47 protein-coding genes and 1 tRNA gene are annotated in these 57,544 nt (G+C 70.7%); 21 read left to right on the forward strand and 27 right to left on the reverse strand.

The window, feature by feature from the left end; genetic code table 11:
- From ACWD2L_RS26655 to ACWD2L_RS26675, 5 genes are all read right to left on the reverse strand, one after another.
- On the reverse strand, window positions 1-610 hold a 610-nt coding region (locus tag ACWD2L_RS26655), incomplete at its 3' end, for a helix-turn-helix domain-containing protein (protein ID WP_351341543.1).
- Window positions 607-1,371 carry an N-acetyltransferase gene (locus ACWD2L_RS26660; RefSeq protein ID WP_351341546.1) on the reverse strand — a complete coding sequence of 255 codons (765 nt, stop codon included), beginning with the start codon at window positions 1,369-1,371 and terminating at the stop codon, window positions 607-609. The genes ACWD2L_RS26655 and ACWD2L_RS26660, both read right to left, overlap by 4 nt.
- 70 nt (window positions 1,372-1,441) lie before the next feature.
- The gene (gene mfd, locus ACWD2L_RS26665; protein WP_351341549.1) at window positions 1,442-4,978 is read right to left on the reverse strand and encodes a transcription-repair coupling factor; all 3,537 of its coding nucleotides are present in this window, start codon (window positions 4,976-4,978) and stop codon (window positions 1,442-1,444) included.
- 272 nt (window positions 4,979-5,250) lie between these two features.
- Window positions 5,251-7,854, reverse strand: coding sequence for an ABC transporter permease (locus ACWD2L_RS26670; RefSeq protein ID WP_351341550.1), 2,604 nt, complete (start codon window positions 7,852-7,854; stop codon window positions 5,251-5,253).
- Window positions 7,855-8,005: 151 nt separating this feature from the next.
- Complete coding sequence (locus ACWD2L_RS26675) at window positions 8,006-8,794, reverse strand: ABC transporter ATP-binding protein (RefSeq protein ID WP_351341553.1); 789 nt, start codon at window positions 8,792-8,794, stop codon at window positions 8,006-8,008.
- 504 nt (window positions 8,795-9,298) lie between these two features.
- Between ACWD2L_RS26675 and ACWD2L_RS26680 the strand changes: the two genes are divergently transcribed.
- Entirely contained in the window at window positions 9,299-9,706 is a 408-nt protein-coding gene (locus ACWD2L_RS26680; RefSeq protein ID WP_351341555.1) for a DUF485 domain-containing protein, read from the forward strand.
- Complete coding sequence (locus ACWD2L_RS26685) at window positions 9,703-11,340, forward strand: sodium/solute symporter (protein WP_351341557.1); 1,638 nt, start codon at window positions 9,703-9,705, stop codon at window positions 11,338-11,340. The genes ACWD2L_RS26680 and ACWD2L_RS26685 overlap by 4 nt, the downstream gene beginning before the upstream one ends.
- A 15-nt stretch (window positions 11,341-11,355) precedes the next feature.
- Here the strand turns inward: ACWD2L_RS26685 and def are convergent, their stop codons facing one another.
- From def to ACWD2L_RS26710, 5 genes are all read right to left on the reverse strand, one after another.
- Window positions 11,356-11,958 carry a peptide deformylase gene (gene def / locus ACWD2L_RS26690; RefSeq protein WP_351341559.1) on the reverse strand — a complete coding sequence of 201 codons (603 nt, stop codon included), beginning with the start codon at window positions 11,956-11,958 and terminating at the stop codon, window positions 11,356-11,358.
- A 271-nt stretch (window positions 11,959-12,229) separates the two neighbouring features.
- The gene (locus tag ACWD2L_RS26695; RefSeq protein ID WP_351341561.1) at window positions 12,230-13,132 is read right to left on the reverse strand and encodes a cellulose-binding protein; all 903 of its coding nucleotides are present in this window, start codon (window positions 13,130-13,132) and stop codon (window positions 12,230-12,232) included.
- 152 nt (window positions 13,133-13,284) lie between these two features.
- Complete coding sequence (locus ACWD2L_RS26700; RefSeq protein ID WP_351341563.1) at window positions 13,285-14,283, reverse strand: LCP family protein; 999 nt, start codon at window positions 14,281-14,283, stop codon at window positions 13,285-13,287.
- Window positions 14,284-14,352: 69 nt separating this feature from the next.
- On the reverse strand, window positions 14,353-17,016 hold the full coding sequence (locus ACWD2L_RS26705; RefSeq protein WP_351341565.1) for an SUKH-4 family immunity protein: 2,664 nt from the start codon (window positions 17,014-17,016) through the stop codon (window positions 14,353-14,355).
- A 7-nt stretch (window positions 17,017-17,023) separates the two neighbouring features.
- Window positions 17,024-18,016, reverse strand: a complete 993-nt coding sequence (locus tag ACWD2L_RS26710; protein ID WP_351341568.1) for an SMI1/KNR4 family protein — start codon at window positions 18,014-18,016, stop codon at window positions 17,024-17,026.
- 322 nt (window positions 18,017-18,338) lie between these two features.
- On the opposite strand from ACWD2L_RS26710, the gene ACWD2L_RS26715 reads away from it, so the two are divergent.
- Window positions 18,339-18,899: a YwqJ-related putative deaminase gene (locus tag ACWD2L_RS26715; protein WP_351341571.1), complete on the forward strand. Its 561-nt coding sequence runs from the start codon at window positions 18,339-18,341 to the stop codon at window positions 18,897-18,899.
- Window positions 18,899-19,396 (forward strand): SUKH-3 domain-containing protein, encoded by a 498-nt coding sequence (locus ACWD2L_RS26720; protein ID WP_351341574.1) that lies wholly within the window; start codon window positions 18,899-18,901, stop codon window positions 19,394-19,396. The genes ACWD2L_RS26715 and ACWD2L_RS26720 overlap by 1 nt, the downstream gene beginning before the upstream one ends.
- A gap of 376 nt (window positions 19,397-19,772) precedes the next feature.
- Here the strand turns inward: ACWD2L_RS26720 and ACWD2L_RS26725 are convergent, their stop codons facing one another.
- Entirely contained in the window at window positions 19,773-21,089 is a 1,317-nt protein-coding gene (locus tag ACWD2L_RS26725; protein ID WP_451191964.1) for a sensor histidine kinase, read from the reverse strand.
- 173 nt (window positions 21,090-21,262) lie between these two features.
- On the opposite strand from ACWD2L_RS26725, the gene ACWD2L_RS26730 reads away from it, so the two are divergent.
- The 6 genes from ACWD2L_RS26730 (at window position 21,263) to ACWD2L_RS26755 (ending at window position 26,051) form a co-directional block, all read left to right on the forward strand.
- A tRNA-Gln gene (locus tag ACWD2L_RS26730) sits at window positions 21,263-21,334 on the forward strand.
- 120 nt (window positions 21,335-21,454) lie between these two features.
- On the forward strand, window positions 21,455-22,906 hold the full coding sequence (gene glmU, locus ACWD2L_RS26735) for a bifunctional UDP-N-acetylglucosamine diphosphorylase/glucosamine-1-phosphate N-acetyltransferase GlmU (protein WP_351341578.1): 1,452 nt from the start codon (window positions 21,455-21,457) through the stop codon (window positions 22,904-22,906).
- A 122-nt stretch (window positions 22,907-23,028) separates the two neighbouring features.
- Window positions 23,029-24,006 (forward strand): ribose-phosphate diphosphokinase, encoded by a 978-nt coding sequence (locus tag ACWD2L_RS26740; protein ID WP_351341580.1) that lies wholly within the window; start codon window positions 23,029-23,031, stop codon window positions 24,004-24,006.
- 197 nt (window positions 24,007-24,203) lie between these two features.
- The gene (locus tag ACWD2L_RS26745) at window positions 24,204-24,794 is read left to right on the forward strand and encodes a 50S ribosomal protein L25/general stress protein Ctc (RefSeq protein ID WP_351341582.1); all 591 of its coding nucleotides are present in this window, start codon (window positions 24,204-24,206) and stop codon (window positions 24,792-24,794) included.
- A gap of 99 nt (window positions 24,795-24,893) precedes the next feature.
- Window positions 24,894-25,493, forward strand: coding sequence for an aminoacyl-tRNA hydrolase (gene pth / locus ACWD2L_RS26750; RefSeq protein WP_351341584.1), 600 nt, complete (start codon window positions 24,894-24,896; stop codon window positions 25,491-25,493).
- Window positions 25,494-25,595: 102 nt separating this feature from the next.
- Window positions 25,596-26,051 carry a hypothetical protein gene (locus ACWD2L_RS26755; RefSeq protein ID WP_351341587.1) on the forward strand — a complete coding sequence of 152 codons (456 nt, stop codon included), beginning with the start codon at window positions 25,596-25,598 and terminating at the stop codon, window positions 26,049-26,051.
- Between the two features lie 13 nt (window positions 26,052-26,064).
- On the opposite strand, the gene ppc is transcribed toward ACWD2L_RS26755, so the two are convergent.
- The gene (gene ppc / locus ACWD2L_RS26760) at window positions 26,065-28,815 is read right to left on the reverse strand and encodes a phosphoenolpyruvate carboxylase (protein ID WP_351341589.1); all 2,751 of its coding nucleotides are present in this window, start codon (window positions 28,813-28,815) and stop codon (window positions 26,065-26,067) included.
- A gap of 302 nt (window positions 28,816-29,117) precedes the next feature.
- Between ppc and ACWD2L_RS26765 the strand changes: the two genes are divergently transcribed.
- Window positions 29,118-30,107 (forward strand): acyl-CoA desaturase, encoded by a 990-nt coding sequence (locus ACWD2L_RS26765; RefSeq protein ID WP_351341592.1) that lies wholly within the window; start codon window positions 29,118-29,120, stop codon window positions 30,105-30,107.
- Window positions 30,108-30,119: 12 nt separating this feature from the next.
- On the forward strand, window positions 30,120-30,806 hold the full coding sequence (locus ACWD2L_RS26770; protein WP_351341594.1) for a TetR/AcrR family transcriptional regulator: 687 nt from the start codon (window positions 30,120-30,122) through the stop codon (window positions 30,804-30,806).
- Window positions 30,807-30,946: 140 nt separating this feature from the next.
- On the opposite strand, the gene ACWD2L_RS26775 is transcribed toward ACWD2L_RS26770, so the two are convergent.
- Window positions 30,947-31,321: a VOC family protein gene (locus ACWD2L_RS26775; RefSeq protein ID WP_351345170.1), complete on the reverse strand. Its 375-nt coding sequence runs from the start codon at window positions 31,319-31,321 to the stop codon at window positions 30,947-30,949.
- Entirely contained in the window at window positions 31,318-32,112 is a 795-nt protein-coding gene (locus ACWD2L_RS26780; protein WP_351345167.1) for a trans-aconitate 2-methyltransferase, read from the reverse strand. Before ACWD2L_RS26780 ends, ACWD2L_RS26775 begins: the two co-directional genes overlap by 4 nt.
- An 88-nt stretch (window positions 32,113-32,200) precedes the next feature.
- Here ACWD2L_RS26780 and tamR point away from each other — a divergent pair, with 88 nt between their 5' ends.
- Window positions 32,201-32,698, forward strand: a complete 498-nt coding sequence (gene tamR, locus ACWD2L_RS26785; protein WP_351345164.1) for a MarR family transcriptional regulator TamR — start codon at window positions 32,201-32,203, stop codon at window positions 32,696-32,698.
- Between the two features lie 274 nt (window positions 32,699-32,972).
- Here tamR and ACWD2L_RS26790 read toward each other — a convergent pair whose 3' ends face one another.
- Window positions 32,973-33,722, reverse strand: a complete 750-nt coding sequence (locus tag ACWD2L_RS26790) for a response regulator transcription factor (protein ID WP_351342604.1) — start codon at window positions 33,720-33,722, stop codon at window positions 32,973-32,975.
- Window positions 33,723-34,010: 288 nt separating this feature from the next.
- On the opposite strand from ACWD2L_RS26790, the gene ACWD2L_RS26795 reads away from it, so the two are divergent.
- A complete protein-coding gene (locus tag ACWD2L_RS26795; RefSeq protein WP_351342606.1) occupies window positions 34,011-34,466 on the forward strand; it encodes a GNAT family N-acetyltransferase in 456 nt (151 codons plus the stop codon).
- A gap of 176 nt (window positions 34,467-34,642) precedes the next feature.
- Here ACWD2L_RS26795 and galK read toward each other — a convergent pair whose 3' ends face one another.
- Genes galK through galT form a run of 3 tightly spaced genes read right to left on the reverse strand, consistent with a single transcriptional unit; the run spans window position 34,643 to window position 37,886 of the window.
- Complete coding sequence (gene galK, locus ACWD2L_RS26800; RefSeq protein ID WP_351342608.1) at window positions 34,643-35,806, reverse strand: galactokinase; 1,164 nt, start codon at window positions 35,804-35,806, stop codon at window positions 34,643-34,645.
- A 41-nt stretch (window positions 35,807-35,847) separates the two neighbouring features.
- Window positions 35,848-36,822, reverse strand: coding sequence for a UDP-glucose 4-epimerase GalE (galE, locus tag ACWD2L_RS26805; RefSeq protein ID WP_351342610.1), 975 nt, complete (start codon window positions 36,820-36,822; stop codon window positions 35,848-35,850).
- A complete protein-coding gene (gene galT / locus ACWD2L_RS26810) occupies window positions 36,822-37,886 on the reverse strand; it encodes a galactose-1-phosphate uridylyltransferase (protein ID WP_351342612.1) in 1,065 nt (354 codons plus the stop codon). Before galT ends, galE begins: the two co-directional genes overlap by 1 nt.
- A gap of 192 nt (window positions 37,887-38,078) precedes the next feature.
- On the opposite strand from galT, the gene ACWD2L_RS26815 reads away from it, so the two are divergent.
- Together ACWD2L_RS26815 and ACWD2L_RS26820 are read left to right on the forward strand one after the other, a co-directional pair.
- Window positions 38,079-39,761, forward strand: a complete 1,683-nt coding sequence (locus ACWD2L_RS26815; protein WP_351342614.1) for a sodium:solute symporter family protein — start codon at window positions 38,079-38,081, stop codon at window positions 39,759-39,761.
- A gap of 18 nt (window positions 39,762-39,779) precedes the next feature.
- Complete coding sequence (locus ACWD2L_RS26820) at window positions 39,780-40,088, forward strand: hypothetical protein (protein ID WP_451191975.1); 309 nt, start codon at window positions 39,780-39,782, stop codon at window positions 40,086-40,088.
- Window positions 40,089-40,253: 165 nt separating this feature from the next.
- On the opposite strand, the gene ACWD2L_RS26825 is transcribed toward ACWD2L_RS26820, so the two are convergent.
- From ACWD2L_RS26825 to rsmI, 9 genes are all read right to left on the reverse strand, one after another.
- Window positions 40,254-40,943, reverse strand: coding sequence for a helix-turn-helix transcriptional regulator (locus ACWD2L_RS26825; protein ID WP_351342616.1), 690 nt, complete (start codon window positions 40,941-40,943; stop codon window positions 40,254-40,256).
- Between the two features lie 215 nt (window positions 40,944-41,158).
- Window positions 41,159-42,838, reverse strand: coding sequence for an outer membrane protein assembly factor BamB family protein (locus tag ACWD2L_RS26830; protein WP_351342618.1), 1,680 nt, complete (start codon window positions 42,836-42,838; stop codon window positions 41,159-41,161).
- A gap of 115 nt (window positions 42,839-42,953) precedes the next feature.
- A complete protein-coding gene (locus ACWD2L_RS26835) occupies window positions 42,954-44,762 on the reverse strand; it encodes an ABC-F family ATP-binding cassette domain-containing protein (RefSeq protein WP_351342619.1) in 1,809 nt (602 codons plus the stop codon).
- 174 nt (window positions 44,763-44,936) lie between these two features.
- Window positions 44,937-45,824 (reverse strand): 4-(cytidine 5'-diphospho)-2-C-methyl-D-erythritol kinase, encoded by an 888-nt coding sequence (locus ACWD2L_RS26840; RefSeq protein WP_351342620.1) that lies wholly within the window; start codon window positions 45,822-45,824, stop codon window positions 44,937-44,939.
- Window positions 45,825-45,829: 5 nt separating this feature from the next.
- Window positions 45,830-46,696: a 16S rRNA (adenine(1518)-N(6)/adenine(1519)-N(6))-dimethyltransferase RsmA gene (gene rsmA / locus ACWD2L_RS26845; protein ID WP_351342621.1), complete on the reverse strand. Its 867-nt coding sequence runs from the start codon at window positions 46,694-46,696 to the stop codon at window positions 45,830-45,832.
- 169 nt (window positions 46,697-46,865) lie between these two features.
- Window positions 46,866-48,098: a ubiquitin-like domain-containing protein gene (locus ACWD2L_RS26850; RefSeq protein ID WP_351342623.1), complete on the reverse strand. Its 1,233-nt coding sequence runs from the start codon at window positions 48,096-48,098 to the stop codon at window positions 46,866-46,868.
- A 161-nt stretch (window positions 48,099-48,259) separates the two neighbouring features.
- Entirely contained in the window at window positions 48,260-49,138 is an 879-nt protein-coding gene (locus tag ACWD2L_RS26855) for a TatD family hydrolase (RefSeq protein WP_351342624.1), read from the reverse strand.
- A gap of 24 nt (window positions 49,139-49,162) precedes the next feature.
- Window positions 49,163-49,600: a hypothetical protein gene (locus ACWD2L_RS26860; RefSeq protein WP_351342625.1), complete on the reverse strand. Its 438-nt coding sequence runs from the start codon at window positions 49,598-49,600 to the stop codon at window positions 49,163-49,165.
- A gap of 197 nt (window positions 49,601-49,797) precedes the next feature.
- The gene (gene rsmI, locus ACWD2L_RS26865; RefSeq protein WP_351342626.1) at window positions 49,798-50,682 is read right to left on the reverse strand and encodes a 16S rRNA (cytidine(1402)-2'-O)-methyltransferase; all 885 of its coding nucleotides are present in this window, start codon (window positions 50,680-50,682) and stop codon (window positions 49,798-49,800) included.
- 64 nt (window positions 50,683-50,746) lie between these two features.
- On the opposite strand from rsmI, the gene ACWD2L_RS26870 reads away from it, so the two are divergent.
- The 5 genes from ACWD2L_RS26870 to ACWD2L_RS26890 all read left to right on the forward strand — a co-directional run bounded on the left by ACWD2L_RS26870 (window position 50,747) and on the right by ACWD2L_RS26890 (window position 57,465).
- Complete coding sequence (locus tag ACWD2L_RS26870; protein WP_351342628.1) at window positions 50,747-52,510, forward strand: dolichyl-phosphate-mannose--protein mannosyltransferase; 1,764 nt, start codon at window positions 50,747-50,749, stop codon at window positions 52,508-52,510.
- Window positions 52,511-52,636: 126 nt separating this feature from the next.
- Window positions 52,637-54,268 carry a penicillin-binding transpeptidase domain-containing protein gene (locus ACWD2L_RS26875; RefSeq protein ID WP_351342630.1) on the forward strand — a complete coding sequence of 544 codons (1,632 nt, stop codon included), beginning with the start codon at window positions 52,637-52,639 and terminating at the stop codon, window positions 54,266-54,268.
- A gap of 133 nt (window positions 54,269-54,401) precedes the next feature.
- Window positions 54,402-56,090, forward strand: a complete 1,689-nt coding sequence (locus ACWD2L_RS26880) for a penicillin-binding transpeptidase domain-containing protein (RefSeq protein ID WP_351342632.1) — start codon at window positions 54,402-54,404, stop codon at window positions 56,088-56,090.
- A 44-nt stretch (window positions 56,091-56,134) separates the two neighbouring features.
- The gene (locus ACWD2L_RS26885) at window positions 56,135-56,617 is read left to right on the forward strand and encodes a YbaK/EbsC family protein (protein ID WP_351342634.1); all 483 of its coding nucleotides are present in this window, start codon (window positions 56,135-56,137) and stop codon (window positions 56,615-56,617) included.
- Window positions 56,614-57,465, forward strand: a complete 852-nt coding sequence (locus ACWD2L_RS26890) for a DMT family transporter (protein WP_351342636.1) — start codon at window positions 56,614-56,616, stop codon at window positions 57,463-57,465. The genes ACWD2L_RS26885 and ACWD2L_RS26890 overlap by 4 nt, the downstream gene beginning before the upstream one ends.
- Window positions 57,466-57,544: the final 79 nt, after the last annotated feature.

Below are 57,544 nucleotides of genomic sequence, written 5' to 3' on the forward strand. Positions count from 1 at the left end.
AGGAGACCTCGCCCAGCCAGGACCGCTCGGCGGTCTGCTTGGCCTGGGTGATCAGTTTCTGCGACAGCTCGGCGGCCTTCGGGAACGGCGCCCCAGCCCTCCGGGCATCCTCGCGGGCGCGCACGGCGTCGTTGAACACGACGCTGGCGCACCCGAACGCCCTCGCCAATGCCATGCGTTGGGCGGTGTCCGGGTACAGCCTGAAGGCGTACCGGAGCTGCATGACGATCACACTATGCGCGTCGCACGCACACCACGAGAGAACGTGCGTACGAACCCTCACCGTTCCCACAGCCCAGTCCGGCTCCGCCGGAGCGACAAGGCGGGTGGCGGTGGAGGCGTAGCTGGACGCCCGGCGGTTGTTGGCGGTGGAGCGCAGGAAGCCGGCGAGGAACCACGGGTCGAGCGCGGTCGGTTCGGGCCGCAGCAGGGCCAGGCCCCTGCCGAGCGCGGCGCCCGCGTCCGCCTCGTCGACGACGCGGACGGCGGCGGCGCCGCCGAGTACCGGCACGACGACGTCCCCGACTTCGAGGATCACAGGCTCGCCGTCCGCGGCGTGCGCCCCGGAGGGCGCGGTACTCGTCAGCGCGTGCCGCGTCCGCGTGTTCACAAGCCGTGCCGCACCCACACATTCGGCTCGACGTACACGGCGTAGTCGTGCTCGGGCTCGCAGCGCACCGGCACCAGCGCGGCGGGCACCTCGACCGGGCCCTCCTTCTCGAAGGGCAACCCGGTCCACTCCCGCCACTGCTCCAGCGACCCGGCCACGACCATGGAGGCGGGGGCGACCTTCTCGATGACGCCGCCGGCCCGCACGTGCACCCGCAGCCACGGATCGTGCGGCAGACCGTCCGACTCCCGTACCCGGAACGCGTACTCGCCAATGGGCGCCTCGGGTTCGAGGTGCTTGGCGCTCGGCCGCACGGGCGCGACGACCTCGCCGAACCCGCGGGCGCGCGCGTTCTCCCGCATCGCCGCGAGCATCCGCCCCGACAGGCCGCGCCCCTGGAGCCCCGGCGTGATGGCGATCTCGATGGCGCTCACGGTGTCGGGGGCGACCCCGGCGGCCCGGTCGGCGAACGCCCACTGCAACACCTGGTCCCAGCCGCCGTCCGGCAGCGCTCCGCGCCCCTCGGCGCGCAGCGCGAACGGCACGCTGTACGCCTTGGCGACCACACCCCCGCCGGCGTCCGTCGCCACGAACGCGTACTCGGGCAGCTCCTGCCAGATGCGCCGCAGGAAGGTCCCGGCGCACAGGTCGTGTCCGATGAACGCGGGCCAGGTGTCCGCCATCGTCCACATGGGGAGCGCGAGTTCGGGACGCTCCGCGAGGGTGGTGATCGTCAGATCGGTACCCGGTTCGGGATGCATGCGCACATCGTGCAGCGGACGGGACGGCACCGCAGCCGGTTTTCCGCGCCACCCGCCGGACGGTCGTGGCCTACGCCCCCAGGATCGACGTCAGGAACTCCCCGACCCATGCCAGCAGTTCCCGGCCGACGACCGGCTTGCCGCCCATCTTCTTCGGCTTCGGGCGCGGGACGAGGAGCTGTCCGGTGGCCGACTTGATGATCGTGCCGGGGTAGAGGCGCTTGAGGCGGAGCTCCTGGGACTCCCGCAACTCCACCGACGCGAAGCGGACGTTGTTGCCCTGGAGGACGATCTCGCCGACCCCGCAGGCCCGCGCCAGCATCCGCAGACCGGCCACGAGCAGCAGGTTCTCCACTGGCTCCGGCAGCTTGCCGTAGCGGTCGACGAGTTCCTCGCGGACGTGCTTGACGTCCTCCTCGGTGTTCGCGGAGGCGATGGCGCGGTAGGCCTGCAGGCGCAGCCGCTCCCCCGGCGCGTAGTCGTGCGGGACGTGCGCGTCGACCGGGAGCTCGATCTTGACCTCCAGCGGCGGCTCCTCCTCCACGCCGCCCTCCATCTGCGCCCGGTAGTCCGCGACCGCCTCGCCCACCATGCGTACGTACAGGTCGAAGCCGACGCCCGCGATGTGCCCCGACTGTTCGCCGCCGAGGAGGTTGCCGGCTCCGCGGATCTCCAGGTCCTTCATCGCGACGTACATGCCCGCGCCCATCTCCGTGTGCTGGGCAATCGTCGCGAGGCGCTCGTGCGCGGTCTCCGTCAGGGGCTTCTCGGGCGGGTAGAGGAAGTAGGCGTAGCCGCGCTCGCGGCCACGGCCGACGCGGCCACGCAGCTGGTGCAGCTGGGAGAGGCCGAAGTTGTCGCCGCGCTCGACGATCAGGGTGTTGGCGTTGGAGATGTCGATGCCGGACTCGACGATCGTCGTGGAGACGAGCACGTCGAACTTCTTCTCCCAGAAGTCCACGACGACCTGTTCCAGGGCCTGTTCGGACATCTGGCCGTGCGCCGTCGCGATCCGCGCCTCCGGCACGATCGCGCGCAGCCTGGCCGCCGCCCGGTCGATGGACTCGACCCGGTTGTGGATGTAGAAGACCTGGCCCTCACGGAGCAGTTCGCGGCGGATCGCGGCGCCGATCTGCTTCTCCTCGTACGGGCCGACGAAGGTCAGGACCGGGTGGCGCTCCTCCGGCGGCGTCGTGATCGTCGACATCTCGCGGATGCCGGTGACCGCCATTTCGAGCGTACGAGGGATGGGCGTCGCCGACATCGTCAGGACGTCGACGTTGGCCCGCAGCTTCTTCAGCTGCTCCTTGTGCTCGACGCCGAAGCGCTGCTCCTCGTCGACGATGACCAGGCCCAGGTCCTTGAACTTGGTCTCGGAGGAGAACAGGCGGTGCGTGCCGATGACGATGTCGACGGCGCCGTCCCGCAGGCCTTCGAGCGTCGCCTTCGACTCGGTCTCCGTCTGGAAGCGGCTGAGCGCCTTGACGCTGACGGGGAACTGCCCGTACCGCTCGCTGAACGTGCCGAAGTGCTGCTGCACGAGGAGCGTCGTGGGGACGAGGACCGCGACCTGCTTGCCGTCCTGGACCGCCTTGAAGGCGGCGCGCACGGCGATCTCCGTCTTGCCGTAGCCGACGTCGCCGCAGATCAGGCGGTCCATCGGGACCGTCTTCTCCATGTCCTCCTTGACCTCGGCGATCGTGGTCAGCTGGTCGGGCGTCTCCACGTACGGGAACGCGTCCTCCAGCTCGCGCTGCCAGGGCGTGTCCGAACCGAAGGCGTGGCCGGGCGCCGCCATGCGCGCGCTGTACAGCTTGATCAGGTCGGCCGCGATCTCCTTGACGGCCTTCTTGGCCTTCGCCTTCGTCTTCGTCCAGTCGGCGCCGCCGAGCCGGTGCAGCGTCGGGGACTCGCCGCCGACGTACTTGGTGATCTGCTCCAGCTGGTCGGTCGGGATGTAGAGGCGGTCGCCGGGCTGGCCGCGCTTGGCGGGCGCGTACTCGACGACGAGGTACTCGCGGGTCGCGCCCTGCACGGTGCGCTGCACCATCTCGATGTAGCGGCCCACGCCGTGCTGCTCGTGCACGATGTAGTCGCCGGATTCGAGGGTGAGCGGGTCGATGGTCTTGCGGCGCCGCGCGGGCATCCGGGCGCCTTCCTTACCGGCGGCCCGCTGCCCGGTGAGGTCGGTCTCGGTGAGGACGGCGAGCTTCAGGACCGGGTCCACGAAACCGAATTCGAGGCTGCCGCAGGACACCTGGACGACGGACGGCGCGAGTTCGCCGAGGTCCTTCTCCAGGCGGGCCGCGATGCCCTCGCCGCCGAGCACCTCGACGGTGCGGGTCGCGGGGCCGTGGCCCTCCGTGACGTAGACCGCGCGCCAGCCGTCGGCGAGCCAGCCCTTGGTGTCGGCGAGCGCGCGGGCGGTGTCGCCGCGGTACGTCTCCGGGGCGTGCATGCCGAGCTTGAGGGTGTCCGCTTCGAGGTCGCCCTCCGCGTCCGCCGCGAACGGGGACACCGACCACCACATCATCCCGAGCTCGCGCGCCCGGTCCCGGACGTCCGCGATGGCCCACAGGGACGCGGCGCCGACGTCGATGGGGGCCTTGCCGCCGGTGGCCGAGGCCGCCCACGACGCCTGGAGGAACTCCTGCGACGTCGCCACCAGGTCGGCGGCGCGGGTCCGCACCCGCTCGGGGTCGCAGACCATGGTCATCGAGCCGGCCGGCAGCACGTCGAGCAGCAGCTCCATCTCGTCGACGAGGACGGGGGCGAGGGACTCCATGCCCTCGACGGCGATCCCCTCGGCGATCTTGCCGAGCAGTTCGCCCAGCTCGGGGTGTTGTTCGGCGAGGTCGGCGGCGCGGGCGCGGACATCGGCCGTCAGCAGCAGCTCGCGGCAGGGCGGGGCCCACAGTCCGTGCTCGGCGATTTCCAGCGAGCGCTGGTCGGCGACCTTGAAGTACCGGATCTCCTCGATGTCGTCGCCCCAGAACTCGACGCGCAGCGGGTGCTCCTCGGTCGGCGGGAACACGTCGAGGATGCCGCCGCGCACGGCGAACTCGCCGCGCTTCTCGACGAGCTCGACCCGGGCGTACGCCGCCGCGGCCAGCGCCTGGACGGTCTCCTCCAGGTCGGCGCTCTGCCCGGTGCGCAGGGCCACGGGCTCCAAGTCACCGAGGCCCTTGACCTGCGGCTGAAGCACGGAGCGGATGGGCGCGACCACGACGGAGACCGGGCCGGTCTCCGGGTCGTCGGAGCGGGGGTGCGCGAGGCGGCGCAGGATGGCGAGGCGCCGGCCGACGGTGTCCGACCTCGGGCTGAGCCGCTCGTGCGGCAGCGTCTCCCACGACGGGTACTCGACGACGCCGCTCTCCGGCAGCAGCGAGCGCAGCGAGGCAGCCAGGTCCTCGGCCTCGCGACCGGTGGCGGTGACCGCCAGGACGGGGCGCTTCGCCTCGCGGGCGAGCGCGGCGATCGCGAAGGGGCGGGACGCGGGTGGGCCCACCAGGTCGACGTGCATCCGGTTGCCGTCCCCGGCGGCCTTCACCGCTTCAACGAGGGACGCGTCCTTGATGACGGCGTCGAGCAGTCCGTGCAGGCTCATGGAGAAGATCCGTCCGGGGTGAGTGGGCAACGCGAAGGGCCCGACACGTGGTACGGGCCGGGGGTTTCCAGCGTACGTCTTCCTCCGGGGGCTCACCCGTTTGATCTGTTGCGGTCACCCGGGGGTGCGGTCGCGGGGCGCTGCCCCGGACCCCGCTGCTCAATCGCCGCAGGGGCTTTATAAGCCCACCCGGCGCAGGGGCTTGATAGGCCCACCGCAGGGGCTTGATTTCCGCCGCAGGGGCTTGAGAGCAAGCCCCTGCGGCGGGTGCGCTACTCCGTGGCTATTGCGTTCAGGACGTTCATGCGGCCTGCTCGGAAGGCAGGGATGAGGGCTGCGAAGAGGCCCACGAAGGCCGAGGCGATGAAGACCGCGATGATCGTCGGCCAGGGGATCTCCAGGACGCCGAGACCCTCCAGGGCCAGGAGCTTCTGGGCCGTCGCGCCCCAGCCCATGCCGAGCCCGAGGCCGAGGAGCGCGCCGAAGACGGCGATGACCACCGACTCCAGGCGGATCATGCGGCGCAGCTGGCGGCGCGAGAGGCCGATGGCCCGCATCAGGCCGATCTCGCGGGTCCGCTCGACCACCGAGAGGGCCAGCGTGTTCACGACGCCGAGCACCGCGACGATGATCGCGAGCGCGAGCAGCCCGTAGATCATGTTCAGGAGCTGGCCTATCTGGTCCTTCAGGGTCTGCTTGTAGTCGGTCTGGTCCTTGACCTTGACGGTCGGGTCGGACGCGACGGACTTCTTCAGCGCCTTGTACGCGGCGGCGGCCTTGGCACTGTCGTCGTCGCCGGCGGCCTTGGCGAACATCATCCCGTTCAACGGGAGCCGGTCGGCGGGCACGTACTGGGCCGCTGTCGCCACGTTCGTGTACATCGCGCCCTTGTCGAACACGGCGTCCTTGTCGGAGGTGATCGCCGCGACCTTGAGCTTGGCGGTCCGACCGTGGTCGAAGGCGACCGTCATCGCGTCGCCGACCTTGATGTGGTGGCTCTTCGCGAAGTCCGAGCCGACCGACATCGCGTTCTTGCCGTACGCCGCCGAGAGCTGCCCAGCGGTCATGTCGCGCCGCAGGTCCTGCGCGTAGGTCGGGCTCGCGGCGGAGATTTCCTCTTTCTTCTTCACGCCGGAGGGGGTGGTCAGGGTCGCCTTGACGAATTTGACCTCGGTGACGTGGGAGACGGTCCCGCCCTGCTCGACCTTCTTCAGGGCCGCGGCTGCCAGGGGTGTGATGCTGCCGTTGCTCGGTTCGACGATGAAGTCCGCGCCGACCGACTTGTCGAGCTGGTCGGTGGCCGAGGCCACCATCGAGGAGCCGACGACGGAGAGGCAGGCGACGAGCGCGAGGCCGATCATCAGGGCCGCGCCGGTGGCACCGGTGCGGCGCGGGTTGCGCAGCGCGTTGCGCTCGGCCATGCGGCCCACCGAGCCGAACATCCGCAGCAGCACGGCGCTGATGACGCGGACCACGATGCCGGCGAGCAGCGGGCCGATGACGACGAACCCGATGAGCGAGGCGACGATCCCGGCGCCCAGGTACAGCGAGCCCTCACTGGCCTTGTCGGCCTGCGTGGCGAGGTAGAGCGCGTAGCCGCCGCCCGCCGTGAGGACCGTGCCGATGATGCCGCGTACGACGCCCGCCTTGACGTCGGCCGGGGTGCCCGCGTCGCGCAGGGCGGCCATCGGGGAGACCTTGCCGGCCCGCCGTGCGGGCAGGTATGCGGCGAGGACGGTGACGACGACGCCGAGCAGCAGGCCGATCGCCGGCGTCGTCCACTTCACGGTGAGGTCGCCGGTGGACAGCTCCATGCCCATGGCGGACATGAGCTTCATGAGGCCGACGGCCAGGCCCACGCCCGCGCCGACGCCGAGCACCGAGCCGACGACGCCGAGCAGCAGCGCCTCGACGAGCACCGACCGGTTGACCTGCTTGCGCGAGGAGCCGATGGCGCGCATCAGGCCGATCTCGCGAGTGCGCTGGGCGACCAGCATCGAGAACGTGTTGATGATCAGGAAGATGCCGACGAGGAAGGCGATGCCGGCGAAGCCGAGCAGGGCGTACTTGATGACGTCCATGAAGGAGCCGACGTCGGAGGCGTTGGCGTCCGCGGCCTCCTGCTGGGTCTGGATCTTGTACGCGCCGTCGGCGCCGAGGGCCGCGGCGACGTCCTTCTTGAGCTGCGCGTCGCTGACGCCGTCGGCCGCGGCGACGTTGATCTGGGTGAACTGGCCCGTCTTGCCGATGAGTTGACGCTGTGCGGTCGCGGTGTCGAACCAGACGACGGCCGCGCCGGGGTTGGTCACCCTGAAGGAGGCGATGCCGACGATCTTCGCCTTGAAGGCGCCGGTAGCGGCGATGGTGCGCAGTTCGTCGCCCATCTTCAGGTGGTGCTTGTCCGCCGTGTCGGCGTCGACCATGACCTCGGTGGGGCCGCGCGGCTTGTGTCCGGAGGTGATCTCCATGGAACGCAGGTCGTTGCGCGTCCAGTTGCCCGCCAGGGTCGGGGCGCCGGTGGTGGATCCCATGTTCTTGTTGTCGGCGTCCACCACGGTCACGTTCGCCGAACTGACCGCGCCTTCGCTCGACTTGACGCCGTCGGCCTTGCGGACGGTGGCGAGCGCGGACGCGGGCAGCGACTCGGGCCGGCCGGTGTCGCTGCCCTCGACCTCGGCGTCCTTGGGGCTGACGGTGACGTCGGACGAGGTGGCCGTGAACAGCTTGTCGAAGGTCTTGTCCATCGTGTCGGTGAACACGAGGGTCCCCGTGACGAAGGCGACCGAGAGCAGCACGGCGACCGCCGACAGGGCCATCCGGCCCTTGTGCGCGAAGAAGTTGCGCAGCGAGGTCTTCATGACAGTGTTGGCGCTCATGACGTCCGTCCCTGGGGGGCATCGTCGCCCGTCGTTGCGGCCGCGGGGCTCCGCCCCGGACCCCGCGCCTCAAACGCCGGCGGGGCTTGAATTGCCGCAAACGCCGGCAGGGCTTGAATTGCCGCAAGCGCCGGCGAGGCTGGAATGTGCGTCACGACGTCCTCCCGCGCGCGTCGAAGTCCTTCATGCGGTCCAGGACGGCCTCGGCGGTCGGGCGGTGCATCTCGTCGACGATGCGGCCGTCCGCGAGGTACAGGACGCGGTCCGCGTACGAGGCGGCCACCGGGTCGTGCGTGACCATCACGATCGTCTGCCCCAGCTCGTCGACGGAGCGGCGCAGGAAGCCGAGGACCTCGGCGCCCGCGCGCGAGTCGAGGTTTCCGGTCGGCTCGTCACCGAAGATGATCGACGGTCGGGAGGCCAACGCCCGTGCTACGGCAACTCGTTGCTGCTGTCCGCCGGAGAGCTCGGTCGGCCGGTGCTTCAGGCGCTCGGCGAGCCCCACGGTCTCGACGACCTGGCGGAGCCACGCGGCGTCCGGCTTGCGGCCCGCTATGTCCATCGGGAGCGTGATGTTCTCGATCGCGTTCAGCGTCGGCAGCAGGTTGAACGCCTGGAAGATGAAGCCGATGCGGTCCCGGCGCAGCTTGGTGAGCTTCTTGTCCTTGAGGCCGGTGATCTCCGTCTCGTCGAGGAAGATCTGTCCGGACGTGACCGTGTCCAGGCCCGCCAGGCAGTGCATCAGCGTCGACTTGCCGGAGCCGGACGGCCCCATGATCGCGGTGAATCGACCGCGGGCGATGTCCACGTCGACGTGATCGAGCGCGACGACCCGGGTCTCCCCCGTCCCGTACGCCTTCACGAGCTGGCGCGCCCGTGCGGCGACGGCCGAACGCTGTCCAGTGTCCCTGTGCCCGGGAATGGTTGCAGCCGTAGTCACGGTAAGTCTCCTAATTCGGTCACGCGTCGGATGCGTGGGATCGATGCCTTGTGCGGCCAAGTCTGGTGGAGCGGGGTACCTCTGCGCGTTGCGGAAAAGCCCCGTCTTTTCCGGGGGTAAACCCCACCCTCCGAACGCTACGAAGGTCCCCGCGCCCGCTCGTCCTCCAACGGGACGAACCGACCCTGCCCCCTTCTACGGAGGTCCCCCTAGGGGAGGTCCACCCCTCGGTGGACCTCTACTCAGGGACGCCTCCACCCACCACGCCCCATGACTGAGGCCGGACCCTCTAGCGGAGACGAGCGGGCGGGAAAAGTCATCCGCCGCACAAGTGCCCCACCAGCACCACTCACCTCACGTACAAGAAAAGTCGTCCGGCCCGCGCTGATCGTTCGGCCAAACGCTCCCCAACTCGTCTACCTACGAGTAACGTTCCGGCTCCCCGCGCACTCCCTGCGGCCCGCCCAGTCCCCGGCGGACCCGAGCCACGCAAGGAGAACAGGGATGTCGTACCAGCCGCACCCTTCGCAGCCCTATCCGTTCCAGCCGTACGCACACCCCCACACGCATCCCCACGCACACCCCCGCTCGCACCGCCTCCCCCGCCATCCCGACGCCCCCAGCAGCGAACTGCGCCTGCTGCGCACCGCCTACCGCTGGCAGCGCCGCGTCGCCACCCTCACGGCCCTCGGCTACTTCACGCTGTTCCTGCTGCTCTCCGCGTTCGCGCCGGGCCTGATGAACCGCTCCGCCACCGGCGGCCTCTCCACCGGGCTGCTCATCGGCCTGTGTCAACTCCCGGTCACCTGCCTGGCGTTGCTCCTGTACGAGTACTCGGCACGGCGCCGCGTGGACCCGCTCGTCCACCGGATCCGCCGCCGGCGCCGTACGGACGGGGGCTACGCGCGATGACCACGGGCCCGGCCCTCGCCGCCGCGTCCACCGACGCCATGTCCCTCGTCGCGTTCACGGCGGTCGCGACGATCACGCTCCTGCTGTGCGTCATGACGGGCCCCGACCGCGACGGCCTCGAGGAGTTCTACACGGGCTTCGGCCGTCTCGGCCCGATCCGCAACGGCCTGGCCATCGCGGGCGACTACATCTCCGCGGCCACCGTCCTCGGCACCGGCGGCGTCATCGCGCTGCTCGGCTACGACGGCGTGGTGCTCGCCCTGAGCACGGCGCTCTCCCTGATGCTGCTGATGTTCCTGCTGGCCGAACCGCTGCGCAACGCGGGCCGGTTCACCATGGGCGACACGCTGGCGCGGCGGATGCCCGGCCGTTCCGTGCGGATGGCGGCCTGCGCGGCCACGATCGCGGCCCTGATGCCGATGATGCTCGTCCAACTGGCGGGAGCGGGCGATCTGTTGGCGTTCCTGCTCGGCTTCACCAGCGAGAGCTTCAAGACGGCCTGTGTGATCGCACTGGGCGCGCTCATGATCAGCTACGCGGCGATCGGCGGCATGAAGGGCACCGCCGTCATCCAGATCTTCAAGATCGTGATGCTGCTCGGCTCGGGCGCGGTGATCGCCGTGCTCGTCCTGCGCCGCTTCGACTGGGATCCCGGCACCCTGCTCGCGGCCGCCGCGCGCGGCAGCGGCGCAGGCAACGCGTATCTGACCTCGGGCCTCCAGTTCGCGCACAGCCCCGCCTCCCGCCTCGACATGATCACTACAGAGCTGACGGTGGTCGTCGGCGGGGCCGCGCTGCCGCACGTCACGATGCGCATGTACACGGCCCGGCACGCGCGCGAGGTGCGCCGCTCGATGACCTGGGCGGTGTCCGCGGTCGGCCTCTTCGTCCTGGTCATCTCCGTGGTCGCGTTCGGCGCCACGGCGATGCTGGGCGCTCCGGCGATCGCCCAGGCGGACCGGCAGGGCAACACGGCGTACCTGCTCGGGGCGCGGGCGGTCTTCGGCGCGACGACGAGCACCGGCGAGTCCCTGATGTTCACCGCCGTCACCACGGCGCTGTTCCTGACGCTCCTCGCGTCGGTCGCGGGCATGATCCTGGCCTGCGCGAACTCACTGGCGCACGACGTGATCGCGTACTCGAAAAGGAACTTGACGGGCCGTAAGGAACTGTCCATCGCCCGAATGTCGGCCCTCGGGGTCGGCGCCTTCGCGATCGCCCTGGCCTGCGTGTTCCAGCACCGCAACCTGCAGCCGCTGGTCACCCTCTCCCTCTGCGTCGGCGCGTCCGCCATCGCCCCGGCGCTCGTCTACAGCCTCTTCTGGCGCCGCTACACGCGCGCGGGGCTGCTGTGGACGCTGCTCGGCGGCACGGCCGCCTGCATCGTCCTGATGACCGGGACCAATCTGGTGTCGGGCTCGCCGACCTCGGCGTTCCCCGGCATGGACTTCAACTGGTTCCCGTTCACGACGACGGGCGTCCTGTCCATCCCGCTCGGCTTCCTGTTCGGCTGGCTCGGCACGGTCCTCACGGACCGGCGCAGGGCCGACACGCAGCGGCAGCAGTACGAGGCCGTGGAGGCGTGGATCCTGGCGGGTTCGCCGACGGCGCCGGGCGGGAGCACGCGGCGCTGACGACGGCCCCGGTCACTACTTGCCGAGCCGCTCCGCCAGTTCGGAGCGGCGCGCGAGGACGCCGTCCTTCAGCTCCTCCATCTCCCGCAGCGCGTCCCGGCGTTCACGCTTGGCGAGGCGGTCGATGTAGAGGCGGCCGTACAGGTGGTCCGTCTCGTGCTGGAGGCAGCGCGCGAAGTAGCCGCGTCCTTCTACGGTGATCGGGCTGCCGGTCTTGTCGTGGCCGCGTACGACGGTGTGGTCGGCGCGTGCCACGGACTTGTAGGGGCCCGGTACGGAGAGGCAGCCCTCCATGCCGTCGATGAGCCTGCGCTCCGCGGGCGGCTGCTCGTCGAGCACGGGGTTGCAGATGTGGCCGGTGTGCCGGACGCCCCAGTCGTCCTCCATGTCGTAGACGAACAGCTGGAGGTCGACGTCGATCTGGTTGGCGGCGATGGCTGCGCCGTGCGCCACGTGGTTCGTCGCGAACATGTCGTCGATCAGGTGGTCGAGCTCCGGTGTGCCGAAGAGGGTGTCGGTGACCGGGGCGCAGCGGCGCCGCAGAATGTCCTCGCCGACGATGGTGATGCGCCGGACCGCACCGCGCTCCACCTCCGGTGACAACTGGCCTTCACCCACGTCGACTCGACCTCTCGCATCTGCCCACCACTTGACGACCGCCCAACCTTAACGGGGCACTCGTCCGCCCCCACTCCACGGGGCTCCGCCCCGGACCCCGCTGCTCAATCGCCGCAGGGGCTTGATAGACCAAGCCCCGCCGGGGATCGGTAGCACCAACCCGCCGCCGATCGGTTTTCCCGGCCGCCCCGGCGATCGGTTTTCCCAGCCCCGCCGGCGTTTGAGGCGCGGAGTCCGGGGCGGAGCCCCGTGGCCGGGGGATGGTCGAGCGTTACTCCGTCTCCGCCGGGGACTTTCCCGTGAGGGTGGCGAGGGAGGCGCGGACGTGTTCCATGTGGGCGCGCAATTCCTCGCGCTCCGACTCGTGGCCCTCGAGGATCGACTCCGTCTCCCGCTCGACCCGCTCCGCACGCGCGCGTGCCCGCGCGAGCAGCTCCGCCGCCGCGGCCTCCGCGTCCTCCTGACTGTGCCGCGCCTCCTCCTCCGTCTCACCGAGCATCCGCTTCGCCTCCGACAGGCGTTCCTCGGCCTCGGCGACGGCGCCCGCCTCCCACGCCTCGGACGCGGCCACCTGCTCGGCCGCCTCCCGGTCCGCCCCCTCCGTACGCTCGGCGTGCTCCTTGGCCTGGGCGGCGAGGTCCGCGTCCGTGCGCTCACGCATCTCGCGCAGCACCGCGAGGGCCTCGCCCCGCGTCTCCTTCACGTCACGCCGGGCGGCCACCCGGATGTCGTCGGACTCGGCCTGCCCGGCCGCGAGCCGCCGCTGCGCGTACTCGTCCGCCTTGCCGCGCACCTCGTCGGAGTGCGCCTGCGCGTCGTCACGCGCCTCGTCCGCCGCCGCCCGCGCGGCGTCGGCCTCGGCCTGCGCGTCGGCCAGCGCGGCGCCGCGCACGGCGGTGTCCTCCTCCTCGGCCAGCTCGAGGAGGTACTGGGCCCGCTTGCCGAGCGACTCGTACGTCTGCGGAGCGAGGTTCGCGACGGCCTCGCGCAGCCGCTCGGCCTCCTCCTCCATCTCCTTGACGAGGACGGTCAGGTGCGCGGCCCGCTCCCAGGCCTCGTCCCGTTCCCCGGAGAGCGTGGCGGCGGCGGCCTCCACCTGCTCGGGCCGATACCCCCGACCCCGTACGCCGACGAAGCCGTACTGCGACGACTCCGCTCCACCCGCACCGCTCATCTGGATCCCCTCTCCGGCAAGGCGCCGACCGGCACCGGCAAGCCCGATCTACGACATTTTGCGCGATTGGCGCACATCTTGATGGAACAACCCGAGGGGGCCACATTCCGACACACGTGGCACTCAGATCGACCCACTGGGTCCAGGATGCGTCAATTGCCGTCGAAAGTCGGAATCGCCTTGTCCTCGCGCAGTGCGGTGAAGAGCTGATCGGCCTCGCTCTCGTTCCACATCACCACGTCCCCGACCCCGGAAACACTGGACTCACTGCCCACAGGAACGGTCGTCGTCGAGACCGGGTCGGACATCTTCACACCCATGTTGGCCAGCGCGGCGACCCCGGTGTCCTCGTCGACGGTCAGCGCGTCGAGCGAGGCGCTGACGAACGGGATCAGGTTCCACGGCGGCACCAGCACCCCCGGACCGAGCGCCTTGCCCGCGATCGCGTCCACCAGCTGCCGCTGCCGCTTGACCCGGCCCAGGTCGCCGGTCGGATCGGAGTAGCGGGCCCGCGCGAACTGGAGGGCCTGCGTGCCGTTCATCGTCTGGCAGCCCGCGTCGAAGTCGGCGCCCGACTTCTCGTCGTGGAGGCCGCCGTCGGCCACACAGAGCTCGACCCCGCCGAGCGAGTCGACGACATCGACGAGGCCCAGGAAGTTGACCTCCGCGTAGTGGTCCATGCGCAGCCCCGTCGACTGCTCCACGGTGCGCGTGAGCAACTTCGCGCCGCCCACCGAGTACGCGTAGTTGATCTTGTTCTTGCCGTGCCCCGGGATCGAGACGTACGAGTCGCGCGGGATCGAGACGAGATACGGGCCGTTGTCCCCGTAGTGCAGCACCATGATCGTGTCGGTGCGATCGCCCTCGTCGTTGCCGACGTGCAGCTCCTTGCGCTGTTCGGGCGTCAGGTTCTCCCGCGAGTCCGAACCGACGAGCAGCCAGTTCGTGCCCGCGCCCGCCGCCGGGCGGCCGTCGTATTCGCCGAACGCGTCCGTGGTCTGCAACCGCGCACCCGCCCAGAAATACAGGCCCACGACGTACGCGACGAGCACCACCAGGACGACCAGCAGGGTCAGCGCGAGCCGCTTGGGCCAGCGCCGCCGCGGCCGCGTCGCCCGCACCGTCGTCGGCTCACTCCACTCACCTGCCATGTGCGCATGATCGGGGCGCCCGACCCGTCGCGCAGGTCGAGCGCCCCGGTCATCGCCGTACGCACGTGCTTACAGCAGGCCGTCCCACATCTGCTCGAGCAGTACCGACCACCAGGTCTCGGGCGAGCCGAGCGCCGCGGAGTCGATCGCGCTGAGCTCCGCCTGGAAGTCGACGGTCCAGCGGCCCGCCTGCTCCTGGTTGAGCCCGAAGCGCAGCCGCCACATCCGGCCGAGCAGGGCGATGGAGCGGGCGAACTCCGGCAGCCCGCTGTTCACGAACTGCGGCGGGGCCGGAGCTCCGACAGTGTTCTCGTCACCCGCCTCCACCGGAACGGCCACGATGTTCGCCGTCCCGTACTGCACGCACAGCGCCTTGCCGAAGTCGCTGCCCATCACGAGGTACGAGCCCGCGTCCGACGCCGCCTGCACGCCACGCTCCTGCGCCAGCTCGGCGAGCGTCGGCACGGGTCGGCCCGGCTGGGCCTGCGCCCAGAAGAACGGCCCGAAGTCGGACGGCAGCCCCGCGACGACGAGCGTGTGCGCCACGGTGTCCGGCACGCCCTGCCGCGACACGGCCCGCTGGTCGAACCGGAACACACCGGGGCCGAACGCCGCGGCCAGCTCCTGCGCGATCGCCTCCGGCGGGGCCGGGGGCGTGGGTTGCGCGGGGTGCAGCGGGGCGCGCACCGGGGCCGGGCGCGCCGGGCCGTCGGCGACCTGGTGCAGCTCGCCCTGGTGCGCGAGGAGCTGCTGCATGCCCTGCTGGCGGCTCGCGTGATCGGTGCCGTACGGCGCGATCGACGTGATCCGTGCCTGCGGCCACTGCTCCTTGATCATGCGCGAGCAGTACGCGCCGGGCAGCGAGCAGGACTCCAGCTCCGTGTGGAGTTCGAGGACCTGGTCCGGCGGCACGTTCATGCCGCGCAGCTCGTGGAAGATCTGCCACTCCGGGTGCGGCGTCCCCGGCGCGGACCGCCGGATGAGCTGCTGCTCGGACCCGTCGGGCGCGCGGTACCGCAACACGGCCTGATACCCGGGCCCCACGGTCGGCTGCCCCACCGGCTGGGCGGGCTGCTGAGGTTGCTGCGGCTGCGGATACCCGTACGCCGCCGGGGGCGGCGGGGTCGGCGGGGGCTGATGGCCACCGGGGGCGCCGGGGGGCGGGGGCGGGCCGGGAGGCGTGGCGCCGGGGCCCGAGAGCATCGTCGCGGCGTGGTGCATGCCCTCGCCGGGAGCACCGGGAGCGCCAGGCGGCGGAGGCGGTGTCGACGGGTCGGGGCCCTGCGGGCCGGGGCCCGAGAGCACGGTCGCCGCGTGGTGCACGCCCCCACCGGGAGCGCCGGGGGGCGGAGGCGGACCGGGAGGCGTCGCGCCGGGGCCCGAGAGCATCGTCGCAGCGTGGTGCACACCCTCGCCGGGAGCACCGGGAGCACCGGGAGGCGGGGGCGGGCCGGGCGTCTGCGGAGGCACGTGGCCGCCCGCCGGGGTGCCGGGCGGACCCGGCGGCGGCGGAGTCTGGGCGCCGCCACCCCGCGGGGGCTCCGCCTTGCTGGTCGCGGCGTTGGCGATGTCACCGGCGCCGGGACCGTCCTGCGGGTAACCGTACGAAGCGCCCGGAGGCGGCGGCCCGGGAACCGCGGTCCCCGGCACGGGCGGCGGGAACGATCCCCCGACCGCACCAGGCGGGGCAGGCGGAGCAGACGGCTGGGACCCCGCATCCGGCGCACCCTGCGGGAAGCCGTAGGAGGGCGCGGCCGACGGGGGCTGGTCGCCTTCGTCGGACGCCCCCTGCGGGTAGCCGTACGAGGACGACGGCGCGGGCGGCATCGACGGCGGCTGAGACCCCGCATCGGGCGCACCCTGCGGGAAGCCGTACGACGGCGCGGGCGGCGCCGACGGCGGCTGAGCGGCCGTATCCGGCGCGGCCTGGGCGTACGAGACAGGGGTGTCCGACGGAGGCGGCGGCGGGGGCGGCGGGATCGCGCCCTGCGGGTAGCCGTACGAGGGCGGGGCCGCCGGTGGCTGAGCCGCGGCCGGGGCCGGGGCCGGAGGGCCCTGCGGGTAGCCGTATGACGAGGGCTCCCGCTCAGCCGTCGGGGACAACTGGCTGTCGGCCACGATGCGGGCCGTCTGCGCCTCCGGCGAGACACCGGGCGGCGGCGCGTCCTCGGCGAGCGGCGGCGCGAACACCGTGTCGGGCAGCGGAACCGAACGGTCCTCCTCGTCCCCCACCCCGTTCGTGTCCGTACCGGCCCACGGCGTCGCATCCGCCGGAACCGGAACCGGAACCGGTGGCACGGCGTCCCGCGGCTCGGCCTGCGCCGACACCGGGACCGCGTCCGCGGGCGTGGGCGTGGCCGCCCGGCTGTCCGCCGCCTCCTGCAACCACTCCGGAGGAGTCAGCAGGAACGACGTCTGGTTCAGGTCCACCCGCTCCGGCGCCCGCGGAGCGGCCGGCTCGGCAGGCGCGTCCGGCAGCCCGTACTCCTCCTCGTACCGCCGGATCACCTCGCCCACCGGCAGCGAGGGCCACAGCGAGGCGTCCCCACTGTCCCGCGCGATCACGAGACGCTGCCGCCCGCCGTCGGACACCGGACCGGACTCCCGGTCCTCCGCCCACACGACGAAGCCCAGCTCGAACTCCCGCACCCGCACCTCACGGTGCGAGGCCACGGGCACGTCCCCGTTGATCCATTCCTCGGCGCGCTCCTGCGCCTGCGCGAACGTCACCATCGCAAGCTCACTCCCCACCGGCGACCGGAGCGGCATGCGCGAAGCCGCCGTCCACCATCAGATTCGCCACCGTCTCCAACTCCGGTGGACTGCCCGCGAGTCGGGACAGGAAACCGTCGAAGTCCGCGCCGCAGGGCAGCAGCAGCCGCTCCACCCGCTCGGCAACCGGCAGCTCCGCCGTCTCGCCGCTGTCCCGCGCGTCGTCGTACGCGCAGAACCACACCGAACCGGCCGCGTCGCCCCGCACCTTCACGGCGAGCAGCCCGCCCTGCACGAACGCGACACCCAGATAGTCCTTCGTCAGGTGATCGCGCAGACACTTGTTGACATACACGAGGTCGTTCACGGCCGCCTCGTCGCGCACCGTGAAGAACGGCTGGTCGACCAGGAGGCCCAACTCGGCGTCCAGGCCCGTCCCGACGGGCGCACAACCGCCACCGGCCTTCAGGAACGAGCGGTACGCCCCCGGCAGCCTGCACCCCAAGTCCTCCTCCGCGGCGAGCACTTGGCTCTCCGTGACCGCGACCCCGGACTTCGGGAGACCGAAGTGCACGGGCCGCGTGTCCTGCAACGGCCGCGTGCCACGCTTGTGGTGGTCCACCGCCGCCGTCGCCAGACCGCCGTGGTGCCGAAGGAGCGCCTTCACCTCGACCGGGATCAACTCCAGGCGCCGCGAGCCGCGCGCGTGGTGCCACGTCCAGCCGTGCGGCGTCGCCACCGGCGGGATCATGTCCCACAGTTCGTGCCCGGACGCGGCGAGCGCCGCGTTCGCCGACACGTAGTCCGTCAGCCGCAACTCATCGACACCGAAGCCCTGCGGGGGCTCCGCGATCTCCGCCACGGCACGGGCATACGGGGCGAAATCCGGGAAACCGTCATCATCCACACGAACCCCGCGCGGGTGACGGGCGGCGCGGACCGGGTCCGGGAAGTGCACGACCTGCCCGGCATAAGCCGCGTTCGGCGGCGCGGCCTGCTGCCCGAGCCGACCTGTCGTCATGGCTGTTGCCCCCTGCGGCGCTGGTGACGGTTTGCGGATCTGTCGCAAGGCTGTCCCGGCTGTGTCCCGGGGCTGTCCCGGCTCTGTTCCGGACCTGCTCCTGATCCGTACGAATCAAACGACAGCCTATGCGGTTGTGCGACACCGGTCACCGGGCCTCCGGTTCCATGACCAGCAGTCACCCGACCATCACCACCACGTGACGATCGGGCGTGACAGGGCCGACATCGGGGTCCGGCTTCCCCACCCGCAGGCCCGTTTGGCAGTCTGTGCAGGCAACCAGGGGGATTGCAGTGGGGAACTGCAGGAGGGGAAACAACAGATGCGCAGCGGTACCGCAGAGGAAACTGCACCCGCGGACGAGCAGCCCGGCGACGACCCGCGCGTCGGCTGGAGCGCCACCGACGACGGCGCCGTGCCCACGCTCAGCGTGCGCCGGGACGGCATACTCCCCACCGTCGCCGCCGCCCTGTCCGTCCGCGGCACCACCCTCACCGCGACCGCGGCCCGCGGCGAACGGGCCCCGGCCCTGCACCCGTTGGTCCAGGACTTCCTGGATACGTTGACCAGCGCGCAGCGCGACCGTTTCACCGGGCGCTGTGCCGAGGCCATCCTCGTCTCCCGGCATCTCGCGGCGAGCGACACCGAGCGCGCGGAGAAGTCGAAGCGGGCCCGCCGCAGACCCATGACCATCGGCGAGGCCCGCAAGGCGCTCAAGCAGTCCAAGCTCACCACCCGGCGCATCCGCGAGGACGGGGACCCGCTGCACGGCGGATTCGCCCGCCCCTGCCGCGCCTGTACCGCGCTGACGGCCCATTTCGGCGTCCACGTGGTGGCCCCCGACGCCGACACCCCGCACGACGACAACGAGGCCGCGCACTGATGCCCCACCCCACCTCCCAGGACGCCCGCTTCTCCGACCTGGTCGACGCCACGTTGCGCGTCGCCGGGTGGCAGCCGGGGCGCTGGGACATCAAGCAGGCGGAGTTCTGGGCGGACGCGCTGCGCACCCACGTCTCCCCCGCCGGCCACCGCCACTCCGTCTTCCCGGCGGCGGTCGAGGCCTGGGCGGAGTTCGGCGGCCTCCACCTGACGCCCACCGGGCCCGGCCGGAACATCGCTCCCGCCCAGCCGCACCTGGACCCGCTGCACGGCCTCCACGCGGCCCGCACCCTCGGCGACCTGGGCCGCGCCCTCGACACGGAACTCGCCCCACTCGGCGCCGAGTCCGGCACGGAGGCCCTCCTCGCCATCGACACGGAGGGCCGCGTCTACGCCCTCGACCACAGCGGCGACTGGTACCTGGGCCCCGACATAGACGCCGCCCTCTCCACCCTGATCACGGGCCTCCAACCCCCCCGCCTGTCCCCTCCGGGATGACCCTGGCGTAGCCCCCGGAGGGGGCGGGCGGTGGGAGACGACCGGACCCCGGCACAGCCGAACAGGCCCGGACAGGGCCAGGTGCCGCGCACCCATCACGCCAGGCACCGACTCCCGCACCGCCAGACCGGACCGGCGCCGCGCACCCATCACGCCAAGCACCGACTCCCGCACCGCCAGACCGGACCGGCGCCGCGCACCCATCACGCCAAGCACCTGCCCCGGCACCGCCAGACCGGACCGGCGCCGCGCACCCATCACGCCAAGTACCGGCTCCCGCACCGCCCACAACCCCGAGCCGCGCAGCGATGAAGACAGGCGCCGCCCCGGCCCCCCTCAGAACCACCACGCCACCCGCACCCCCGAAGGGCCCCGCCTACACCGCCGCCGGCAGCACCGCGGAGACCCGGAAGCCGCCCGCGTCCGTCGGGCCCGACACGAACACGCCGCCGAGGCCGGCCACACGTTCCTTCATGCCCACCAGACCGTTCCCCCCGGAGGGCAGCCCCGCCGCAGACGCCTCAGCGAGGACCGGCGGCGGCTCGTTCTCCACCTGCATCGCCACCTCGGCGCCCCGGTGCGCGAGCCGGACGTACGTCTTCGCGCCCGCCGCGTGCTTGTGCACGTTCGTCAACGCCTCCTGGACGACCCGGTAGGCCGTCTGCTCCACCGCCGCCGCGTACCCCCGCGACTCCCCCTCCACGGACACCTCCACAACCATCCCGGCCGCCCGCGACTGCCCGACCAGATCCTCCAGCTCGGCCAGCCACGGCCCGGCCTCGACCTCCGCCTCGGCCCGCGAGGCCGCCGCCGCGGCAGCCGCCCCGACCGCCTCCAACGGCATCCGCCCCACCCGCTCCGGCGCCGGCTCCCCGGCCCGCAGCACCCCCAACATCTCCCGCAGCTCGGTGAGCGCCTGCCGCCCCATGTCGCCGACCAGCGCCGCGTTCTTCACGGCCTTCTCCGGATCCTTGCGCGCGACCGCCTGCAACGCCGCCGCGTGCACCACCATCAACGACACCCGGTGCGCCACCACGTCGTGCATCTCCCGCGCGATCCGGGTCCGCTCCTCGCCCCGCGCCCACTCCGCCCGCTCCTCGGCCCGCTCCGCGAGCAGCCCCAACTCCCGCTCCAGCGAATCGTTCCGCTCCGTCAGCGACTCCATCAGGCGGCGCCGCGCACCCACGTAAAGACCCAGCAGCAACGGCGGAGCCGTCACCCCCAGCGCCGTAGTGATCGCAAGGAACGGCACGACCCAATTGGCCACCTGGAACGTGTCCGCGTGCGCCGCCGAATCCTGCTGCACCCGCACCACCGACACGATCAGCGTGCCCAGGAACGACATCCCCGCCAGCGCCCCGATCAGCCGCCGCGGCACCTCCGACGCCGCCAGCGAGTACAGCCCGACGACCGTCAGCACCACACCCATCTGCGCCGGCGTCACCGCCACGGAAATCAGCACGACGGCGATCGGCCACTGCCGCCGCAGCACCAGCGTCGACCCGGTGAGCACCCCGAAGAGCACCCCCACCCAGACCGGCAGCCCGGCCTTGTGCGCGAACGGCACCCCCTCCACGGCACACTCCCCCGCGGACGCCACCGCCAGCACCACATCCAGCACGGCGGCCCTGCGCCGCGCCCACCACCACGGCCCCCCGGCCGCGACTCGGTGAACTTCCCCCGCTGTGGTCATGCCTTCCAGACTACGGGCGCCGGGTGCCCGATTTCCGGTGAGTTTTGCGTACTGGCCTACACCACACCCCGCAACGGGCCGACCTGTACCGTCGCATCGAAGGCTCTTGGTACGGCATAGTGTTGGGGGCCCGACCAACGACCTGACGTAATGTCCGGTTTGGGTCGAAACCATCCCCCGTGGTGTAATTGGCAGCACTGTGGCTTTTGGTGCCATCTGTCCGGGTTCAAGTCCTGGCGGGGGAGCTGTACGCGGTTGCGGGGCCTGACCCAACGGTCGGGCCCCGCCCCCATGCCCGGCCCAAAACGCCCCGGTATCCTGCGGATGTCCACCCCACAACGCATCCGACGCCGAAGGGCCCACCCGTGAGCAGCGCCAACACCCCGGCAGCCGTCGTCGTACTCGCAGCGGGTGAGGGCACCCGTATGAAGTCGGCCACGCCGAAAGTCCTGCATGAGCTCTGCGGCCGGTCGCTGGTCGGTCATGTGCTCGCCGCCTCCCGTGAGTTGAGCCCCGAGCAGCTCGTCGTGGTCGTCGGCCACGAGCGGGAGAAGGTCGCCGCGCACGTGGCCGCGGTCGACCCCGAGGCCCGCACCGCCGTGCAGGCCGAGCAGAACGGCACGGGGCACGCCGTGCGGATGGGCCTCGAGAGCCTGGACGGCGCCGTCGAGGGCACCGTCGTCGTGGTCTGCGGCGACACCCCGCTGCTCACCGGCGGGACGCTCAAGGCCCTGGCCGCCACCCACACCGCCGACGGCAACGCCGTCACCGTGCTGACCGCCGAGGTCCCGGATGCGACTGGATACGGGCGCATCGTCCGCGACAACGTCTCGGGCGCCGTCACCGGGATCGTCGAGCACAAGGACGCTACGGAAGCCCAGCGTGCGATCGGCGAGATCAACTCGGGGGTCTTCGCCTTCGACGGCCGGCTGCTCACCGACGCCCTGAAGAAGGTGCGGACGGACAACAGTCAGGGTGAGGAGTATCTGACCGATGTGCTCGGGATTCTGCGGGAGGCGGGGCATCGGGTCGGTGCCTCCGTCGCCGCCGATCACCGTGAGATCGCCGGGATCAACAATCGCGTGCAGCTCTCCGCGGCCCGCCGCACGCTCAATGACCGCCTTCTTGAGGAGGCGATGCTCGCGGGCGTCACGGTCGTGGACCCGACCTCGACGTTCGTGGACGTCACCGTGACCTTCGAGCGGGACGCCACCGTCCTGCCGGGCACGCAGCTGCACGGCTCGACGCACCTCGCCGAGGGCTCCGTGGTCGGCCCCAACTCCCGCCTCACGGACACCCGCGTGGGCGCGGGCGCGCGGGTCGACAACACGGTGGCGTACAGCTCCGAGGTGGGTCCTGAGGCGTCCGTGGGGCCGTTCGCGTATCTGCGGCCGGGCACGCGCCTCGGGCTCAAGTCGAAGATCGGGACGTTCGTCGAGGCGAAGAATTCGTCGATCGGCGAGGGTACGAAGGTGCCGCATCTGTCGTACGTGGGTGACGCGACGATCGGTGACTTCACCAACATCGGTGCCGCGAGCGTCTTTGTGAACTACGACGGGGAGAGCAAGCACCACTCCACCGTGGGGTCCCACTGCAAGACCGGTTCGGACAACATGTTTGTGGCGCCTGTCACCATCGGGGACGGCGCGTACACCGCCGCGGGCTCCGTGATCACGAAGGATGTGCCCGCCGGTTCGCTGGCCGTGGCCCGGGGCCAGCAAAGGAATATCGAGGGTTGGGTGGCTCGAAAGCGTCCCGGGAGCACGGCCGCGAAGGCGGCGGAGGCGGCTTCGCGGGATCCGGAAAGCGCGGGCTGACCGGAAACAGGTGCGTCCGACACGGCGTACCGTGATACCTGCACACGATTCGCCTGGCTCGCTGCTAATGGGACGCGCGGGCAGCTGCGGCGGACGAACTCGCGTCTGAGGAGACTAGTGCTGTGAGCGGGATCAAGACGACCGGCGAAAAGAAGATGATGTTCTTTTCCGGCCGCGCCCACCCCGAGCTTGCCGAGGAGATCGCGCACCAGCTCGGTGTCGGGATCGTTCCGACGAAGGCTTTCGACTTCGCCAATGGCGAGATCTACGTCCGCTACCAGGAGTCCGCTCGCGGCGCCGACTGCTTTCTGATCCAGAGCCACACGGCTCCGATCAATAAGTGGATCATGGAGCAGCTCATCATGATCGACGCGCTGAAGCGCGCGTCGGCCCGCTCCATCACGGTCATCGTGCCGTTCTACGGTTACGCGCGGCAGGACAAGAAGCACCGCGGACGTGAACCGATCTCGGCGCGTCTGGTCGCGGACCTGATGAAGACCGCCGGTGCTCACCGCATCCTGACGGTGGACCTGCACACGGACCAGATCCAGGGTTTCTTCGACGGCCCGGTGGACCACCTGTTCGCGCTGCCGATCCTGGCGGACTACGTGGGCGCGAAGGTGGACCGCTCGAAGCTGACCGTGGTCTCCCCGGACGCCGGTCGCGTGCGCGTGGCCGACCGCTGGTGCGACCGTCTCGGTGCGCCGCTGGCGATCGTCCACAAGCGCCGTGACAAGGACATCGCCAACCAGGTCACCGTGCACGAGGTCGTGGGTGACGTGAAGGGCCGCGTCTGCGTGCTCGTCGACGACATGATCGACACGGGTGGCACGATCTGCGCCGCCGCCGACGCCCTGTTCGCGCACGGCGCGGAGGACGTCATCGTGACGGCGACGCACGGTGTGCTCTCCGGTCCCGCGGCGGACCGGCTGAAGAACTCGAAGGTGAGCGAGTTCGTGTTCACGGACACGCTGCCGACGCCGGGCGAGCTGGAGCTCGACAAGATCACGGTCCTGTCGATCGCCCCGACCATCGCCTCCGCGGTGCGCGAGGTCTTCGAGGACGGCTCGGTGACCAGCCTCTTCGAGGGCGAAGCCTGATCTCCGTAGGGATCTCGCGCTAGAAGATCCATTTGGGTACGGCCTCCCTCCCCGAGTAGACTGCTGAAGTTGCTCGGCGAGGGAGGCCGTACTTCTGTTCTCGGAAGTGCCGGCTGTCCGTTATCGACGCGCTCTTCGTAGCAGGCCGTTCGTGGCCGGGTGACCATTTTCCCCAGTTCTACGAGGAGTTGAAGAGCATGTCCGAGGTCAAGCTTTCCGTCGAGACCCGCACCGAGTTCGGCAAGGGTGCCTCCCGCCGTCTGCGTCAGGTCGAGAAGGTTCCCGGTGTCGTCTACGGCCACGGCAACGACCCGCAGCACATCGTGCTCGACTCGCACGCCCTGATGCTGGCCCTGCGTACGCCGAACGTCCTGATCAACCTGGACATCGACGGCAAGAGCAACGAGCTGGTCATCCCGAAGTCCGTGCAGCGTGACGCGATCACGAGCTTCCTGGTCCACGTCGACCTGCTCCAGGTGAAGCTCGGCGAGAAGGTCACCGTCGAGCTCCCCGTCCACACCGAGGGCGAGCTGGCCCCGGGTGGCAACCTGCTCGAGCACGTGCTGAACACGCTGTCGGTCGAGACCGAGGCCACGCACATCCCCGAGTCGGTCGTCGTCTCCGTCGAGGGCCTCGAGGCCGGCGCGTCGATCCACGCCAAGGACATCACGCTGCCCAAGGGCACCACGCTGGCCACCGACGAGGACGCCGTCGTGCTCCAGGTCCTGGCCGCGCAGGCCGAGGAGGCCCCGGCCGAGGCCGAGGGCGACGAGGCCGCGGAGGCCTGAGCCTTCCAGGTCTGACCTGATGTACGGGGTGGTGGGCTCGGCCCACCACCCCGTATCTCTGTTTCGACGCACCCGACTCACCCGACGTACACCTAAGGAATGTGCATGTCCGACGAGAACGCTCCCTGGCTGATCGCCGGGCTCGGCAATCCCGGTCCCGAGTACGCGATGAACCGGCACAACGTCGGCTTCATGGTGGCCGATCTGCTGGCGCGGCGGATGGGCGCCAAGTTCAAGCGGGCGACCAAGGGGCAGGCGCAGGTGATCGAGGGGCGGATCGGTCCGCCCGGGCCGCTGAACCGCCGGGTGATCCTCGCGAAGCCGATGTCGTACATGAACGTCTCGGGTGGTCCCGTGACGGCGCTGTGCGACTTCTACAAGGTGCCGACGGAGCACATCGTGGCGATCCACGACGAGCTGGACATCGACTACGGGGTGCTGCGCCTGAAGCTGGGCGGTGGCGACAACGGGCACAACGGTCTGAAGTCGATCACGAAGTCGCTGGGCCCCGACTACCACCGGGTGCGGTTCGGGATCGGTCGGCCGCCGGGGCGGATGCAGGTCGCGGACTTCGTGCTGAAGGATTTCGCGTCGGTGGAGCGCAAGGAACTCGACTACTTCGTGGACCGGGCCGCCGACGCGGCGGAGGCGCTGGTGATCGAGGGCCTGGAGCGGGCCCAGTCGACGTACAACTCCTGACCTTTACCGACTGACCTGTACGGGCTGACCTGTACGGACTTGTCGGGGCGGAATTCCGCCGGGAGTTGACCGTATGCAGGGTCATGGCCAAGGATCCCGGCCATGTTGCCTGTTGCCCGTCAAATCGCGGCGGCCGTGGTCGCCGCGTTGCTGCTGATCGCCGGCGTGTGGGCCTCGTGGGGTGCGGCGCAGCACGTGACGTTCCCGGCGGGCCGTGAGCGCGGCACGATGACGGTGAGCCGGTGCGCGGAAGAGACCTGCACGGGACCGTTCTCACCGGCCTCCCCCACCGCCGTACGGCATGCGAGCGTGACGATCGACCGCTCGATCGGGGAGAAGAAGGGCGCGCGCTTCCCCGTGGTCCTCAAGCCGAGTTCGACGTCTGCGGTGCGCGCGGGCACCGCCGGGTTTCTGCACGCGTGGGTGCCGCTCGGTGGCTCGCTGTTGCTCGCGTCGGTGGTGCTCGCGGGCGGGATACGCCACCGGCGCCTCACGTGGATCACGGGAGGCGCCGGAATCGCGCTGCTGACGGCGGCCTTCGCCGCCGTCGGCTTCTAGAACCGCGGTCGGGTCAGCCGGTGTTGCGCAGGCCCGCGGCCACACCGTTCACGGTGAGCAGCAGGGCGCGGCCGAGCGTCGGGTCCGGGGTCTCGTCGGCGGCCGCCGCGTCGCGCTGCCGCTTGAGCAGGGCGACCTGGAGGTACGAGATCGGGTCGAGGTAGGCGTCGCGGATCGCGAACGTCTGCTTCAACACGGGCTGCGCGTCCAGGAGTTCGCTGCCCCCGGTGATGCGCAGGACCTCGGCGACGGTCAGCTCGTGCTCGGCGACGATGGCGTCGAAGACGTGCTTGAGGTCGTCCGGCACGAGGGTGTCGACGTAGTGCTTGGCGATCCGCAGGTCCGTCTTCGCGAGCGTCATCTCGACGTTGGAGATGAAGTTGCGGAAGAAGTGCCACCGCTCGTGCATCTCGTCGAGCACGGTGGCGCCGTGCCCCCGGGGTCCTGCCTCGCGCAGCGCCTTGAGGCCGGAGCCGACGCCGAACCAGCCGGGCACGATCTGCCGGGACTGGGTCCAGCCGAACACCCACGGGATGGCGCGCAGGCCGTCGAGCGAGATGCCCGAGCCGGGGCGGCGGGAGGGCCGCGAGCCGAGGTGCAGGTCGGCAAGCTGGTCGACGGGCGTGGAGGCGAGGAAGTAGTTCGGCAGGTCCGGGTCCTCGACGAGCCCCCGGTAGGCGTTGTGCGCGGCGTCGGAGACGACGTCCATCGCGGCGTCCCAGCGGGCGAGGGCCTCGTCGGACTGGCGCGGCGCCGTGTGCAGGGCGGAGGCCTGCAGTGTGGCCGCGACGGTCAGTTCCAGGTTCTCGCGGGCCAGGGACGGCACCAGGTACTTGTCGGAGATGACCTCGCCCTGCTCGGTCACCTTGATCTCGCCCTCCAGCGTTCCCCAGGGCTGGGCGAGGATCGCGTCGTGCGAGGGGCCGCCGCCGCGGCCGACGGTGCCGCCGCGGCCGTGGAAGAGGCGCAGGCGCACGCCGTAGCGGTGCGCGACGTCACGGAGTCGGCGCTGGGCGCGGTGGATCTCCCACTGCGAGGTGGTGATGCCGCCGAACTTGGAGGAGTCGGAGTAGCCGAGCATGACCTCCTGCACGTCCCCGTTGAGCGCGACGAGGCGCCGGTAGGACGGGTCGGAGAGCATGTCCTCCAGGATCGTGTCGGCGGCCTTCAGCTCGTCCGTCGTCTCCAGGAGCGGCACGATGCCGATCTTGGCCCAGCCCGCGTGCAGGTCGATGAGGCCCGCCTCGCGCGCGAGGACGGCCGCGGCGAACACGTCGTCGGCGCCCTGGCACATCGAGATGATGTACGACTCGATGACCTCGGGCCCGAACACGTCGAGGGCCCGCGTGATGGTGTGGAAGACGCCCAGCGTCTTCTCGCCGTCGGCGTCGAGCGGCGCCGGGGTCGGGGCCAGCGGCCTTCTGGACCGCAGCTCCTTGGCGAGCAGCTTGCCGCGGTAGTCGCGGGGCATGTCGGCGTAGCGCCAGGACTCCTCGCCGAGCCGGTCGAAGAGCTGGCCGAGCGTGTGGTGGTGCGCGTCCGCGTGCTCGCGTACGTCCATCGTGGCGAGCTGGAGGCCGAAGGCGGAGAGCGTACGGATCGTACGGTTCATGCGGCCTTCGGCGAACAGTCCGCCGCGGTGCTCGCGCAGCGAGGTCTGGATGATCGTCAGGTCGTGCAGCAGCTCGGCGGTGCCGAGGTAGTCGCGGCCTTCCTTGTGCGGCGTGTTCCTGGCGAGCCGCTCCTTGGTGTTCTCCAGCTTCTGCCGGATCGCGGTGGCCTTGAGCCGGTAGGGCTCCTCCGCGTTGAGCCGCTTGTAGCGGGGGCTGATCTCCGGGAGGCGCTCCAGGTCGCACTGGAGCGAGGTGAGCAGCTCCTCGGTGGCGCCCGTGTAGCGGATCGAGTTCGACAGGAAGCCGCGCAGCTCGTCGATCATGTCGAGCGCGTCGTTGATCCCGTGCTCGTGCTGGAGGATCAGGACGTCCCAGGTGACCTGCGGCGTCACGTTCGGGTTGCCGTCGCGGTCGCCGCCGATCCAGGTGCCGAAGGTGAGCGGGCGGCTGTCCTCGGGGAGCTGGTAGCCGACGCGCTCCAGCTCGGCGGTCAGGTCCTCCAGAACGTCGCCGACGGCGCCGGCGTGCAGTTCGTCCAGGTAATAGATCGCGTTACGGGACTCGTCCGTGACCTCGGGGCGTACGACGCGCAGCTCGTCCGTCTGCCACACCAGGTCGATGTTCTCGGCCAGGCGGATGTCGTAGCGCCGCCGGTCGGTCTCCAGGACCGGGGTCTCAAGGAGCTCGGCGATGCGGCGCAGCTTGCCGAGGACGGAGCGGCGGGCGGCCTCGGTGGGGTGGGCCGTGAAGACGGGTCGCACGTTCAGGTGCTTGACCGTGTCGCGCAGGTGGTCCGGGTCGGCGTCCTTGAGGCGGTCCGCGGTGCGGGCGAGCAGTCCGCCCTCGGCGGCCCGCATGGCGCGCAGCTCGCGGCCGCGGTGCACCTGCTCCGTCACGTTGGCCAGGTGGAAGTACGTGGAAAAGGCGCGGACCAGCTTGGCCGCGGTGTCCAGCTCGGTGCCGCGCAACAGCTCGGCGGCGGCCTCGCCGTCCTCGCGGGTCAGGCGGCGGACCTTTTCGACCAGGTCCAGCAGCTCAGGGCCCTCCTGGCGGACCAGGGTCTCGCCCAGGAGGTCACCGAGCCGACGGATGTCGGCGCGCAGCTCGGCGCTGGTGCTGGTCGCAGCGGTCTGTTCGTCGGCACTGCTCACAGGTGCGGCTCCTTGCAATGGTGAAGCACGTCGGGCACGTGGTGAAGCACGTCGGGAGGAAGGATCCCCGGATCCGGGTACACAACCCAGGGTGGAGATTCAGAGCGGACCGCGCTGTCCGACCGATTCCAAGGATATGTGCCACCGCCGACGGCGAGGTCGGAGCCTCGTGCCGCCCGGCTGCACGCTGACATACTTACGGTGCCGTAGGTTACGGAACCGTAGGCAAGCTGTCCGCGGATCCCCGTGGATCTCCTGACCCGTCTCAGCCCGTCTCAACCCTCGACTTACAGGGGACTCCCATGGTCACCAGTACCGATGTGATCGAAGACGCCGCCGGTCCGTCGTCAAAACCGCCCGCCACCTCGCATTCTGCGACACTCGGCGGCGAACAGAAGGGCTCCGTGGAGCAGATCACACTGCTCGCGTTCATCGCCGTCCCGTTCCTGGCGCTGCTCGCGGCGGTGCCGCTGGCCTGGGGGTGGGGAGTGAGCTGGCTCGACCTCGGGCTGCTCGTCGTCTTCTACTTCGTGGGCTGTCACGGCATCACGATCGGCTTCCACCGGTATTTCACGCACGGCTCCTTCAAGGCGAAGCGCCCGCTGCGGATCGCGCTGGCGATCATGGGTTCGCTCGCGGTGGAGGGCCCGGTCGTGCGCTGGGTCGCCGACCACCGCAAGCACCACAAGTTCTCCGACGCCGAGGGCGACCCGCACTCGCCGTGGCGGTACGGGGAGACGGTCCCGGCCCTGTTGAAGGGCCTGTGGTGGGCGCACATGGCCTGGATGTTCGACGAGGAGCAGACCTCGCAGGAGAAGTACGCCCCGGACCTGGTCAAGGACCCGGCGATCCGCGCGATCTCCCGCCAGTTCGTGCTGTGGACGCTGCTGTCGCTCGCCCTCCCCGCCCTGATCGGCGGCCTGGTCACCATGTCCTGGTGGGGCGCGTTCACGGCGTTCTTCTGGGGCTCGCTCGTCCGTGTGGCGCTGCTGCACCACGTCACGTGGTCCATCAACTCGATCTGCCACGCCGTCGGCAAGCGCCCCTTCAAGTCCCGCGACCGCTCCGGCAACGTGTGGTGGCTGGCGGTCCTGTCCTGCGGCGAGTCCTGGCACAACCTGCACCACGCGGACCCGACGTCGGCGCGGCACGGGGTGGAGCGCGGGCAGGTGGACTCCTCGGCCCGCCTGATCCGCTGGTTCGAGCAGCTGGGCTGGGCGCACGACGTGCGCTGGCCGTCCAAGGACCGCATCGCCTCGCGCCGCAAGGCGCAGGCCGTAGACGCCGGCTGACGCCCGCACGGCATGATGGACGACGTGGCGACCGACTCAGACACCCCGAGCAGCGACAAGCCCGACAAGCAACCCCGGCGTACGCGCCGGACCCGGATGACGGGGGCGGAGCGGCGCCAGCAGCTCCTGGAGATCGGTCGGGTCCTCTTCGCCGCCAAGGGCTTCGAGGGCACCTCCGTGGAGGAGATCGCGGCGAAGGCCGGGGTCTCCAAGCCGGTGGTGTACGAGCACTTCGGCGGCAAGGAGGGCCTGTACGCGGTGGTCGTGGACCGCGAGATGCGCCAGCTCCTGGACATGGTGACCGGTTCGCTGACCGCCGGGCACGCGCGTGAGCTGGTCGAGCAGGCGGCGTTCGCGCTCCTCGACTACATCGAGGAGCACACGGACGGCTTCCGCATCCTGGTCCGCGACTCCCCCATCCCGCAGTCCACGGGTTCTTTCGCGTCCCTGATCTCCGACATCGCTACGCAGGTGGAGGACATCCTGGGCCGCGAGTTCAAGTCCCGCGGCTTCGACCCGAAACTGGCGCCGCTGTACGCGCAGGCGCTGGTCGGGATGGTGGCGCTGACGGGTCAGTGGTGGCTGGACGCCCGCAAACCGAAGAAGGCGGAGGTTGCGGCGCACTTGGTGAACCTGGCGTGGCACGGCTTGGACGGGCTGGAGCCGAAGCCGCGACTGATAGGCCACCGGAAGAGCTGAGCCCCATCAAGCCCCGCCGGCGATTGAGGCGCGGGGTCCGGGGCGGAGCCCCGATCTTTTGGGCAGCGGCGCCGTGGCCGGGCTCGCGCGGCTCCACCCCGGACCCCGCTGCTCAATCGCCGCAGGGGCTTGAGTGCGCCTCAATCGCCGGCGGGGCTTAAAGGAAGGAACTCCAGGCGGTTGCCTACCGGGTCCGTGCAGTAGAAGCGGCGGCGCCCCGGCAGCAGGTCGTCCCAGTCGACGTCGATGCCGTGCCCCGCGAGCCGGTTCGCGAGCGCCGCGATGTCGCGGACCAGGAGCCCCGGGTGCGCCTTCCTCGCGGGGCGGAAGTCGCGGTCGACGCCCAGGTGGAGCCGGACCGCTCCGGACTGGAACCAGCACCCGCCCCGCCCCGCGAGCCCCGGCGGCTTGGGGGTTTCGGTCATGCCGAGGACGTCGACGTAGAAGGCCCGCAGCGCGACCTCGCTGCCGGGCGGCGCCGCGAGTTGCACATGGTCGACCCCGACCAGTGTCATGAGCGGGTCGCCACCACGAAGATCCGCCGGAACGGCAGCACCGTGCCGTGCTCCGTCGCCGGATACGCCGCGCGGAGCAGATCTCGGTACTCGGCGACGAAAGCGTCCCGCGCCTCCGGGTCGTCCGCGAGTGCGGTCAGGACCGGGCGCAGGCCGGTGCCCTTGACCCAGTCGAGGACGGGGTCGGGGCCCTCCAGGAGGTGCAGGTATGTCGTCTCCCAGGCGTCGACCTCGCAGCCGAGGCCGGCGAGCCGCTCCAGGTAGGCCGCAGGCGTGAGCACCGCGTCCCCGTGGCGCAGTACTCCGGCCAGCCGGCCCTTCCAGTGGGCGGATTCCGCCAGCTCCCGCATCAGGACGTGGCTGGGCGCGTCGAAGTTGCCGGGCACCTGGAAGGCGAACGTGCCGCCGGGGGCCACTGCGTCGATCCACCGGGGGAACGCGTCGGCGTGGTCCGGGACCCATTGCAGCGTCGCGTTCGACAGCAGCAGGTCGTACGTCTCCGTGGGCGCCCAGTCGGCCGCGTCCGCGTACGCGAAGTCGAGGCGATCGCTCGCGTGGGCGGCGGCCTGCTCCAGCATCTGCGGCGAGTTGTCGTAGCCGGTGATGCGGGCGGTGGGCCAGCGTTCGGCGAGCAGTGTCGTGACGTTGCCGGGGCCGCAGCCGAGGTCGGCGATGCGGGCGGGGTCCCCCGGTAGGGCGGGGACGCGGGCGAGCAGGTCGACGAAGGGGCGGCCGCGATGGCCAGCGTGCCGGAGGTACTGCCGGGGGTCCCAGGAGGGTGCAGGTGTCATACCGTCAAGCGTCGACCGCGAGTATCTCGATGTCAAGATAGTCGACCTCAAGAGACTTCATGTCGACACACCCCCTACACTGATCGTCATGGAGGACGAGGTCGACCGTCTGGTCTCAGCGTGGCGCCGAGAGCGCCCCGACCTCGACGTGGAGCCCCTTGAGGTGCTCAGTCGGGTCAGCAGGCTCGCGCGCCATCTGGACCGGGCCCGTCGCCTGGCCTTCTCCGAGCACAACCTTGAGCCGTGGGAGTTCGACGTGCTGACGGCGCTGCGGCGTGCGGGCACCCCGTATCAGCTCTCGCCGGGGCAGTTGCTCACGCAGACGCTGGTGACGTCCGGGACGATGACCAACCGTATCGACCGGCTGGCCAAGAAGGGCCTCGTCGAGCGGTTGCCGGATCCCAGCGATCGCCGTGGTGTTCTTGTCCGGCTCACGGACGAGGGGTGTGATCGGGGTGATCAGGCGTTGGCCGGGTTGCTTGATCAGGAGCGGGCGATTCTGGCGGAGTTGTCGCGGGCGCAGCGGGGGGAACTGGCAGGGTTGCTCCGCCAGTTGACGGCTCCGTTCGACAACATTCCTGGTTGACCCGATCAAGCCCCTGCGGCGATCGAGCAGGCGGCTCCGTGGCCGAGGCCGCGGGGCTCCGCCCCGGACCCCGCGCCTCAATCGCCGGCGGGGCTTAAAAGATGCTGCTCAATCGCCGCAGGGGCTTAAAGAACCCGCCCGAGCGCCGCCCGGGCTCAAAGAACCTGCCCAAGCGCCGCCGGGCTTGAAAAGCCTGCCCAAGCACCGCCGGGCTTAAAGAACCTGACCGAGTGCCGCCGGGCTTGAGGAGAAGGGCCGGCGGAGCTCAAGTGGCTCAGCTCGCTGCCTCCAGGTCTGCCGGGCCCACGCCCGCCCTGCGGGCCAGTGCCACCGCGGCGAGGGTTGAGTGGACGCCGAGTTTGCCCAGGACGTTCTGCATGTGGGTGCGGACGGTGTGCGGGGAGAGGAAGAGGCGCTCAGCCACCGCCTTGCGGCCGAGGCCCGCCACCATGCAGCGCAGCACCTCGCGCTCACGCGGTGTCAGGGACTCGACGAGGCGCTCGGACTCGGTGCGGTGCTTGCGGGCCGCGGTCAACTCCCGTAGGACGCCCGTGAGCAGCGCGGGCGGCAGATGCGTCTCCTCCCGCAGCACGCCCCGTATGACGGTCAACAGGCGTGACAGGGAACAGTCCTTGGCGACCCAGCCGGACGCCCCCGCCTGCAACGCGAGCGCCGCGCGGCGCGGGTCGTCCCGCTCGGCGAGCACCACCGTGCGCACGGCGGGCTGGCCCGAACGGACGCCTGCCACCAGCGAGATGCCGTCGACGAGGCCGTCCTGCGCGGCGCTGTCGGGCACGACTGTCGGCGCGCGCATGCCCTGGAGCGATGCCGCGCCCAGGTCCGCGTCGATCAGCAGCACATCGAATCGGCGTCCCTCCGCGACCGCCCGGTCGAGGCAGCGCAGAGCGGCGGGGCCGCTCCCCGCGGCCGACACGTCGACATCGGGCTCGGCCGCGAGCGCCGCGGCGAGCGACTCGGCGAAGATGCGATGGTCGTCGACTACAAGGACCCGGATGCGTACCACGTGATTACCCCCTTCCCCGAGCTCCGGTGCGGAGCAGGGGATACCCCAACCTCGGGGAACGGATCAACGCGGGTACGGCGCCCGGAGTGCGGGTCGCCGCAGCCGCACGGCCGCCGCCGTGTGCCGAACCGCTTCCCCCGCTCCGGGCGTCGTACCCGGCTGTCTCGCCCCCTGATCGGCACCGGCCCCCACCGGTGCTGTCCTCAGACTAGAGGCGGAGGCCCGGAGGGGAAGTCAATTCGCAGAACTGGTTGGCGGTTGGCGGAGCAGTGACTGTCCTGCGCGTTTATGGTGATGCGCATGTTTCGCATCGAGACAGAAGTCGACAAGGAGCGCGCCCTTCTGCTCCGGTCGCTGCTGAGGGAGACCAACGCGGCGGCGTCACCGGACCTTCGCGAGCTGCGCGGCACCCCTGCCGACCAGCATGTCCCGCTCCAGGTATGGGTGTTGGACGAGGAGGGCGCACTGGCGGCGGGGCTCGACGCGTACACGTGGGCGTTCTGGCTGCACGTGGATCTGCTCTGGGTCGCCGAGCAGCACCGCGGGGCGGGCCTCGGCTCCCGTCTCCTCGCGGAGGCGGAGCGCATCGCGCACGAGGAGCACGCCTGCGTCAGCTCCCGCGTGGAGACCTGGGACTTCCAGGCTCCGGGCTTCTATCGGCTGCACGGCTACGACGTGGTCTCCGTAATCCCGGACTACCCGCCCGGAATCAAGGAGTTCACGCTGACAAAGCGGCTCGGCTGAGCCGCCGCGCCAACACACCCACCAAGACCTGGGCCCGTGCGCGGAGCGCACTATGAGACACAGTCAGGCGCCCGGCTTCTATCGGCTGCACGGCTACGACGTGGTCTCCGTGATCCCGGACTACCCGCCCGGAACCAAGGAGTTCACGCTGACAAAGCGGCTCGGCTGAGCGGCCGTCAGGACTCGCGGCGGGCGCCTGCCGAGGGCACCGCCGGGAAGACGCGCGGCGTCGTGAAGCCGGCCTCGGTGAAGGCGGTGGTGATCGCCTTCGTGACGGTGTCGGCGTCGTCCGACTCCACCAGGACGACCGCGGAGCCGCCGAAGCCGCCGCCCGTCATCCGCGCCCCGAGCGCCCCGGAGGTCATCGCCGTGCCGACGACCAGGTCGAGTTCCGGGCAGGAGATCCGCAGGTCGTCGCGGAGCGAGACGTGGCCCTGGACGAGGATCGGGCCGATGGCGCGCACGTCGCCCGCGTCGAGCAGCTCGATGACGCGCTCGACGCGGTGGTCGTCGGTGACGACGTGGCGGACGTAGCGGACGACCTTCTCGTCGACCCCGGCCAGCTCCAACTCCGCGACGGACGTGCCAAGTTGCGCGTATGAGACGTCGCGCAGGTGGGTCACGCCGAGGACGCGGGCGCCCTCCTCGCAGCCCGCGCGCCGCTCCGCGTACGCGCCGTCGCCCAGCTCGTGCTTGACGCGGGTGTCGACGACGAGGAGCTGGAGGCCGTGGGCCGCCAGGTCGAAGGGGACCTGGCGGATCGACAGGTCGCGGCAGTCGAGGTGCAGCGCGTGCCCCTCGGTGGCGCAGGACGAGGCCATCTGGTCCATGACGCCGCACGGGACGCCGACGAAGGCGTTCTCGGCGCGCTGGGCGATGACCGCCAACTCGGCTCCCGTGAGCCCGAGTTCGTACAGGTCGTTCATCGCGTACGCCGTGACGACCTCGAGGGCGGCCGACGAGGAGAGGCCCGCGCCGGTCGGGACCGTGGAGGCCAGCTGGATGTCCGCGCCGCCCACCGTGTGGCCCGCGTCGCGCAGCGCCCAGACGACGCCCGCCGGGTACGCGGCCCAGCCGCCCTGGCCGTACTTCGACAGGGGGGCAAGTTCGTCGACGCGCAGTTCCACGACGGGGGCGTCGATGTCGGCCGAGTGCAGGCGCAGGACGCCGTCCTCGCGCCGGGCCACCGCGGCGACCGCGGTGTGCGGCAGCGCGAGCGGCATGACGAAGCCCTCGTTGAAGTCGGTGTACTCGCCGATGAGGTTGACGCGGCCGGGGGCCGCCCACACGCCTGCGGGCTCGTACCCGTACAGGTCCTTGAACTGGGCGTCGACGGACATGAGTTGGCTACCTACCCCTGCTACTGGTTACCCGCTACTGGTTACTGCTGGCGCGCCTGGGCGAACGCCCAGGCGTCGGCGACGATGCCCGCGAGGTCCGCGCGGGACGGGTTCCAGCCGAGGCGCTCGCGCGCGGTGTCGGCGGAGGCGACGAGGACGGCCGGGTCGCCGCCGCGGCGCGGGGCGACGACCTCGGGGATCGGGTGCCCGGTGACCTGGCGGACGGTCTCGACGACCTCGCGGACGGAGAATCCGTTGCCGTTGCCGAGGTTGCAGATGAGGTGCTCGCCGGGCCGCGCGGCGTCGACGGCGAGGAGGTGGGCCTCGGCGAGGTCGGCGACGTGGATGTAGTCGCGGATGCAGGTGCCGTCGGGCGTCGGGTAGTCGTCGCCGAAGACGTTGATCGCCTCGCGGCCGCCCTGCGCGACCTGGAGGACGAGCGGGATGAGGTGCGACTCGGGGTCGTGCCGCTCACCACAACTTCCGTATGCACCAGCCACGTTGAAGTACCGGAGCGAAACGGCCGCGAGACCGTGTGCGTTCGCCTCGCCGGTGATCATGTGGTCGACCGCGAGCTTCGAGGCTCCGTACGGGGAGGTGGGCGCGGTCGGGTCGGTCTCGGTGATCGGTGTGTTCACCGGCTCGCCGTACGTGGCCGCGGTCGAGGAGAAGACCAGCTTGCGGACGTCCGCGGCGCGCATCGCGGCGAGCAGCTCCATGGTGCCGCCGACGTTGTTCGCCCAATACTTCTCGGGCTTCACGACGGACTCGCCGACCTGCGAGAACGCGGCGAAGTGCAGCACGGCGTCGTACGAGGAGTCGAGCCACTTGCCCGCGTCGCGGATGTCACCTTCGACGAACGTGGCGCCCGCGGGCACGCCCTCGCGGAAGCCGGTGGAGAGGTTGTCGAGGACGGTGACCTCGTGGCCCGCCTCGACCAGGTGCTGCGCGACGACGCTGCCGACATAGCCGGCACCGCCCGTGACCAGGTACTTCTTGGAAACGGTCTGTCCCATTACTTGCTCGCTACCTCTCGCAGTCGCTCGGCCGCGGTCTCCGGCGGCACGTCGTTGATGAACACGCTCATGCCGGACTCGGAACCCGCGAGAAACTTCAGCTTGCCGGAAGTGCGTCGGATGGTGAAAAGCTCGAGGTGCAGCGCGAAATCATCGCGGTTGACACCCTCGAACTCGTCCAGCGGGCCGAACGGGGCCTGGTGCCAGGCCGCGATGTACGGCGTCACCGGCTGGTTCTCACCGAAGATCCGGTCGAAGCGCCTCAAGAGTTCCAGATAAATCTTGGGGAACTCTGTGCGTGCGTCGTCGTCGAGCGCGAGCAGGTCCGGGACCTGCCGCTTGGGGTAGAGGTGCACCTCGTACGGCCAGTGGGCGGCGTAGGGAACGAAGGCCACCCAGTGCTCGCCTTCGAGGACGATGCGACTGCCGTCCTGCATCTCCTTCTCCACCACGTCGGCGAAGAGGTTCCGGCCGCCGGTCTGCTCCTTGTGCTCGGCGGCGGAGCGCAGCATCAGGGCCGTGCGCGGGGTCGTGAAGGGGTAGCCGTAGATCTGGCCGTGCGGGTGGCCGAGGGTGACGCCGATCTCGGCGCCGCGGTTCTCGAAGCAGAAGACCTGCTCGACGGAGTCGAGGTGGGAGAGCTCCGCGGTGCGGTCCGTCCACGCGTCGAGGACGAGGGCCGCCTGCTCCTCGGTCAGGTCCGCGAAGGACTTGTCGTGGTCGGACGTGAAGCACACGACCTCGCAGCGGCCCGCGTCCCCGGCGAGCGAGGGGAAGCGGTTCTCGAAGACCACCACGTCGTACGCGGAGTCGGGGATCTCGCTCAGCCGCTCGCCCTCGGAGGGGCACAGCGGGCACTCGTCGGCCGGCGGGTGGTAGATCCGGCCCTGGCGGTGCGAGGCGATCGCCACGGAGTCGCCGAGCAGGGGGTCGCGGCGGACCTCCGACGTGGTGACGGTGGGGTCGAGGGGACGGCGGTCGACCGCGTCCCGGACGACGTCGTCGCGCGAGTCGTAATAGATGAGCTCACGACCGTCGGCGAGCCGGGTCGACGTCTTCTTCACGTCCGATGCTCCTCATCACACCAACCAAACAGAACCAAACACAACAAAGCATAAGGCAACAGCTAGCCACGTCAAGAGGACGCGAGGTCTCGATCACAATCCAACAAAGAACGTCACTCTTACTGTTCACTTATTGAAGCCGGAGGCGTAGGTTCCGGACTGTTTCAGTTCGCGCAACGAAGCGAGATCTTCATGCTGTCCCCCACAACAACCCTGGCCGAGGGACTCCGGCTGCCCACCAACGGCCTCGACTACGCGATCATGGCGATCTACTTCGTCGTGGTGCTGGGCATCGGCTTCGCCGCCCGCCGCTCCGTGAAGACCAGCCTGGACTTCTTCCTGTCCGGGCGCTCCCTGCCCGCCTGGGTCACCGGTCTCGCGTTCGTCGCCGCAAACCTGGGTGCCACCGAGCTCCTCGGCATGGCGGCCAACGGTGCGCAGTACGGCCTCTACACCGTGCACTGGTACTGGATCGGCGCCATCCCCGCCATGGTCTTCCTCGGCCTGGTGATGATGCCCTTCTACTACTCGTCGAAGGTGCGCTCGGTCCCCGAGTTCCTGCTGCACCGCTTCGGCCCCTCCTCCCACCTGCTCTCCTCGATCATCTTCGCCGTCTCCTCGGTGCTGATCGCGGGCGTCAACCTGTACGCGATGGCCCTGGTCCTCCAGGCGCTGCTCGGCTGGCCGCAGTGGGTGGCGATCGTCATCGCCGGCCTCTTCGTCCTCGCGTACATCACGATCGGCGGGCTCTCCTCGGCGATCTACAACGAGGTCCTGCAGTTCTTCGTCATCCTCGCCGCGCTCATCCCGCTGACCATCGTCGGCCTCAAGCGCGTCGGCGGCTGGGACGGCATCTCGGACTCACTGTCCAGTTCGCACGGTGATTCGTTCATGACGGCCTGGCAGGACACGGGCATCGGCGAGGCCAACCCGCTCGGCGCCAACTGGCTGACCATCGTGCTCGGCCTCGGCTTCGTGATGAGCTTCGGCTACTGGACGACGAACTTCGCCGAGGTGCAGCGCGCGCTGTCCGCGAAGAACCTCTCCGCCGCCAAGCGCACCCCGCTGATCGCCGCGTTCCCGAAGATCCTCATTCCGATGGTCGTCGTGGTCCCCGGCCTGATCGCCCTGGTCATGGAGCCGTCCATCGGCAAGTCCGCCGACGGCCTGCAGTACAACGACGCCATCCCGGTCCTCATGCGCGACCTGCTCCCCAACGGTGTCCTCGGCATCGCGGTGACCGGCCTGCTCGCCGCCTTCATGGCGGGCATGGCGGCCAACGTCTCGTCCTTCAACACGGTGTTCACCAACGACATCTGGGGCGCGTACATCAAGAAGGGCCTCAGCGACCGGTACTACCTGCAGACCGGCCGCGTCGTCACCGCCGTCGGCGTCGTGATCGGCATGGGCACCGCGTTCATCGCGGGCAGCTTCAGCAACATCATGAACTACCTGCAGACGCTGTTCTCGTTCTTCAACGTCCCGCTGTTCGTGGTCTTCATCATCGGCATGTTCTGGAAGCGGACCACTCCCGCCGCCGGTTTCTGGGGCCTGCTTTCGGGCACCGTGGCCGCGATGGTGAACTACTTCTGGTTCTACAAGCAGGGCGTCATCTCGATCCCCTCGGACCAGGGCGCCAACTTCGTGTCCTCGATCGTCGCCTTCGTGGTCGGCGCGGTGGTGATGTTCGTGGTCACGCTCTGCACGAAGTCCAAGCCCGCCGAGGAGCTGGCCGGTCTCGTGTACGGCACGAAGTCGCCGGGCATGGAGGAGCCGCCGGCCGAGGGTGACGACGCCTGGTACCGCAAGCCGGCCCTGCTGGGCTGGGGAGCGATCGTCCTCGCCGTCATCTGCTACATCCCGTTCTCCTTCTGAGGTCCGAGGTAACACGACATGAGCGACGAAATGAACCAGCACGTCGAGGAAGTGAAGGAACTCGAGGCCAGGTCGGCGACGGCGGCCCGCCTCTTCGACGTGCGACGCATCATCGGCGGCCTCTTCGTGGTGTACGGCGTGATCGTCACCATCGCCGGCCTCACGGCGTCCGACGCCGACCTCAAGAAGGCCCAGGACATCAACATCAACCTGTGGACCGGCATCGGCATGCTGCTCCTCGGGGTGTTCTTCCTGGCCTGGATGAAGCTGCGCCCCACGGAGCCGCCGGCCGCGGCCCCGGAAGAGCCCGCGGAGCCGTCGGAGTAACGCACAAGGCCCGTTCCGCCGAAGCGGAACGGGCCTTGACTGCTGGAGCGCCGGGCAGGCCTTGCACCTGCATCTCCCCGCAGGAAGCGGGACGTCTTTCCTTGGACCACCAACGCACGGTCGTTCACCGCGAGTTGCGGCGACCAACGCAAGATCAACTATAGCTCAGGACTCCGGCTCCGGCGAGCCCACCGGGCCCGCCCGGTCAAGCAGCCCCGTGCGCGCGGCGAGCGCCGCCGCCTCCAGGCGCGAGCCGACGCCCAGCTTCATCAGGACGCGCTGCACATGCGTACGGGCCGTGGACGGGGCGATGCCCATGCCCGCCGCGATCAGCCGGGTGTCCTCGCCGTCCGCGACCCGCACCAGGACCTCGACCTCGCGCGGCGTCAACATCTGGAGCAACCGCTGCCCCTCGTCGTCCGGCTGGGCCGCCGGGTTGAGCAACTCCCCGAACGCGCCCTGGAGCAGGGCGGGCGCCACCGCCGCCTCCCCCGCGCGCGCCTTCATCAGGGCGCGTTCGACACCCTCTATGCGCTCGTCGTGCCGTACGTATCCTGAGGCGCCGGCCGCGAAGGCCGACGCGATGCCTCTGGGCGAGGGGACGGGGCCAAGCACCACGACCGCCACCTGCGGGCGCTCGCGTTTGATGCGGACCACCGGGTCGAAGGTGCCGGGCTCCGCGGGTGTCGCCGTGCCCAGCAGGCAGACCTCGGGCGCCCGCGAGATGACCAGATCCGCCGCTCCGGCCACCGGTGCGGCAGCCGCGAGCACCCGGTGCCCGCGCAGCTTCAGGGCCGAGGCCAACGCCTCGGCCAGCAGTCGGTGGTCGTCGACCACCATCAGCCGCACTCCCATCGGGCCAACCCCCCAATCCACCCCGGGTGTCCCCGCGAACCCCCGGGCCCCCCAAGGACAGGCGAGCCCCCCGACTCCCCGTCCTGCTTCATGCCCCGGAAGCTACACGCTTGTTCGAGGTTGCGCGCCCCTTACCGACCAGAAGCGGCCCTCCATGCTGAAATCCAGTGCATTGAGGGATGTTTGGGAGTACACGACCACTTCCGGCCGGTGTCTCAGCCGGTGCCGAATCCAACCGCCGTGTACCGCTTGCCGCCGTCCGCGTAGGGCTCGCCGATCAGGGGCTGGGCGAGGAACAATCTCCCCTTGGAATAGCGGAGTTCGGAATTCGAGCGGCCCGGCGCCAGGCCGGTGATCATTTCCCGGACGGCGGGCGTCGCCGGCGTTTCCACCAGCGTCGACTGCTTCATGGTCCGGGGGTCGATCGTGACGATCCGGCTGCCCTTGTCGGCGGATCCCGTCTTGAACGCCAGGAGGTTCCCGCCGTCCATGCGCACCGGGAAGATGTCATGGTGCGCACCTCCCGTGACGCGGTCGCCCGTGCGTTTTCCGGTCTCAAGGGAGTACGACACGATCTCGTTGGACCGCCCCGCGCCGGCGTCGGCCTCGGGCGGCGGCGTCGCGAAATAGATCCGACCGCTACCGACGGTGATCTTCGCGCAGCCCTCGGTCTTTCCGACCTCGCAGGCGAAGTCGTACTTCTTGGGGTCGATGGCGATCCTGCTCGCGAGCCTGCCGCGACCGTCCAGGGCGAATACGTCGGTGATGGTGTCCGCCGCGTCGACGCCCTTTCCCACGCCGAAGACGACCGGCTTGGTGGACAGGACCTTTACGTTGTCGAGGCCCTTGGCGAGTTTGTAGGACCACTTGGGCTGGCCTGTGACCGGGTCCAAGAGCTGGACGTCGTACGTCGCGTGCTTGCCGTAGGTGCCGCATTTGCGGACCGTCACGAGCTGGGCGCCGCCGTGGTAGCCGAGGTCCTGGCACTCGCCGGTGTCGGGCTGCCACAGGATGCTGCCCGACTTGACGTCGAAGGCGGCGCCGCCGTCGAGGCCGCCGCCCGCCGCGAGCGTGTTGCCCGAGAGGGAGAGCTCCTCGAAGATCCGCCGGTTCGAGCCCTGGCCCAGGCTCTGCGTCCAGAGCTTGTGCCCCGTGTTGACGTCGAAGACGGTGATCTGGCTGCACGGCCTGTGGTCGCCGTCGGCGGGCCGCTTGCCCGCCTCACTGACCACGGCCGCGAGCGCGTCGTCGGTGACGGTGTCCGTCCCCGCGCACGTCTGCCCCGACAGCGGGAGGGTCCAGGTCTTGCGGCCGCTCGCGGCGTCGTATCCGACGAGCTGGTTCACGCCCGCCTTGGCGTACGTCCGGTCGGTCAGCCAGGAGCCCTGGACGCTGTCCACCTGCCGCTTCGCCACCTTCGGCGCGGGCAGCCGCAGCGTCACCCTGGCCGACGGGTCGGCCGGGGCCTGCTCCGCCCCGGAACCGCCGAGGCCGTCGCCGTCCTTGTCGGAGCCCGTGGAACCCGCGGTGGGGTCGTCGCCGGACGTCGAGGCGTAGAGGAAGCCGCCGCCGACGATCAGCGCGAGGGCCACGACCGCGGCGCCGATGACGAGCGCGATCGGCGGCACTCTTCTGCGGGCGGGCGACTGCGGACGACCCTGCTGGGCCTGCTCGTACTGCGACTGCTCGCGCTGGAGCCGCTCGTACTGGTCCTGCCCGTACTGGTCCTGCCCGTACGGCTGTTGGCCCAGGCGGGTCCGGGCCTCGGGCGGGAGCGGTGTGCGCAGGGTGCCGTAACCGGGGGTGGTGTACGGAGGCATGGGCGGTGGGGCGCCGAATTCTCCCTGCGGGGACGGGGGTTCGTTCGGCGGGCGGGGTGGGGGTGGCTGGGTCATGACCTGGGTACCTCGGGGACGTTGAGTTTCGGCAAGGCCAGTCGCCGTGGGCCGGACCGCACGTTCTCGTCCCGGCGGCCCTTTTCTATCACCCGCCCCCGACGCCGAGCTTCACTCAGGCGTCCTCGGCCAGCTCCATCCAGCGCATCTCCAACTCCTCGCGCTGCGCGACCAGATCGCGCAGCTCCGCGTCGAGCTTCGCGACCTTCCCGAAGTCGGTGGCGTTGTCGGCGATCTGCGTGTGCAGCTTGGTCTCCTTCTCGGAGATCTTCTCCATCTGCCGCTCGACCTTCTGGAGTTCCTTCTTCGCGGCGCGCACATCGGCCGCGGAGGGCCCCGCCTTCGCTGCCACGGCCGGGGCCGCCGCGGGGGCGGGGGACGCGGCCGCGATCATGCGCTGCCTGCGCTCCAGGTACTCGTCGACGCCGCGCGGCAGATTCCGCAGGGTGGCGTCGCCGAGCAGCGCGAACGTGGTGTCGGTGGTGCGCTCCAGGAAGAACCGGTCGTGGGAGATCACGACCATCGAGCCCGGCCACCCGTCGAGCAGGTCCTCGAGCTGCGTCAGCGTCTCGATGTCCAGGTCGTTCGTCGGCTCGTCGAGGAAGAGGACGTTCGGCTCGTCCATGAGGAGGCGCAGAATCTGGAGCCGACGCCGCTCGCCACCGGAGAGATCTCCGACCGGCGTCCACTGCTTGTCCTTCGCGAAGCCGAACTGCTCGCACAGCTGGCCCGCGGTCATCTCACGGCCCTTGCCGAGGTCGACGCGGTCGCGGATCTGCTGGACGGCCTCCAACACGCGCAGGGAGGAGGGGAGTTCGGTCACGTCCTGCGAGAGGTAGGCGAGGCGGACCGTCTTACCGACGATGATCTTTCCGGCGGTCGGCTGGACATCACCCTGGCTGCGGGCGGCCTCGTCGAGGGCGCGCAGCAGGGACGTCTTGCCCGCGCCGTTCACCCCGACCAGGCCGACTCGGTCGCCGGGGCCGAGCTGCCAGGTGAGGTGCTTGAGCAGCACCTTCGGTCCGGCCTGGATCGTCGCGTCCTCCACGTCGAAGACGGTCTTGCCGAGCCGGGCGTTCGCGAACTTCATCAGCTCGCTCTTGTCGCGCGGCTCCGGGACGTCGGCGATCAGCTCGTTGGCCGCCTCGATGCGGTAGCGCGGCTTGGAGGTGCGGGCGGGGGCGCCGCGGCGCAGCCAGGCCAGCTCCTTGCGCATCAGGTTCTGCCGCTTGGTCTCCTCGGTCGCGGCGATCCGCTCCCGCTCGGCGCGCGCGAACACGTAGTCCGAGTAGCCGCCCTCGTACTCGAAGATGGTGCCCTTCTGCACGTCCCACATGCGGGTGCAGACCTGGTCGAGGAACCAGCGGTCGTGCGTGACGCAGACGAGGGCGGAGCGGCGGGCCCGCAGGTGCTGGGCGAGCCAGGCGATGCCCTCGACGTCGAGGTGGTTCGTCGGCTCGTCGAGGACGATCAGGTCCTGCTCGGCGATGAGCAGCTGGGCGAGCGCGATACGGCGCCGCTCGCCGCCGGAGAGGGGGCCGATGACGGTGTCCAGGCCCTGCGGGAAACCGGGCAGGTCCAGGCCGCCGAAGAGGCCCGTGAGCACGTCGCGGATCTTGGCGCTGCCGGCCCACTCGTGGTCGGCCATGTCGCCGATGACCTCGTGGCGGACGGTGGCCTCGGGGTCGAGGGAGTCGTGCTGGGTGAGGACGCCGAGGTGCAGGCCGCCGTTGTGGGTGACGCGTCCGGTGTCGGCCTCCTCCAGCTTGGCGAGCATCCGGATGAGGGTGGTCTTGCCGTCTCCGTTGCGTCCCACGACGCCGATCCGGTCGCCTTCCTGTACGCCGAGGGAGACGCCGTCGAGGAGGGCACGGGTGCCGTAGACCTTCGAGACGTTCTCGACGTTGACCAGATTGACTGCCATTTCGCTCCGCTCCGGGGGGTGGGCCACGGGGGTGGGCCGACTTTCAAGCGTAGTCGGCCCACCGGAGGACCCGGCCACCCGTTCCCCCCGCCTCGGGGCTCCGCCCCGAACCCCGCGCCTCAATCGCCGGCGGGGCTTGAAAGATCAAGCCCCGGGGCTGGGCCCTGTGCCGGGTCAGAGGAGGGTGGCGCCCGGGGCCGGGGCGGGGGCCGCGCGGGCTGTGTGGCAGAGGCCGGACTCCGAGAGGGCCGCGGCCACGCGCTTCGCCGAGGACTCGTCCGCCGCGAGGAACGCGGTCGTCGGACCCGAGCCCGAGACGAGCGCGGCCAGCGCCCCCGCCGACCTGCCCGCCTCAAGCGTGTCCTTCAGGGACGGGAAGAGGGAGAGCGCGGCGGGCTGCAGGTCGTTGCTGACCGTGGCCGCGAGCGCCTCGACGTCGCCGGTGCGCAGCGCCTCCAGGAGGGCGGGCGCCGCGACGGGCTCGGCGGGAGCGTCGGGGCTGAGGCGGTCGAACTCGCCGTACACCGCCGGGGTGGACAGGCCGCCGTCCGCCGCCGCGAACACCCACCAGAACTCCCCACCCACGTCGAGGAGTTCGAGCTTCTCGCCCCGCCCGGTACCGAGCGCCGCACCGCCGACCAGGCTGAACGGCACATCGCTGCCCAACTCGGCGCAGATGTCGAGAAGTTCGGAGCGAGGAGCGTTCGTGCCCCAGAGCGCGTCGCAGGCGAGCAGCGCGCCCGCGGCGTCCGCGGAGCCGCCCGCCATGCCACCGGCGACGGGGATGTCCTTGGCGATGTGGATGTGGACGGCGGGTTCGCCGAGGCCGTGCCGCGCGGCCAGCGCGTACGCCGCCCGCGCCGCCAGGTTCGTACGGTCGAGGGGGACCTGGTCGGAGCCGGGTCCCGTGCAGGTGAGCGCGAAGGTGTCCGCCTCCGCCACCGTCACCTCGTCGTAGAGGCCCACCGCCAGGAACACGTTCGCCAGGTCGTGGAAGCCGTCGGGGCGGGCGCCGCCGACGGCGAGCTGGACGTTGACCTTGGCCGGTACGCGTACGGTCACCGATGTCACTGCTGCTTGGCCTCCGCGATGCGGGCGAATTCGTGGACGGTGAGCGCTTCGCCGCGCGCCTGCGGGGAGACGCCTGCCGCGACGAGCGCCTCCTCGGCGGCCTGCGCCGAACCCGCCCACCCGGCGAGCGCCGCGCGCAGCGTCTTGCGGCGCTGGGCGAAGGCGGCGTCGACGACCGCGAAGACCTCTTGCCGTGACGCGGTCGTCGGGATCGGTTCCGTGCGGCGGACCAGGGAGACCAGGCCCGAGTCGACGTTCGGAGCCGGCCAGAAGACGTTGCGCCCGATGCGGCCGGCGCGCTTGACCTCCGCGTACCAGTTGGCCTTCACGGACGGGACGCCGTAGACCCGGGAGCCGGGGTCCGCGGCAAGCCGGTCGGCGACCTCGGCCTGCACCATCACGAGGGTCCGCTCGATGGTCGGGAAGCTCTCGAGCATGTGGAGCAGGACGGGGACCGCGACGTTGTACGGAAGGTTCGCGACGAGGGCGGTGGGGGCCGGGCCGGGGAGCTCGGTGACCTGCATCGCGTCGATGTTGACGAGGTCGAAGGCGTCCTTCTTGGCCGGGAGGCGGGCCTCGATGGTGGCGGGCAGGGCCGAGGCCAGTACGTCGTCGATCTCCACGGCCGTGACGTGGCGCGCCGCTTCGAGGAGGGCGAGGGTGAGCGAACCGAGGCCGGGTCCCACCTCTACGACGGCGTCGTCCTCGGTCACTTCCGCGGTGCGGACGATGCGGCGGACGGTGTTGGCGTCGATGACGAAGTTCTGGCCGCGTTGCTTGGTCGGCCGGACGTTCAGCGCCGCGGCGAGTTCGCGGATGTCCGCGGCGCCGAGGAGGGGGCCCTGGGGGTCACTGGTACTCACCGCGCAAGGGTATCCGTGCGAGGGCGGTCCCCTCGATTAAGCCCCGCACTGTGGACGAGAGCCAGCGGGGTGCGGGGCAGAACCCCGATCTTTTAAGGCCGCGCCGGGGTTGCGGCCTCGGGGCTCCGCCCCGGACCCCGCGCCTCAATCGTCGGCGGGGCTTGAATGCCTAGAGGCGGGAGCCGCAATGGGGCCATGGGGTCGCGCCGCGGCTGACGTAGAGGCGCTTCGCCCGGTAGGTCTGCTCCGCGGCAGGCGCGTCCTGGGGCCGCCCCGAGCCCCCGAGGCTCTGCCAGGTCTGCGTGTCGAACTGGTAGAGCCCCCCGTACGTCCCGGTCGCATCCGTCGCCCCCGGCCGCCCACCCGACTCACACGCCGCGAGCCCGGACCAGTTGAGGGAATCCGCCCCGCCGACGGACGTCGGCATCGGCTTCGTACCGACCCTGACCTGCTGCGTACGCGGCTCCCGCACCACCTCCTGCCGCACCCGTCGCGGCTTCATCCTGACCCCGTTGACGGTCCGCACCGAGTACGTGACCCGCCGCATGCCGGGCTCACCGGCCCGCGTGACGATCTCCGTGCCCTGGAACTGCGAGGCGTCCTCGGTGCGCTCGCTCGCGTAGGGGATCGCCTCCTCGCGGACCTCCTTCTTCCCCGTCACCCGCATCACCGTGATGACCTGCCCGTCGCGCGGGAAGCTGCTCTGCGGCACCGACGTGGTGTCCTGCCCGTGCAGCGTGACGCCCGCGTCCCGGACGGCCTCGCCCACGGTCGCCGCGTTCGTGCGGATGGTGCGACGGTTGCCGTCGGCCATGACCGTGACGCTGCGCTCGGTGCGCACGTCGAGGTCGAGTCCGTGGCGGGCGATGCGCTGGGAGCGCGAGGCCGAGAGGTACGCGCCCTCCGCCCGCACCCCGAGCTGCCTGAGCGCCCCGTGCACGGTCTGCGCCGTCGTCCACACCTCGCGGCGCTGCCCGTCGAGGGTGAGCCGGACCGGGCGCCCGTAATGGACCGCGACCTCGTCCCCGCTGGCCAGCTCGGCCCCTTCGCCGGGCGCCACGACGTCGTGGTCGCCGACGTCCACACCCTCGTCGGCGAGGAGTTCGGTGACGTCGTCGGCGAAGGTGTGCAGGGTGCGTTCCTTGCCGTCGACCGTGAGGTGGATCGCCTTGTCGTCGGCGACGAATGCGGACGTGCCGCCCGCGAGGAACGCGACGACCAGCGCCTGCGGCAGCAGCCTGCGCAGCACTTCGGGGCGCTGCGCCACCTTCCTGCGGCGGGCGGCCCGCCTGGCGACGGCCCGCCCGCCGGGCGCCGCCGGTTCAGGGACCCGCGCCCCCGCCTCATACGGCGTCCCGTACGGCTCATACCGCTCGTACGTCTCCTGCGGCGTAATGCTCACGACGACGCTCCAGGCACTCACAGATGTCCGCCCCCGGGGAGGGGCGGATCAGGCGAGCAGAACCTAGCGGAGCGTTCGTCACTCTCCAAAGCACCACGGTCACCCTGTGTGGCGACTTTGCCCGAAGGTGAGCGGACGCGAGCGCCCGTGACCGTTATCGCTCAGTAATCGAAGGCACGCGCGGTGTTGGCGGAGACCGACGTCGCGAGGGCTTCCTCCGTGACGCCCTTGGTCCCGGCCATCGCCCGCAGCGTGACCGGAATGAGATACGGGGCGTTAGGCCGACCGCGGTACGGGGCGGGCGTGAGGAAGGGCGCGTCGGTCTCGACCAGGATCAGTTCGAGCGGGGCCACCGCGAGCGCGTCCCGCAGCGGCTGCGCGTTCTTGAACGTCACGTTTCCCGCGAACGACATGAAGTAGCCGTTCTCCGCGCAGATTTGGGCCATTTCGGCGTCGCCGGAGTAGCAGTGGAAGACGGTGCGTTCGGGCGCACCCTCCTCCTTGAGGACGCGTAGCACATCGGCGTGCGCGTCGCGGTCATGGATGACGAGCGCCTTGCCGTGCCGCTTGGCCATCTCGATGTGGGCGCGGAACGACTTCTCCTGGGCGTCCTTGCCCTCGGGGCCCGTACGGAAGTGGTCGAGGCCGGTCTCGCCGACGCCCTTCACGTGCGGGAGGGCGGCGAGCCGGTCGATCTCGGCGAGCGCCTCGTCGAGCCCGGCGTCTCCCAGCGGCTCCCGCGCGCCCTGCCGGGACCAGCCGTCGGGGTCGCCGTGCACGATGCGCGGCGCTTCATTGGGGTGCAGGGCGACGGTCGCGTGCACGCGCGCGTGCTCCTCGGCCACGGAGGCCGCCCACCGAGAGCCCGCGACGTCGCAGCCCACCTGGACGACCGTGGTCACACCCACCGACGCCGCCTTGGCGAGGCCCTCCTCCACGCTGCCCTCCTGCATGTCCAGGTGGGTGTGGGAGTCGGCGACCTCGACCTTCAGGGGCGCGGGCAGCGGCGGCGGGGTGACGTCCTTGGTGCTGGGGCTCATGCCCCCGATCCTACGAAGCCGGTGTCACTCGGCCTTCTTGTGGTGGGCGAAGGGGTGCAGCAGGTCCGACAGGTGCCAGTGGTGGTCGCCCTCGCGCTCCACCGCGTCCGGCTCCGGCACCTCCACCGGGCCGGCCTGCGGGGTGCGGTGCTGCTGCATCGCGTCGCGGGCGGAGGTGACGCGCCCCGCGCGCATGATGCGCACGACGTGGCCCTCGCAGTTCAGGCAGGTGGGCCGGGTCAGTGGCGACGGCACCCGCTCGCCCTGGACCACGTACATCACGAACTCCGCACCCTCCCCGTCGACGTGGTGCTCGATCTCGTAGGACTGCTCCCAGCCGTGCCCGCACCGCATGCAGGCGAAGGAATACGACTCGTGGGCGATGGCTGTCGCCGCGCTGCGATTCGGGACCGGGGGCGCCTGTGCACCAATGTCTGTCTTGGAGACCGCGAACTCGCTCATGCCAGCTCCTCTTGCCGCTGGACAAACGCCGCCCTGCGGCAGCGTGGGGACGGGTGCGTCCCCTTCAACCAGTGGACGCCTCCACCGGGCCGAGCGCAAAAGGCCTGCCGACTATTGGATCCGATTTGGCCTTTCCCTGCCGAAACAGGCCTGGCGCACGGTCTTCGCTTTGCTTTTCAGGTTAGTCCTTTACGCGCCTATGGGGCGGTTCGCTCCGCATTCTTTGCCGCCACCACGGCATCGAACACCTCGCGCTTGGGCAGCCCCGCGTCGGCGGCCACCGCGGCGATCGCCTCCTTGCGCCGCTCCCCGGCCTCCTCGCGCACGCGCACCCTGCGCACCAGCTCAGCGGGGGTGAGCTCGTCGCCGGACTTCTCCGGCGCGCCCTCGACGACGACCGTGATCTCGCCACGTACGCCCTCGGCGGCCCACTCGGCGAGCTCCTTCAGGGGGCCGCGCTTGACCTCCTCGTACGTCTTGGTGAGCTCGCGGCAGACCGCGGCGCGGCGGTCGGCGCCGAAGGCCTCGGCCATCGCCGCGAGGGTGTCGTCGAGGCGGTGCGGGGCCTCGAAGTAGACGAGGGTGCGGCGCTCCTGTGCGACCTCCTTGAGGCGGGAGAGCCGCTCGCCCGCCTTGCGCGGCAGGAAGCCCTCGAAGCAGAAGCGGTCGACGGGGAGCCCGGAGAGCGCGAGGGCGGTGAGCACGGCGGAGGGACCCGGCACGGCCGTGACACGGATGTCCCGCTCGACGGCGGCCGCGACAAGCCGGTAGCCGGGGTCGGACACGGACGGCATCCCCGCGTCCGTCACGAGCAGCACCCGCGCCCCACCGGCGAGCGCCTCGACGAGCTCCGGCGTGCGCGCCGACTCGTTGCCCTCGAAGTACGACACGACACGCCCGCCGACCTGCACCCCGAGCGCCTGCGTCAGCCGCTTCATGCGCCGGGTGTCCTCGGCGGCGACGACATCGGCGGTGGCCAGCTCCCGGGCGAGCCGCGGCGGCGCGTCCGACACGTCCCCGATGGGCGTGCCCGCCAGTACAAGGGTTCCGGGGGCTTCTGCGGATTCAGCGGTTCCTGTCACCGTTCCAGTCTCGCAGGGCCAGGGGGACGGGACTCGCACAGTCGCGTTCCCTACGATGGCGCGCGTGACCAGTACCGCGTCGTCGTCCGGGGCGACTCCGACCAGCTCACCGACCGAGCAGGCCGCCACCGCGGAGCCGCAGCAGTCGTCGTGGCTGCGCGGGCTGCGCAGGTTCGGCTACCGGGCGCCGGTGAGAGACGGTGACGTGGGCGCGCGCCTGGTGCCGCCGTTCCCGCCGCTCGGGGGCCGCCTGTGGGCGTCCTTCGGGCTGAGCCGGTACAGCGCCGCGCAGGCGGAGCGGATCGTCGGCTGGGTCGGACCGCTGCTCGTCACGCTCGTCGCGGGCCTCGCCAGGTTCTGGAACCTGGGCAGCCCGAAGGCCGTGATATTCGACGAGACGTACTACGCGAAGGACGCCTGGGCGCTCATCCACCGCGGCTTCGAGGTGGACTGGCCCAAGGACATCAACGACAAGATCCTGGCCACGGGCGGAAACGTACCGGTCCCGCACGACGCCTCGTACGTCGTGCATCCGCCGGTGGGCAAGTACGTCATCGGCATCGGCGAGTGGATGTTCGGGTTCGACCCGTTCGGCTGGCGGTTCATGACGGCGGTCCTCGGCACGCTGTGCGTGCTGATGGTCTGCCGGATCGGCCGCCGCATCTTCCGCTCCACGTTCCTCGGCTGCCTGGCGGGCGCGCTGCTCGCCGTCGACGGACTCTCGTACGTGATGAGCCGCACCGCGCTGCTCGACTCGGTGCTCGTCTTCTTCGTGGTGGCGGCGTTCTGCTGCCTGGTGCTCGACCGGGAGCGCACGCGCGGGCAGTTGGCCGCCGCGCTGCCCGTGGACGAGCACGGCCTTCCGCACCCCGACGTCGAGATCGCCGAGACGCTGCGCCTCGGATGGCGCCCCTGGCGGCTGCTCGCCGGGCTGTGCCTGGGGCTCGGCGCGGCCACGAAGTGGAACGGCTTCATCTTCCTGGCCGCCTTCGCCCTGATGTCGGTCCTGTGGGACGTGGGTTCGCGCCGGGTGGCGGGCGCCGAGCGTCCGTACCGCGCGGTCCTGAAGCGGGACGTCGTCCCGGCGTTCGTCTCGACCGTCCCCGTGGCCATCGCCACGTACGTCCTGTCCTGGCTCGGCTGGATCCTCTCCCCCGCCGACGGCTCGGGCGGCTACTTCCGCAACTGGGCGGCGACCGACGGCAAGGGCGGCAGCTTCACCTGGCTGCCGGACTGGGTGCGCAGCCTGTGGCACTACGAGCACGAGGTGTGGAACTTCAACACCACGCTCAGCTCGCCGCACACCTACCAGTCGAACCCATGGAGTTGGATGGTCGACGGCCGCCCGGTCTCGTACTTCTACGAGTCGCCGAAGCCGGGCGTCGACGGCTGTCCGGCCGACACGACCGAGAAGTGCGCCCGCGAGGTCCTCGCCCTCGGCACACCGCTGCTGTGGTGGGCGGCCGGCTTCGCGCTGCTGTACGTGCTGTGGCGCTGGTTCTTCCGCCGCGACTGGCGGGCGGGCGCGATCCTGTGCGGCATCGCGGCCGGCTACCTCCCCTGGTTCAACTACCAGGAGCGGACGATCTTCTACTTCTACGCGGTCGTCTTCGCCCCGTTCCTCTGCCTGGCCCTGGCGATGATGCTCGGCGCGATCATCGGCAAACCGGGCTCACCGGAGCGACGGCGGGTGATCGGCGCGGCGGGCGCGGGCGCCCTCGTCCTGCTGATCGCGTGGAACTTCATCTACTTCTGGCCGATCTACACGGGGGACGCGATTCCGGTCGATTCGTGGCGGTCGCGGATGTGGTTCGACACCTGGGTATGAGCCGGTTTCGGTCAGCTTTGTGATCTCAATCCGGACACCTTCGGACATCATCCGAAGAACCCATGCCCCATGGGGCACTCCTCGTGCTTAAAGTCCCTCTCGTCAACCTGGGGAGGGGAGCGCGTCATGCGCAAGGGGGTCAAGATCGCCATCGTCGGTGGGGTGTGCACCGTCATGGTGGGCGGCGCCGGGTACGGGGCGTACAACCTCGTCACGGCGGTCACGGGCGGGAACACCGTGTCGTCGCAGGGGTCGGAGTACAAGTCGGGGCCACCGTCAGGCGACGAGGTGCGGGAGACGTCGCAGCAGTTCCTCGCGGCGTGGGCGAAGAACGATCCGGCGGCGGCCGCGCGGCTCACGGACTACGCCGACGACGCGCTGCGGGTGCTCGACGACTGGCACGACAAGGCGCACATCACGCGCACCGAGCTGACGCCCACGAACGCGGCCGGCGCGAAGGTCGCCTTCCACGTCAAGGCCACCGTCACGTACGGCAAGAAGACGAAGACGCTGTCGTACGACTCCTCGCTCACGGTCGTGCGCGGGAAGACCACCGGGCGGGCGCTTGTCGACTGGTCGCCGGCCGTTGCGCACCCGTCGATGAAGAAGGGCGACACGCTCGTCACCGGAGAGGCGCCCGCGCCCCCGATCGACGCCGTGGACCGGAACGGCGCCGTGCTGACGAAGGACACGTACCCGTCGCTCGGCCCGGTCCTGGACGAGCTGCGCGCCAAGTACGGGGATTCCGCCGGGGGTTCGCCCAGCATCGAGACGTACGTGGAGCGGACCGACGCGGACGGGGAGACGGCCGCAGCGAAGACGCTCCTCACGCTCGCCAAGGGCAAGCCCGGCAAGCTGCGTACGACGATCAGCGCGAACGCGCAGGCGGCCGCCGAGCAGGCGGTGAAGAAGTACCCGGAGTCGTCGGTGGTGGCGGTCGAGCCGTCCACCGGTGAGGTGCTCGCGGTCGCCAACGAGGCGGAGGGCGAGTTCAACGCGGCGTTCCAGGGCGGCACCGCGCCCGGCTCCGTGATGAAGATCCTCACCGCCGCCGCACTGATCGACAACGGGGTCACCTCGGCGAACGGCCAGGCGCCCTGCCCCGATTCGGCGGTCGCGATGAGCCAGACCTTCCGCAACCTCAAGGGCATGCGGCCCAACGGGAACGCGACGCTGGCCAACAGCTTCGCCCGGTCCTGCAATACCGCCTTCATCAAGCTGTCCGACGACCTGGGCGCGGCGAAGTTCGCCGCGGAGGCGGAGGACCGGTTCGGCCTCGGCAAGGACTGGAAGACGGGGATCGTGTCGCGCGACGGCTCCGTGGAGCTGCCGGGCGACTCGGACGACGCCGCCGCGATGATCGGCCAGGGCAAGGTCAAGATGAACCCGCTGAACATGGCGTCGGTCACCGCGACCGCCATCACCGGCACGTTCCACCAGCCGGTCCTCGTCTCCCGGAAGGTCGACGACCACCCGCTCGCCACAGCCCGGGGGTTGAAGTCGGGAACCTCCGCCCAACTGCGCCAGATGATGCGGCTGACCGCGACCAGCGGTACCGCCGCCGAGGCCATGGCGGGCGTGCCCGGCGACAAGGGCGCGAAGACGGGCTCCGCCGAGGTCGACGGCCAGGGCAGCGCCGACTCCTGGTTCGCGGGCTACCGCGACGACATCGCGGCCGCCGCGACGGTGCCGCGCGGCGGACACGGTGGAGACGCGGCGGGGCCCCTCGTCGCGGCGGTGCTACGGGCAGGAACGTAATTCCCCTACGCCTGCGGACGCCTGGCGGTGAATCCACGCATCGCCAGGCGTTACCACGTCGTTCCCTCCTATGGAAAGTGCGTTCAGGGGCACCCCGTACCCTGGGCCACCCGTAGATCTCCGGAGGACTCAGGTGGGCAGCAGAGGCAAGCGGCGCGATGAGCCGCGACGCAACACGAACGCCCTGGTGATCGGTGGCGTCGCCGCCGTCGCGGTCTTCGGGGCAGGCGTCGGCGCGTACGCGCTGATCGGCGGCGGTGAGCCCGCGGGCAGCACCTCGGCCTCCGCCGCCGACGACAAGCCGGAGATCCCGAAGGGCCCGCCGTCCGCCAAGGAAGTACGGGCCGTCGCCACCGGTTTCCTCACCGCCTGGCAGGCCGGGGACGCCGCGAAGGCGGCCACCTATACGAACGACCCCGCCGCCGCGAAGAAGGCGCTCGCCGCCGTCGCCAAGGACGCCCACCTCACCGGCGTGAAGCTCGCGCCCGGCACCCGCAAGGGCGCCGATGTCCCCTTCCACGTCACGTCCACGGTCGAGTACAAGAAGCTGAGCGAGCCCTTCGCGTACGACTCCGCGCTGACCGCCGAGCGCCGCAAGAGCGACGGCAAGGTCCTCGTCGACTGGCAGCCCTCCGTCGTCCACCCGGACTTGAAGGACGGCGACCACCTGGAGACCGGTGAGGCGGGCGATCCGCCGGTCAAGGCCGTCGACCGGGCGGGCAACGAACTGGACGCGAAGAAGTACCCCTCGATCGGCACCATCGTGGACGGGCTGCGCGAGAAGTACGGGAAGAAGGCGGGCGGCACCGCAGGCGTCGAACTGCGCGTCGTGCGGGGCCAGTCCGGGAAGAAGTCCGACGACAAGAACGCGCTGCCGGACAAGACGCTGCTCGCGCTCTCCAAGGGCACGCCGGGCACCGTGAAGACGACGCTCGACCCGGCGCTCCAGGCCACCGCCGAGGAGCAGGTGAAGTCGAGCAAGAAGGCCTCGGTCGTGCTCGTGAAGCCGTCGACCGGCGAGATCCTGGCGGCGGCGAACTCCAGCCCCGGGTTCAACACGGCGTTCCAGGGCTCGCTCGCGCCCGGCTCCACGATGAAGGTCATCACGGCGTCGATGCTGCTGGACAAGAAGATCACCGACGTCGACAAGAAGCACCCGTGCCCCAAGTACTTCACGTACGGGCACTGGAAGTTCCAGAACGACGACAAGTTCCAGATCAAGGACGGCACGTTCAAGGCGAGCTTCGCCGCGTCCTGCAACACGGCCTTCATCAGCCAGGCCCCGAAGCTCGACAACGACTCGCTGACCAAGCAGGCGCAACAGGTCTTCGGCCTCGGTATGAACAACTGGTCGATCGGAGTGCCGAGCTTCGACGGCGCGGTGCCGGTGATGTCGGACGCGCAGATGGCGGCCTCGCTGATCGGGCAGGGCGGGGTGCGGATGAACCCGCTGAACATGGCCTCGGTCGCGGCGACCGTGAAGGCGGGCGCCTTCCACCAGCCGTACCTGGTGTCGCCCGACGTCGACGACCGCACGCTCGCGAAGGCCTCGAAGCCGATCTCCGCCTCGACGGCCTCGAAGCTGCGGGAGTTGATGCACTACACGGCGGTCGCCGGTACGGCCGTGAAGCCGATGTCCGGGCTCGGCGCCGACATGGGCGCGAAGACCGGTTCGGCGGAGGTCGACGGGCAGAAGGACCCCAACGGCTGGTTCACGGCCTGGCGCGGCGACCTCGCGGCGGCGGCCGTGGTGCAGCAGGGCGGGCACGGGGGTGACTCGGCGGGTCCGGTCGTGCGCAAGATGCTGCTGGCCGGCGGCTGATACCGGTTCGCGTGGGCGGTACACGCACGATTACCGTGCCGCCCATGACAGCAGACGCAGCACACCCCCGTTTCGCCGAGGCCGTCACCGCGATGGGGCTGGCCGAACTCCTGCCCCGCGTACGCACCTTCCCGGAAGGTGCCCGCACCGCGCAGGAGGCGGCCGACGCGATCGGCTGCGCGCTCAGCCAGATCTGCAAGTCCCTGATCTTCGCCGCCGACGGGGTGCCGGTGCTCGTCCTCATGGACGGGTCGTCGCGGGTGGACGTGGAACGCGTACGGCAGGAGCTGGGCGCGCAGAAGGTGACGCGCGCCAAGGCGGACGTGGTGCGGGAGTTCACCGGGTACGCGATCGGTGGCATCCTGCCCTTCGGGCACGTGTCCAAGACCCGGGTCCTCGCGGACCGTTCACTCCTCACGCACGACATCGTGTGGGCGGCGGCCGGCACCCCGCACGCCGTCTTCCCGATGGAGCCCAAGGCCCTGGTGACGCACGCGGGCGCGACGCTCGTGGACGTGCAGGAGTGACCCCGATAGTCACGGTGGCGGTCCTGCTCGCCGCCGTCACCCACGCTTCCTGGAACGCGCTCGCCCACCACATCACGGACAAACTGGTCGGCTTCACGCTCATCTCGGGCGGCGGCGCGCTGATCGGTCTCGTCATGGCCGTGTTCTCGCCGGTACCGGCGGCCGGTGCCTGGCCGTACCTGATCGCCTCCGCGCTCATCCACGTCGCCTACTACGTGCTGCTGATGACGTCGTTCAAGCTGGGCGACTTCGGCCAGGCGTACCCGATCGCGCGCGGCACGGCGCCGCTGGTGGTGACGGTCCTCGCGGCGGTGTTCGCGGGTGAGGTGCCGGGCGGCTGGCAGGCGGCCGGGGTCATGGTGTGCTGCGCGGGCCTGACCGGGCTCGCGGTCTGGGGGATACGCGGATCGGGCCGCAGGCCGGACTGGCGGGCGCTCGGCGCGGCCCTGGCGACGGGGGTGGCCATCGCCTCGTACACGGTGGTGGACGGCCTGGGCGTACGCGCCTCCGGCTCGTCCCTCGGCTACATCGCCTGGCTGATGATCCTCGAAGGGATCGCGGTACCGGTCTACGCGGCGTATCGCTGGCGCGGCGAACTGGTCGGGCTGTTGCGGCCGTTCGCGTGGCTCGGGCTGCTGGGGGCGGGGCTCTCGGTCCTCGCCTACGGCCTGGTCCTCTGGGCCCAGACCCGGGCCGACCTCGCCCCGATCTCCGCGCTTCGCGAGTCCTCGATCATCGTGGGGGCGGCGATCGGCGCGATCTTCTTCAAGGAACGCTTCGGCGCGCCGAGGCTTTTGGCGGCGGGTGTGGTGGTGGCGGGGATCGGGCTGATGCTGCACGCGGGTTGACGCTCGTCCGTGGTGCTGGGGGCGCTGCCCCCTGGACCCCCGCGCCTCAATCGCCGGCGGGGCTTGAAAGACCGGGGCT

The organism is Streptomyces sp. NPDC002754 (assembly GCF_053592315.1).

Excerpts from the sequence above, each read along its gene's own strand:
- ACWD2L_RS26660 (WP_351341546.1), bottom strand. The coding sequence starts at position 1,371 with ATGCATCCCGAACCGGGTACCGATCTGACGATCACCACCCTCGCGGAG.
- mfd (WP_351341549.1), bottom strand. The coding sequence starts at position 4,978 with ATGAGCCTGCACGGACTGCTCGACGCCGTCATCAAGGACGCGTCCCTC.
- ACWD2L_RS26670 (WP_351341550.1), bottom strand. The coding sequence starts at position 7,854 with ATGAGCGCCAACACTGTCATGAAGACCTCGCTGCGCAACTTCTTCGCG.
- ACWD2L_RS26680 (WP_351341555.1), top strand. The coding sequence starts at position 9,299 with ATGTCGTACCAGCCGCACCCTTCGCAGCCCTATCCGTTCCAGCCGTAC.
- ACWD2L_RS26685 (WP_351341557.1), top strand. The coding sequence starts at position 9,703 with ATGACCACGGGCCCGGCCCTCGCCGCCGCGTCCACCGACGCCATGTCC.
- ACWD2L_RS26695 (WP_351341561.1), bottom strand. The coding sequence starts at position 13,132 with ATGAGCGGTGCGGGTGGAGCGGAGTCGTCGCAGTACGGCTTCGTCGGC.
- ACWD2L_RS26700 (WP_351341563.1), bottom strand. The coding sequence starts at position 14,283 with ATGGCAGGTGAGTGGAGTGAGCCGACGACGGTGCGGGCGACGCGGCCG.
- ACWD2L_RS26705 (WP_351341565.1), bottom strand. The coding sequence starts at position 17,016 with ATGGTGACGTTCGCGCAGGCGCAGGAGCGCGCCGAGGAATGGATCAAC.
- ACWD2L_RS26710 (WP_351341568.1), bottom strand. The coding sequence starts at position 18,016 with ATGACGACAGGTCGGCTCGGGCAGCAGGCCGCGCCGCCGAACGCGGCT.
- ACWD2L_RS26715 (WP_351341571.1), top strand. The coding sequence starts at position 18,339 with ATGCGCAGCGGTACCGCAGAGGAAACTGCACCCGCGGACGAGCAGCCC.
- ACWD2L_RS26720 (WP_351341574.1), top strand. The coding sequence starts at position 18,899 with ATGCCCCACCCCACCTCCCAGGACGCCCGCTTCTCCGACCTGGTCGAC.
- ACWD2L_RS26725 (WP_451191964.1), bottom strand. The coding sequence starts at position 21,089 with ATGACCACAGCGGGGGAAGTTCACCGAGTCGCGGCCGGGGGGCCGTGG.
- ACWD2L_RS26745 (WP_351341582.1), top strand. The coding sequence starts at position 24,204 with ATGTCCGAGGTCAAGCTTTCCGTCGAGACCCGCACCGAGTTCGGCAAG.
- pth (WP_351341584.1), top strand. The coding sequence starts at position 24,894 with ATGTGCATGTCCGACGAGAACGCTCCCTGGCTGATCGCCGGGCTCGGC.
- ACWD2L_RS26755 (WP_351341587.1), top strand. The coding sequence starts at position 25,596 with ATGTTGCCTGTTGCCCGTCAAATCGCGGCGGCCGTGGTCGCCGCGTTG.
- ACWD2L_RS26765 (WP_351341592.1), top strand. The coding sequence starts at position 29,118 with ATGGTCACCAGTACCGATGTGATCGAAGACGCCGCCGGTCCGTCGTCA.
- ACWD2L_RS26770 (WP_351341594.1), top strand. The coding sequence starts at position 30,120 with ATGATGGACGACGTGGCGACCGACTCAGACACCCCGAGCAGCGACAAG.
- ACWD2L_RS26775 (WP_351345170.1), bottom strand. The coding sequence starts at position 31,321 with ATGACACTGGTCGGGGTCGACCATGTGCAACTCGCGGCGCCGCCCGGC.
- ACWD2L_RS26780 (WP_351345167.1), bottom strand. The coding sequence starts at position 32,112 with ATGACACCTGCACCCTCCTGGGACCCCCGGCAGTACCTCCGGCACGCT.
- tamR (WP_351345164.1), top strand. The coding sequence starts at position 32,201 with ATGGAGGACGAGGTCGACCGTCTGGTCTCAGCGTGGCGCCGAGAGCGC.
- ACWD2L_RS26795 (WP_351342606.1), top strand. The coding sequence starts at position 34,011 with ATGGTGATGCGCATGTTTCGCATCGAGACAGAAGTCGACAAGGAGCGC.
- galK (WP_351342608.1), bottom strand. The coding sequence starts at position 35,806 with ATGTCCGTCGACGCCCAGTTCAAGGACCTGTACGGGTACGAGCCCGCA.
- galE (WP_351342610.1), bottom strand. The coding sequence starts at position 36,822 with ATGGGACAGACCGTTTCCAAGAAGTACCTGGTCACGGGCGGTGCCGGC.
- ACWD2L_RS26815 (WP_351342614.1), top strand. The coding sequence starts at position 38,079 with ATGCTGTCCCCCACAACAACCCTGGCCGAGGGACTCCGGCTGCCCACC.
- ACWD2L_RS26820 (WP_451191975.1), top strand. The coding sequence starts at position 39,780 with ATGAGCGACGAAATGAACCAGCACGTCGAGGAAGTGAAGGAACTCGAG.
- ACWD2L_RS26825 (WP_351342616.1), bottom strand. The coding sequence starts at position 40,943 with ATGGGAGTGCGGCTGATGGTGGTCGACGACCACCGACTGCTGGCCGAG.
- ACWD2L_RS26830 (WP_351342618.1), bottom strand. The coding sequence starts at position 42,838 with ATGACCCAGCCACCCCCACCCCGCCCGCCGAACGAACCCCCGTCCCCG.
- ACWD2L_RS26835 (WP_351342619.1), bottom strand. The coding sequence starts at position 44,762 with ATGGCAGTCAATCTGGTCAACGTCGAGAACGTCTCGAAGGTCTACGGC.
- ACWD2L_RS26855 (WP_351342624.1), bottom strand. The coding sequence starts at position 49,138 with ATGAGCCCCAGCACCAAGGACGTCACCCCGCCGCCGCTGCCCGCGCCC.
- ACWD2L_RS26860 (WP_351342625.1), bottom strand. The coding sequence starts at position 49,600 with ATGAGCGAGTTCGCGGTCTCCAAGACAGACATTGGTGCACAGGCGCCC.
- ACWD2L_RS26875 (WP_351342630.1), top strand. The coding sequence starts at position 52,637 with ATGCGCAAGGGGGTCAAGATCGCCATCGTCGGTGGGGTGTGCACCGTC.
- ACWD2L_RS26885 (WP_351342634.1), top strand. The coding sequence starts at position 56,135 with ATGACAGCAGACGCAGCACACCCCCGTTTCGCCGAGGCCGTCACCGCG.